This is a genomic window from Microcoleus sp. S36b_A4 (assembly GCF_036700645.1).
Lineage (GTDB): Bacteria > Cyanobacteriota > Cyanobacteriia > Cyanobacteriales > Microcoleaceae > Microcoleus.
On record NZ_JAUBPI010000009.1, the window covers coordinates 57,672 to 105,711 of the forward strand.

At 45.7% G+C, this 48,040-nt stretch carries 33 protein-coding genes, 1 tRNA gene and 1 pseudogene (1 of these 35 running past the window's edge); 20 read left to right on the top strand and 15 right to left on the bottom strand.

Annotated features, from left to right (window positions below; all coding sequences use genetic code 11):
- Positions 1 to 3,466, bottom strand: partial view of an AAA family ATPase gene (locus tag QUA03_RS04780; RefSeq protein ID WP_333210156.1) — the 5' portion only. Its footprint begins 1,874 nt before the window's first position; 3,466 of the gene's 5,340 nt are visible here — the first part of the coding sequence; its start codon is at positions 3,464 to 3,466; its stop codon lies off the left edge, out of view.
- Between the two features lie 446 nt (positions 3,467 to 3,912).
- Here QUA03_RS04780 and QUA03_RS04785 point away from each other — a divergent pair, with 446 nt between their 5' ends.
- On the top strand, positions 3,913 to 6,381 hold the full coding sequence (locus tag QUA03_RS04785) for an ATP-dependent Clp protease ATP-binding subunit (RefSeq protein ID WP_333210158.1): 2,469 nt from the start codon (positions 3,913 to 3,915) through the stop codon (positions 6,379 to 6,381).
- Positions 6,382 to 6,489: 108 nt separating this feature from the next.
- On the opposite strand, the gene QUA03_RS04790 is transcribed toward QUA03_RS04785, so the two are convergent.
- From QUA03_RS04790 to QUA03_RS04825, 8 genes are all read right to left on the bottom strand, one after another.
- Positions 6,490 to 10,542, bottom strand: coding sequence for a hypothetical protein (locus QUA03_RS04790; protein WP_333210160.1), 4,053 nt, complete (start codon positions 10,540 to 10,542; stop codon positions 6,490 to 6,492).
- Between the two features lie 359 nt (positions 10,543 to 10,901).
- Positions 10,902 to 11,441, bottom strand: a complete 540-nt coding sequence (locus QUA03_RS04795) for a redoxin domain-containing protein (protein WP_333210162.1) — start codon at positions 11,439 to 11,441, stop codon at positions 10,902 to 10,904.
- Between the two features lie 112 nt (positions 11,442 to 11,553).
- The gene (locus tag QUA03_RS04800; protein ID WP_015178160.1) at positions 11,554 to 12,153 is read right to left on the bottom strand and encodes a peroxiredoxin; all 600 of its coding nucleotides are present in this window, start codon (positions 12,151 to 12,153) and stop codon (positions 11,554 to 11,556) included.
- 126 nt (positions 12,154 to 12,279) lie between these two features.
- A tRNA-Met gene (locus tag QUA03_RS04805) sits at positions 12,280 to 12,352 on the bottom strand.
- A gap of 138 nt (positions 12,353 to 12,490) precedes the next feature.
- Positions 12,491 to 14,953, bottom strand: a complete 2,463-nt coding sequence (locus QUA03_RS04810) for a peptidoglycan DD-metalloendopeptidase family protein (protein WP_333210163.1) — start codon at positions 14,951 to 14,953, stop codon at positions 12,491 to 12,493.
- A 582-nt stretch (positions 14,954 to 15,535) separates the two neighbouring features.
- The gene (locus QUA03_RS04815; protein WP_333210165.1) at positions 15,536 to 15,997 is read right to left on the bottom strand and encodes a tRNA (cytidine(34)-2'-O)-methyltransferase; all 462 of its coding nucleotides are present in this window, start codon (positions 15,995 to 15,997) and stop codon (positions 15,536 to 15,538) included.
- A 372-nt stretch (positions 15,998 to 16,369) separates the two neighbouring features.
- Entirely contained in the window at positions 16,370 to 17,521 is a 1,152-nt protein-coding gene (gene gshA, locus QUA03_RS04820) for a glutamate--cysteine ligase (RefSeq protein WP_333210167.1), read from the bottom strand.
- Positions 17,522 to 17,530: 9 nt separating this feature from the next.
- A complete protein-coding gene (locus tag QUA03_RS04825; protein WP_333210169.1) occupies positions 17,531 to 17,812 on the bottom strand; it encodes a hypothetical protein in 282 nt (93 codons plus the stop codon).
- A 123-nt stretch (positions 17,813 to 17,935) separates the two neighbouring features.
- Here QUA03_RS04825 and QUA03_RS04830 point away from each other — a divergent pair, with 123 nt between their 5' ends.
- Positions 17,936 to 18,979: an AI-2E family transporter gene (locus tag QUA03_RS04830; RefSeq protein WP_333210171.1), complete on the top strand. Its 1,044-nt coding sequence runs from the start codon at positions 17,936 to 17,938 to the stop codon at positions 18,977 to 18,979.
- A 156-nt stretch (positions 18,980 to 19,135) separates the two neighbouring features.
- On the opposite strand, the gene QUA03_RS04835 is transcribed toward QUA03_RS04830, so the two are convergent.
- On the bottom strand, positions 19,136 to 19,951 hold the full coding sequence (locus QUA03_RS04835) for a cobyrinic acid a,c-diamide synthase (protein WP_333210173.1): 816 nt from the start codon (positions 19,949 to 19,951) through the stop codon (positions 19,136 to 19,138).
- A 324-nt stretch (positions 19,952 to 20,275) separates the two neighbouring features.
- Between QUA03_RS04835 and QUA03_RS04840 the strand changes: the two genes are divergently transcribed.
- From QUA03_RS04840 to QUA03_RS04855, 4 genes are all read left to right on the top strand, one after another.
- Entirely contained in the window at positions 20,276 to 20,518 is a 243-nt protein-coding gene (locus tag QUA03_RS04840) for a hypothetical protein (protein WP_333083077.1), read from the top strand.
- On the top strand, positions 20,485 to 20,583 hold the full coding sequence (locus QUA03_RS04845; protein WP_445304788.1) for a Mo-dependent nitrogenase C-terminal domain-containing protein: 99 nt from the start codon (positions 20,485 to 20,487) through the stop codon (positions 20,581 to 20,583). The genes QUA03_RS04840 and QUA03_RS04845 overlap by 34 nt, the downstream gene beginning before the upstream one ends.
- Positions 20,584 to 20,823: 240 nt before the next feature.
- A complete protein-coding gene (locus QUA03_RS04850; RefSeq protein ID WP_333210175.1) occupies positions 20,824 to 21,687 on the top strand; it encodes an Npun_R2479 family HD domain-containing metalloprotein in 864 nt (287 codons plus the stop codon).
- Between the two features lie 137 nt (positions 21,688 to 21,824).
- Complete coding sequence (locus tag QUA03_RS04855) at positions 21,825 to 22,199, top strand: PD-(D/E)XK nuclease family transposase (RefSeq protein ID WP_333210177.1); 375 nt, start codon at positions 21,825 to 21,827, stop codon at positions 22,197 to 22,199.
- On the opposite strand, the gene QUA03_RS04860 is transcribed toward QUA03_RS04855, so the two are convergent.
- Complete coding sequence (locus QUA03_RS04860) at positions 22,196 to 22,408, bottom strand: hypothetical protein (protein WP_333210179.1); 213 nt, start codon at positions 22,406 to 22,408, stop codon at positions 22,196 to 22,198. The two genes, QUA03_RS04855 and QUA03_RS04860, sit on opposite strands and share 4 nt — an antisense overlap.
- A gap of 197 nt (positions 22,409 to 22,605) precedes the next feature.
- On the opposite strand from QUA03_RS04860, the gene QUA03_RS04865 reads away from it, so the two are divergent.
- Positions 22,606 to 24,534: an alpha-amylase family glycosyl hydrolase gene (locus tag QUA03_RS04865; RefSeq protein WP_333210181.1), complete on the top strand. Its 1,929-nt coding sequence runs from the start codon at positions 22,606 to 22,608 to the stop codon at positions 24,532 to 24,534.
- Positions 24,535 to 24,915: 381 nt separating this feature from the next.
- Here the strand turns inward: QUA03_RS04865 and QUA03_RS04870 are convergent, their stop codons facing one another.
- On the bottom strand, positions 24,916 to 25,203 hold the full coding sequence (locus tag QUA03_RS04870; protein ID WP_333210183.1) for a glycosyltransferase: 288 nt from the start codon (positions 25,201 to 25,203) through the stop codon (positions 24,916 to 24,918).
- Positions 25,204 to 25,407: 204 nt separating this feature from the next.
- Between QUA03_RS04870 and QUA03_RS04875 the strand changes: the two genes are divergently transcribed.
- The 4 genes from QUA03_RS04875 (at position 25,408) to QUA03_RS04890 (ending at position 29,612) form a co-directional block, all read left to right on the top strand.
- Positions 25,408 to 26,268 carry an inositol monophosphatase family protein gene (locus tag QUA03_RS04875; protein ID WP_333210185.1) on the top strand — a complete coding sequence of 287 codons (861 nt, stop codon included), beginning with the start codon at positions 25,408 to 25,410 and terminating at the stop codon, positions 26,266 to 26,268.
- 160 nt (positions 26,269 to 26,428) lie between these two features.
- The gene (locus tag QUA03_RS04880; protein ID WP_333083071.1) at positions 26,429 to 27,109 is read left to right on the top strand and encodes a Crp/Fnr family transcriptional regulator; all 681 of its coding nucleotides are present in this window, start codon (positions 26,429 to 26,431) and stop codon (positions 27,107 to 27,109) included.
- On the top strand, positions 27,106 to 29,031 hold the full coding sequence (locus tag QUA03_RS04885; RefSeq protein ID WP_333210186.1) for a M61 family metallopeptidase: 1,926 nt from the start codon (positions 27,106 to 27,108) through the stop codon (positions 29,029 to 29,031). The genes QUA03_RS04880 and QUA03_RS04885 overlap by 4 nt, the downstream gene beginning before the upstream one ends.
- Positions 29,032 to 29,138: 107 nt before the next feature.
- Positions 29,139 to 29,612: a TerB family tellurite resistance protein gene (locus tag QUA03_RS04890; protein WP_333210201.1), complete on the top strand. Its 474-nt coding sequence runs from the start codon at positions 29,139 to 29,141 to the stop codon at positions 29,610 to 29,612.
- Between the two features lie 486 nt (positions 29,613 to 30,098).
- Here the strand turns inward: QUA03_RS04890 and QUA03_RS04895 are convergent, their stop codons facing one another.
- Both QUA03_RS04895 and QUA03_RS04900 read right to left on the bottom strand, forming a co-directional pair.
- On the bottom strand, positions 30,099 to 30,629 hold the full coding sequence (locus QUA03_RS04895) for a peptidoglycan-binding protein (protein WP_333210187.1): 531 nt from the start codon (positions 30,627 to 30,629) through the stop codon (positions 30,099 to 30,101).
- A 268-nt stretch (positions 30,630 to 30,897) separates the two neighbouring features.
- Positions 30,898 to 32,550, bottom strand: coding sequence for an NAD(P)H-hydrate dehydratase (locus QUA03_RS04900; protein ID WP_333210188.1), 1,653 nt, complete (start codon positions 32,548 to 32,550; stop codon positions 30,898 to 30,900).
- Between the two features lie 115 nt (positions 32,551 to 32,665).
- On the opposite strand from QUA03_RS04900, the gene mnmA reads away from it, so the two are divergent.
- The gene (gene mnmA, locus QUA03_RS04905; protein ID WP_333210190.1) at positions 32,666 to 33,757 is read left to right on the top strand and encodes a tRNA 2-thiouridine(34) synthase MnmA; all 1,092 of its coding nucleotides are present in this window, start codon (positions 32,666 to 32,668) and stop codon (positions 33,755 to 33,757) included.
- Positions 33,758 to 33,943: 186 nt separating this feature from the next.
- Here the strand turns inward: mnmA and QUA03_RS04910 are convergent, their stop codons facing one another.
- Positions 33,944 to 34,528: a hypothetical protein gene (locus QUA03_RS04910; RefSeq protein ID WP_333210191.1), complete on the bottom strand. Its 585-nt coding sequence runs from the start codon at positions 34,526 to 34,528 to the stop codon at positions 33,944 to 33,946.
- A 532-nt stretch (positions 34,529 to 35,060) separates the two neighbouring features.
- Here QUA03_RS04910 and QUA03_RS04915 point away from each other — a divergent pair.
- The 8 genes and pseudogenes from QUA03_RS04915 to QUA03_RS04950 all read left to right on the top strand — a co-directional run bounded on the left by QUA03_RS04915 (position 35,061) and on the right by QUA03_RS04950 (position 47,874).
- Entirely contained in the window at positions 35,061 to 37,034 is a 1,974-nt protein-coding gene (locus QUA03_RS04915; RefSeq protein ID WP_333210193.1) for a SpoIIE family protein phosphatase, read from the top strand.
- Between the two features lie 77 nt (positions 37,035 to 37,111).
- A complete protein-coding gene (locus tag QUA03_RS04920) occupies positions 37,112 to 37,690 on the top strand; it encodes a DUF6272 family protein (protein ID WP_333210195.1) in 579 nt (192 codons plus the stop codon).
- A 46-nt stretch (positions 37,691 to 37,736) separates the two neighbouring features.
- Positions 37,737 to 38,081 (top strand): slr1659 superfamily regulator, encoded by a 345-nt coding sequence (locus tag QUA03_RS04925; protein WP_333210203.1) that lies wholly within the window; start codon positions 37,737 to 37,739, stop codon positions 38,079 to 38,081.
- 70 nt (positions 38,082 to 38,151) lie between these two features.
- Positions 38,152 to 39,627 carry an adenylate/guanylate cyclase domain-containing protein gene (locus tag QUA03_RS04930; RefSeq protein ID WP_333210196.1) on the top strand — a complete coding sequence of 492 codons (1,476 nt, stop codon included), beginning with the start codon at positions 38,152 to 38,154 and terminating at the stop codon, positions 39,625 to 39,627.
- Positions 39,628 to 40,180: 553 nt separating this feature from the next.
- Positions 40,181 to 40,279, top strand: a pseudogene (locus tag QUA03_RS04935) (helix-turn-helix domain-containing protein); the annotation flags it as partial.
- A gap of 130 nt (positions 40,280 to 40,409) precedes the next feature.
- Entirely contained in the window at positions 40,410 to 45,242 is a 4,833-nt protein-coding gene (locus QUA03_RS04940; RefSeq protein ID WP_333210198.1) for a PAS domain S-box protein, read from the top strand.
- A 164-nt stretch (positions 45,243 to 45,406) separates the two neighbouring features.
- Entirely contained in the window at positions 45,407 to 47,056 is a 1,650-nt protein-coding gene (locus QUA03_RS04945) for an ABC transporter substrate-binding protein (RefSeq protein WP_333210205.1), read from the top strand.
- Positions 47,057 to 47,217: 161 nt separating this feature from the next.
- Positions 47,218 to 47,874, top strand: coding sequence for a pentapeptide repeat-containing protein (locus QUA03_RS04950; RefSeq protein ID WP_333210199.1), 657 nt, complete (start codon positions 47,218 to 47,220; stop codon positions 47,872 to 47,874).
- Positions 47,875 to 48,040: the final 166 nt, after the last annotated feature.

Sequence of the window (48,040 nt, forward strand, 5' to 3'; positions counted from 1 at the left end):
CCCCATCTGCGTATTCTGCCGCTAATTTACCGCTGGCCACAGCCGCAGCATAATCTTTAAGTAAATAAAGCAGCATCAATTTAGCAACATAAGCTGCAAACAGCGACATTCGATTATTTTCTTTCTGCCAACGGGACATCACAGCAGGTTCATCCAACCTGTCGCTAACTAATCGTACTTGCTCTGATGTTTTGCTTCTTAAGCTTGAAGCAGTTACTTGCCAAATTTGAGCATAACCCATGGCAAATTCGTGTTTATTTTTTTGCAAAAACTCCATACAAACGCTTTGTTTTTCTTCGACATATTCTAACTGTTCTCCCACTAACACTAAATTAGTAATATAGTGCATAAAATTATAAACCGCCCATTCTAAATCACCATTTTCTACACCAAACTTCATCCCTTCTAGAAATGAATTAAGTGTGTTTTTAGTAGACTCTTTCCAGATTCTTATATGAGCATTAAACATTACATAAACCTTAGCTTTCTGTTGGCTAGCATTAAATTGTTCTAGCAGCTTTAAAGCTATTAATCCAGCGTAGTAGCCAGCTTCGATGTCGCCTTCGATGCCGCACAGCATCATTCCATAAAGAGTATAGGGAAAACTAGCTAATGGTGAATGACCGCGATCAATACAAAGATTGACCATAGTCAAGACGAGGGAGGACACAATTTCAGGTTTGGCAATATAAGCAGGAGGATAGAGGGCTGTCAGGATTTCCATAGCTGCCAGTTGATAAGGATCTGTCATAACTGGCAGATTGGCTAATTCCTCAATTCGCGGCAATTTTGGCACGGCAATGGTCTGCTTATCTAAGAGGTTGACTCCCAGGATTTCCAGCACTTCTAGACCTGTTTCAACAGCTTTTAGCATCTGGCTTTGAGCCTGATAAAATAGGATCTTGAGCTGATACACTTTCACTCTGTCAAGCTGGTTTTTAGCCGATCGCAAAACCACTTCCGCCAAATTTTCTGCTTGAGCGAAGTTGGTGTTTAAATATTCCGCTTCCAGTGTCTCTACATACAACCGCAGCGTCATGCTATAGTTGCGATCCCAGCTATCAGGTGGTAATAAGGAAATTCCCACATTCAAATACTTAACAGCGGGTTCATAAGCATTAGCTGCTTTGGCCTTATGTCCAGCGATTAAATTTAATCCTGCTAACTCATCTTTTTCGGATTGCAGGCTGAGACAATCAATTCCTACATTCAACTGGTTGATAATATCAAAAATTTTCTCTTCTACTTGATCGGCGGGCGTATTTTTAAGTAGCAATTTACCTATCTTAAGATGAGTGGCTTTCTTTTCATAATCAGGAATCAGCGAATATGCAGCTTGCTGGACGCGATCGTGCAAAAATTTATAGCTGACTCGCGAAGAATCGAAAGTTAAATTAACTCCTGCTTCTCCATCTAAAAATAAAGGAATGAGGTAACTCTCATTCAATGGAAGTATTAACCCCGCTTGCAAAGCATCCCAGAGTTCAGTCGCAGTGACTGATGGAGATTTTGCGTTGACAGTAGAGAGAACATCTAGAGTGAAACTGTCCCCAACACAAGCCGCCAATTTCAAAATTTCTTGTGTAATCTCTGGCAGTTGTTGGATCCGACTGGCTACCAGTTCAACTACACTCTTATCTGTGATGCCAATAGCCTGAATCTCCTCAATGTTCCACTGCCACTCCCCTCTTCTTGCGGGAGACAGCAGCTTGGCAAAGTCAAATTTCAAAAGTTTTTCTTGATAAAGAGTGTTGAGTAATTGCGTCAAGAAAAAAGGATTCCCACCAGTCTTATTCCAAATTAGCTCCGCTAAAGGTTGAATTCTTTCTGAGTCATTCAATGTCTCAGAAATTAACTCAGTCACCTGGGGTAAAGAAAGATGTTCCAGCACTAAAGTGTTAAGAATAATCCCCGTTTCTTGAATGTACTCTACTGTCTGCATTAAAGGATGTGTAGAGCTAACTTCATGGTCTCGATAGGCTCCAATTAATAGTAAATATTTGCTATCGGGGTCAGTCGCCAGCAATTCCATTAATTTCAAGGTTGCTGAATCTGACCACTGCAAGTCATCGATAAATATGACTAAGGGATGCTCTTTTTGCGCGAATACGTGGATAAATTCTTTGAATAGTCTGTTAAAGCGGTTTTGTGCTTCTGTGGGGGCAAGTTCCGCAACGGCAGGCTGTTTGCCTATTACCAATTCTAGTTCGGGAATCACGTCAATAATTACTTGTCCGGCATCGCCTAGTGCGGCTAAAAGTTTATGTTGCCAATCTTGTAATTTTTTGTTATTTTCGGCAAGTAACTGCTGGATCAAAGATTGAAAAGCTTGAATTAAAGATGCGTAAGGTATATTCCGCTTGAATTGGTCAAATTTACCTGAAATAAAATAACCCCGCTGTCTGGTGATGGGTTTTTGAATTTCGCTAACTACGGCAGATTTGCCTATACCTGCATAACCCGACACTAGGATCAGTTCAATTTGGGAAGAGGAAGAAATTTCCTCGCAGGGATTTGCTACACGTTCAAATGCTGCCAATAGTTCGCTGACTTGTGCTTCCCGACCGTACAATTTTTGAGGAATCAACAACTGACTCAATATATCTAAGTTTCCGGGGGTAAAATCGACGATCTTGCCTGTAATTTCTAACTGATTTAAACAAATTTCTAAATCGGCTAATAATCCGCCTGCGCTTTGATATCTATCTTCGGCATTTTTTGCCATCAATTTCATCACGATTTGTGAAAGTGCTGGTGGAATGTCTGAATTAATTTGATGGGGTACAATTGCCTGAGATGCTATGTGACTGTAAACTATCTCTAACGGGTCGTTACTCATAAATGGTAATTGACCTGTCAGCATTTCATATAAGGTAATACCGAGAGAATAAAAGTCTGTGCGGTAGTCAAGAGTGCGGTTCATTCTCCCGGTTTGTTCGGGAGACATATAAGCAAAAGTACCGACGATCGAGTTAATATTATTAATTTGGGGAGTTTCTTTGGACAATCGTGAAGCAATCCCGAAATCTGTCAGTTTAATAATTCCTGTTTGGCTGTTGAGGATGATATTGCTAGGCTTAATATCTTTATGAATGATTTTTTGAAGATGCAGATATTCTAAGGTTTTTATGAGTTGAATACCAAACCTCAAACACGTGATAACTTCGAGCTTTTGTCTGGACATCAGGCGATCGAGAGATTCGCCATTAAAGTCTTCTAAAAGCAAGCCGAGACGGTTATCAAAGGTTTCTAGGCTAAGGACTTTAACTAGGCCCGGATGGTCTAAATGTTGGCGAATGCGATACTCGTGCTTGATCCTGGTAATTGCATCGAGGGTGGGATATTCAGCTTTGAGGATTTTGAGTACAGTTGTCTCCTGCTGGGTGGGGATTTTTCCTCGATAAATAATTGTTTCGATACCTTCGTGGAGAGTAGAGTGGATTTGGTATTGCGAGAGAAATTGCATGGAGTTCTGCTCAGAGTTGAAAATATATCTGATTCTAGTCCCTGTTCGCTGTTGACTGTTGGCTGTTGGCTGACGGAACGAGCATCCTCAACCGTCAAAAGTCTTGACATGGCAACTGTTATATGCTTAATTCAACTATGTACTTAGGCAAACAAAAATCAAGCTTTATTTACTCGGACAAGAATCTATTTATAGATAAAGTGATAGTATTCATGGAATCAAGCCATTTTGCTACTATTATTCTCAATTAATATCCGATCGACAGCGGACGGCAACCACACCCCTACTATTCGGCTCTCCCCACTGTCCCTACCCCTTTAGCAAGATACATTGTTAAAGAAGGAAATACACAAAAATTTACATCTATAATTTGTGTAGTGTTCCAAATCGCTCCTCACCAGCAGCGATACAGCCCTCGCCAAGACAGACAGTAGGATAGAAAAAATATGTTTGAACGCTTTACAGAACAAGCCATTAAAGCAATCATGCTAGCCCAAGAGGAAGCGCGACGCCTCGGTCACAATTTTGTAGGCACCGAGCAAATTCTTCTGGGACTCGTCGGCGAAGGCACTGGCATCGCTGCAAAAGTATTACTGGATATGGGCCTCAACTTGAAAGAGGCGCGCAATGAAATCGAAAATATCATCGGTAGAGGTTCTGGGTTCCTCCCGCCTGAAATTCCTTTTACGCCCCGCGTTAAGCGCATTTTTGAGACGGCGCTGAACGAAGCGCGGCAGTTAGGCCACAATTACATCGGCACCGAGCACATCCTGCTGGGGCTGATTCAGGACGATGAAGGGGTGGCGGCGAAGGTGCTGCAAAACTTGGGAATCGATCGCCAGAGAGTCCGCACGCAGGTAATTCGTGCCGTGGGAGAAGTCGCTGCAGTACCCGGAGGTAGGGGAGATAGCGGCGATCGCAAAACCCCGACTTTAGAAGAATTTGGCACAAACCTGACCAAGTTAGCCGCAGCCGGCAAACTCGATCCCGTGGTAGGCCGCGAAAATGAAATTGAGCGTGTAATCCAAGTGCTCGGCCGCCGCACGAAGAACAATCCAGTCTTAGTGGGCGAACCGGGAGTCGGCAAAACAGCCCTCGCCGAAGGCCTAGCCCAGCGGATTGTTAATAGAAACGTCCCGGAAATTTTAGAAGATAAACAAGTAATCAGCCTCGATATGGGTTCGCTGATTGCTGGTACAAAGTTCCGAGGCGAATTTGAGGAACGCCTGACGAAAATCATGGCAGAAATTCGTGCTGCCGGCAACATCATTCTGGTAATCGATGAAATTCACACCTTAGTCGGTGCAGGCGCAATTCAAGGCAGCATGGACGCCTCCAATATGCTCAAACCCGCCCTTGCTAGAGGCGAATTGCAGTGTGTCGGCGCCACTACCTTGGATGAATATCGCAAACACATCGAGCGCGACGCTGCCTTAGAACGCCGCTTCCAACCGATCAAAGTCGGTGAACCGAGTGTGGCTGAAACAATAGAAATATTGTACGGGTTGCGATCGGCTTACGAACAGCATCACAGACTGACAATTTCCGACGCAGCTTTAGAAGCAGCGGCCACACTGTCAGACCGGTACATTAACGATCGGTTTTTGCCAGACAAGGCGATCGACTTAATTGACGAAGCAGGTTCCCGCGTCCGTGTGATGAATTCACAAACCCCGCCCGAAGTTAAAGAGCTCAAAAAGCAACTGCCTGCAGTAACAAAAGAAAAAGATGCAGCAGTGCGCGAGCAAGACTTCGACAAAGCTGGAAAATTGCGCGATCGCGAATTAGAGATTGAAGCCGAAATCGCGGAAGCTACGATCAACAAAAGCCAACTCAAAACTTCTCCCATTGTCACCGAAGAAGACATCGCCCACATCGTGGCTAATTGGACGGGAGTACCAGTCAGCAAGCTGACAGAATCCGAATCGGAATTGCTGCTGCACATGGAAGATACTTTGCACCAGCGTTTGATCGGTCAAGAAGAAGCTGTCAGCGCAGTTTCTAGGGCTATCCGTCGCGCGCGGGTAGGCTTGAAAAATCCGAATCGCCCGATCGCCAGTTTCATCTTTTCCGGCCCCACAGGCGTCGGCAAAACCGAACTTACAAAAGCCCTGGCAACTTATTTCTTCGGTTCCGAAGAAGCCATGATTCGGTTAGATATGTCCGAATTTATGGAACGCCACACGGTTTCTAAACTCATCGGTTCGCCTCCGGGTTACGTTGGCTACGATGAAGGCGGTCAACTAACAGAAGCAGTCCGGCGTCGTCCTTACACAGTCATCTTGTTCGACGAAATCGAAAAAGCTCACCCGGATGTCTTCAACATGATGCTCCAAATCTTGGAAGACGGCCGCTTGACCGATGCCAAAGGTCGGACAGTAGACTTTAAGAATACACTGCTGATCATGACCTCCAACATTGGTTCGCGAGTGATTGAAAAAGGCGGCGGCGGTCTCGGTTTCGAGTTTGCTGAAAGTGCTGCAGACGGTCAGTACAACCGCGTTCGCAGCCTGGTAAACGAAGAACTGAAACAGTTTTTCCGTCCCGAATTTATCAACCGCTTGGATGAGATTATCGTCTTCCGCCAGTTGAACAGGGAAGAAGTCAAGCAGATTGCGGACATTATGTTGCAGCAAGTCTTCAGCCGCTTAACCGAACAGGGTATTACTTTGTCGGTGACAGACCGGTTCAAGGACTTGTTAGTTACAGAAGGCTACAATCCCAGCTACGGTGCTCGACCTTTGCGCCGCGCCATCATGCGGTTGTTGGAAGATGTACTGGCTGAGGAAATGCTGTCTGGGAAGCTGAAAGACGGCCAAAAGGCAATAGTTGATGTGGATGAAAACGGTCAGGTTAAGGTAGTGCCCGATGGTTCATCTGAGCCAAAATTGCCAGAGTTCGCATTAAGCCATTAATGCACTCTACCAACGGATAAATACTGTTGATTAAAAACCCGGTTTCTTTGAGAAACCGGGTTTTTAATTAAATAATACCCGTAAAAAAAATGCAACTTATCGACGAATCTAATCCCACGATTGTAATTGCACAACCCAATGCTGCACAAAAGCAGAAATGCGATCGCGCCGAGTTTCAAAAGTAGCAGCAATCCAGATAAACGCAATGCCAAAAGCTAAACCAATCGCCCATTTAATCAGCGGATAATCGAAAATCAGAACCACCAACTGATAAAAAACATTGATTAAAAAAATTCCCGTTCCCACAAACAAAAACGCCCGAACTCGCAGCGCCAAACCCGCTGCAATAGCCACCAAACTAAAAGCCCCCGCAACTAAACCGTGGCTTTGCTGATGAGTCAAAAGAGGCATCCCGCAAATCAGCGCAGTTGCGATTATTCGCAGAGTGTGGCGCAGCGGTTTTTCTGCTGGTAATTTGAGAGTGCGATCGAATTGAGTAATGTAAAGTAAAGAAAGTCCTAAAGGAGTAACATAAAACTCTGGCTGAGTCAATCCTATTTGCCAGAACCACCGCAGCATTATCCAGTCAATTATTGCCACACTCACATAGGTAAAACGGACTTCCTCCTTTTCCCAAGCCAGGAAAAAATACAAAGTAGCAGCTATCAGTAAGCTAATCGGATAAAACTTAGCCGGACTTTCTAAAATAGTAACTATTGGAATCAGCGAAGCAATTACCTGCCAAGGTTTTTTTGACCAACCCCAGTTGTCCCAAGGCAAAATGTAAATGAAATAAGCTAATAGAGAAGCGAGGGCAACTTTCCAAGGCCCCAGCGGCCCGGAAATATACTTAACTAAAGGCGTATTGATCCAATAAAGCCGGATGCCAAAGGCTTCTAGCCAGCCCAAGTAAATCCAAATTTCTCCCCATTGGCGATCGAGATTATTTCGCCCTTGCAAGAAAGCGTATTGAACTAATAAAGCACCAGTGACTAATCCTAAACTGAGGCCGGACTTAATATCATCGGCAGAAGCCCAAATCAGCAGCAAACTGCTCAAAACCCAGTGCAGGTGAGCAAATATTTTTAACTCTGCATTAGTTAAATGTAAATAATTGCTGAGCCAAGGAGATAAAATGCGATAGATATATGTTAATGTTGTGCCGAGAGTTGCCAGGACAATTAAGCCGTCGCCAAAAGCTCCTCCTGCTGCTTGAAAAAGTTGATATAGTAGCGATTCGTAAGCAGCAACGGAAACGCCAATTAATCCTAAATAAACCAAAGGTTTGAATTCTGGCTCCCGCCTACCAATGCCGATCGCAATTAAAGACGCACCCAACACAGTTAAACCAGTCCAATTTGCAAAAGTGTGCGATCGGAAAGTTAAACCCAATACGCCGTAAACCAAAGGTATAAAATGAATGCTAGGTAAAATTGTTGAATCGGGGTGTCGGCGCCGCCACCAATCCCCCAACAATTGCGTAAACAATCCGAGAGCAATATTAGCAACTGCCAGATTAATAGTATTTTGTTCTACCAAACTCAAACCCACTGCTGTCAACAACTCCAAACTCCAAGCCAAAGCATAAATTGCCAGAGGGGAAAGTTGGCGTAAACTTCGGAAAATAATCGCAGCCATTATCACCAAAATAGCAGCCAAAACTTCAGTAGAGGGCGGAAAACTAAAGCTACTGGCTGCGTAGAGTTCAAAGGAATAAAAAGTAATAGTTGTCAACAGTAAGCCTGCAAGTAAGATTGCCCACCCATCTAAAGCTCGATCGTAAATTTGAGCTAATTGAGAAGACTCAGGTAAACGGCTGGAAAAACGAACAATCATGCTGCGAAGTAACCACAGACACAAAAGAGCGATCGCCCCGGCAATTCCCCAATCCCAACCCGACACAAAACCTAATTGATCGATCGCCGCAGCTACGAAAGTCAAGCCAAATCCCACTCCAATTGCAGCCGCTGGTATCTCGACTAAATAGTAAGTATTGACGAACATTAATCCGGCGGCCAAACCCAAACCAATTAACCGATATCCCGGAAAAATAAAAATTAGAATTTGTGCAAATATTAGGGCGATCGTACTAAAGGTACTGGCAACTTTTTTGTGAGGAACCTCAGTATATTTAGCAACAGCAGTCAAAGCCAAAGGAGTCGCCAGCCAGAGCAACCTCCACTGAGGGCGATCAGTGGCAGTACCCGCAATTACATAATTTTGCAACAAGACAAAGCTAAATCCTGCTAATACTAAGCCCAGATACCAGGAACTTTGGAACCATGCAGGATGCCTGCGTAAAAAGGCAGAGTTTTCTTGGGAATTTGCCGCTTTCATCCAGACAAAAAATACCCATTCACTAGCCATAAACATCAATAATATTGCTGACCAAATATTTGGTGTCAGACTTGGGAAAAATAGGTCAATTGCCGAAGCGATCGCCCCTAAACCCATAATGTGAGTTATGGGAACCAAAATTTCCGGATTTCCCTGTTGTTCAGCCGCCGAAGCCTGCCTCGAAACTCGCCGGGAATTATTGGGAATTAAGTATTTCCAAGTGATCCAACCTAAAATTAAAGTAGAGACTAATAAATTGAGCGATCGCCAAAACGGATTGACAAAACTAATAACAGTTAAAACACTCCCCAAACCGAGAGCAACCTTTTCGCCAAAACTGGCAAGTTGAAACTTTCGCTTGCGGTAGAGCCACTCGGCCGCACTTACCATTAAAATTAAATAAGGCAACAGTAAAACACCCCAAAAAGCCCAAGGAGTTTCCTGAGAGTTTGTAAGCTGAGTTAAAAATGCCACAACTTGTGTCTTAATCCCTAAAGGAAGCACTCGCCAAAACAGCCAAATACTCTGAAGTCCCACCACTTCAAGCATTACCAAATCAAACTCTTGCCAAAACCGCACTAAACGGTTATAAAAAAACCAAACCGCCAATCCGCTAACTGCGATCGCCTGTAGCGGAATGTCCCGAAAACAAACCAGCCACCCCAAACCCAACAAACCCATTCCCGCTAATTGCCATTTAAAAAAGTTGCTGGAATTTGGCAGGTCGGATATATTGTTTTCAATAGTCCCAGATGGCCGGGGTTGCTGCCAATCTAGCCATGCTAAAAGCACGCCACAAATCGCCAAAGCTAAACCCATTTCAGCGATATTTATATCCTTGACAAATATCGCTCGACCCAGTAAAATTCCTAACGAATAAGCTACTAAAGCTGCTTTTTTGTAAGTCAGAAAATCTCGGCTCAAACTGAAAGCAGCGGGGAATGTTTCAGTATTTCCCCCACGTTGGATAGATTGCAATCGTTGTTGCTGAACTTGATAAACTGTAGTAGCAGCAGTCCCCACTGTACCCACATAAACCGCAGTAAGGGAAAAGCCTGCCAATGCCCAACCCCAATGCAAATAACTCAATCCCAAGTGATTTAGGGCGATCGATCGAGCGATGTTTGTTCCTGAACAGCTTTGATATTGATATTTGATAATCCGGGCAGTTATCCAAGTCAAAATAAGTGCCGCTGCGATTGCTACCGCCCAATCCCAAGGATACCGCCACAATCCAAAAGTATCCATCGCCCAAAAATTGATCGGCACTAGCAACAGCGTCACTTCTTGCAAAGTTTGAGCAGTCAAGTGCAAATTCTGCTGTCTGTTTGCCCAACTGCTAATCGCCCAAAAGGTTAAAGTATAAGCTAATAAAACTCCATATTGTCCGGCGGCAGGAAATCTTTCCCACTGACTGGCAGCTAAGACTCCAGAGGAGACAACTACCATGAACACTCCTAAAAACAACAGCCACACCACGCTAATTTCTGCCATTAGCGATTGCAAAATTTGAGCGATCAAATTAGGGGCTTGAGTAGTTTCTGTGGGTCTAGCAACGCTTTCTCGGCTGCTAGGTACTGCTTTTTGCGTTGATAAGGCAGGTACTTTTGGCTCGGCAATAGGATCTCGCGGGTTTTCTATTTCAGAAAAATCTACAGCGGGCTCTCTGATTGGGCAGACTAAATACTGTCGGCACAATTCCTCAACCTCAGCGGGCGAAAGTAAACCTAGCCGCAGCCACGCATCTAAACCTGTCAACAACTCAGGATGCGAGGCTAAGACGCTCAATTCAATTTTGCTCGATCGATCTTTGGGAGACGACATTGGCTTAAACTTGTACTAGCTACCTTCAAGCTATAGCCTAGATTAATGTCGAGCCAATATGGCAACATTCCGCCATCGAAATTGGCACAATAAGTATTTATTACTAAAGAGCTGTCGCAGCCAGTGTCAATCGATTTTAGATTTTAGATTTTAGATTTTAGATTGACTTGCGCGAGATAAAGGCGGGGGCTTGAGGATTTTAGATTTTAGATTTTGGATTGATTCCACGGATAAATCACGTGGCGGGTACCATCAAGAAATTCTTGGTCAACCGGTGAAAAAATCCCGCTGATGGGCCTAAACCAGCGTACATCAGCGGTGAAAAACTCCATCCAAATTAGGACACAGCAGCGGTTTTCTTACCGATCGACATATTTCAACAAAGTGTCCACACTAGCATTGTGGTCTATGAAAGAAAACAAATGTTTGAAGAGGAGTTTTCCATCTGCATCCAAAACAAACTGAGCAGGCAAAGGAGCACCTAAAGCCTGACCGACTTGATAAGCCCGAAAAACTTGACAGCCTGGATCAGAAAGCAGAGGCATTTTCAAGCCTAAATCTCTAACCACAATTTGGCTTTGGCGATCGTCGGTACTGGCAACCATCAATAATTCTATATTGCGATCGGCAAATTTTTCCCAGTTTTCATTCAAAGCTTTAATGTGAGGAAAACAGAAAGGGCAATATTGCTTTTCAGTAAAAATCCGCGTAAAAGCCAGAATTACCGGCTTATCGCCCCGATAATTCGACAGCCGCACCAATTTGCCATTATTAATATCCGGCAATTCAAAATCTGGCGTCCTCTGTCCCAGCTTCAGAACATTACTCGCCGGAACAGGCAATAAATTTTGGAAAAACCGCTCATTTAACAAGCCGCTAAAATTAGTAGAAGTCAGCATATTTCCTAATTTGGTAATTGCTAATTGCTAATTGGTAATTAAAAATCCGCTTAAATAAATGCCTCTGCGGGTACGGACACGGCAGCGCCGTGTCCCTACACATATAATCTGCTTAAACCGCAGCAAAGAATACCTTAGACTTGACAGGATCGGGAGTCATGGTCTTGTCACCGGGCTGCCAGCCGGCGGGACAAACTTCATCGGGGTGAGACTGGACGTGTTGGATAGCTTGCAGAGTTCGGAGAGTTTCGTCCACGTTGCGGCCGAAGGCAAGATTGTTGATAGTAGAGTGTTGGATGATGCCTTCTTTGTCGATGATGAACAGACCTCGAAGGGCAATACCTGCTTCTGGGTCGAGGACGTTGTAGGCCGAACTAATTGTTTTTTTGAGGTCAGCAACTAAGGGATAGTTGAGGTCGCCAACACCGCCAGATTTGCGGTCTGTTTGTATCCAAGCGAGGTGAGAGAATTCACTGTCAACGGATACGCCGAGGATTTCGGTATCGATTTTCTTGAAGTCCTCGAAGCGATCGCTAAATGCTGTAATCTCAGTCGGGCACACAAAGGTGAAGTCCAAGGGGTAGAAGAACAGGACTACATACTTTTTGCCTTTATAGTCGGACAGTTTAACTGTCTTGAATTCCTGATCCACTACGGCTGTTGCTGCGAAATCGGGTGCAGCTTGACCAACCCGGAGGCATTCACTGGTCATAGATTTTGTTTCCTTTTTTACGAACTGTTACAAATATATCATACTCATAACGACTACAAGTATCTTCTAGAGAAACCAAAAAAAAACGCTCTCAAATTTGAGAGCGCAATTTTTTGGATTAAATAATGGCTCAGGCGGGATTTGAACCTGCGACCTTGGGCTTATGAGTCCCCTGCGCTAACCACTGCGCCACTGAGCCAAATCTACTTCACGATTTACTATCGTAGCACGGTAGGGCTAGCTATGTTCTCTTTTCAAGCAACACAATTTCTAATGACTTCCAGTAAAAGTTATGAGTTTTGCTAATCATTCAAAACCCATAACTTCCGACCAGTAGTTACCGAGAAGCGCTGGAGGCATCGTCGGGCAGTAAAGCCATTGGGTTGATAGCACCCTGTCCGGCGGGATGAATTTCAAAGTGCAAGTGCGGCCCGGTACTGAAGCCAGTGCTGCCCATTTCTGAAATCTGTTCCCCTTGAGCGACTCTCTGACCCTTTTGCACCAAAATTCGGCTGTTGTGGGCATAGACAGTCTCAGTGCCGTCAGGATGGGTAATTTCCACCAGATACCCGTAGCCGCCGTCGTTCCACTGAGCATAGGTAACCACCCCGTCTGATGCTGCCACAATTGGCGTGCCGATCGGCCCTGCAATATCAATTCCTTTGTGCATCCGTCCCCAACGCCAGCCGTAGCCAGAAGTCAGAACGCCCTTAGACGGCCAAATAAACTGGTTAGCCGACTGTTGTTTGCCGTTAGGCAGATAAGTATCAGGGCTCGAAAGCGGAGGCAGTTCTGGAGAAACCATGCGTCCCAAAGACGGGTTGCTTAGGGGATCGTAACCGTCGGCTCCCAAAGGAGCAGTTGCTACCACAGGCCGCTGCCCAGCAGAGTTCGGCGTCAGGTTGATCGGTTGCAGTTCCGCTGCGCGAGCGGGGTCTAAACGCTCTTGCTGCTGCTTCTGAACCTGCTCAGACCAGGCTCTCGATGGCGGTCTGCTGATTTCATTTTGCACCGCCTCAGTATAGTCGGGGGTGTAAAGATAGGGATTGGCACTTGGCATATCCTCAGACGGGTTGACCGAGGACCCGTCATTTGGAGCCAAGGACACCGCATTGGCGCCGATCGAATTGCGCGAGGCACGATATTCCTCTCGCAGCCTGACAACTTCTGCCCTCAAGCGTTCGGAATAAGGGTTGAGAGCTTCTGCGGTAGGGAGAGGCTCCGATTTCGACTCTGGTACAGCACTAGTTGGCTCCGCATTTGAGCCCTGGGCGCTAGTATTTGCCACGAAGCTGATCGGCTGCGGGTATTCTCCCGTAGCGATGGCGGTAGCAGTTGCACTGGCTGGCGAGGGCAGGGCACTGGTGTCAACTGCACCTGTAAATGTTGGTTCGCCTTGAAGATCCAGCTTCCGTGGATCGCTAATGGTTTGGGAAACTTGAGTCAGCGGAATGCTGTTAATTTGAGGAACCATCGGCGCTGAAATATTGTTCAGACCTTCCAGGTTCTCCAGCGGAGAGACAACAGGCACTTTGGGCGCGGGTGCTGCAACGCCAGCACCGGCTATTTCCGAGGTAGACGAGCTGGGGTTCAAAGATGCGGGAACCGAACTCGCCGCCCAGACAGATGTAGAGTTGGAGGCAGAATAAGAGGCTGCCGCCTGCACCCCTGGATTTTTAAACCCAACTTGGGGAATTTTCAGCCGTTGATTGACATTCAGCAAGTTGGGGTTGCCGAGCTTGTTGACGGAGATCAGATCTGTGGGCGATACGCCGTGACCTTTGGCGATCGCATCTAGCGTATCTCCCGGACGCACGCTGTAGAGAACCTCAGCCGGCGCGGCGGTACTTCCCGCAGGGGGGACTAGCACAGTGGGTGTTGCCAAAGACTGTTCAATTGACTCTAATGCTTGATCGGGCGATGCTACTTGACCTCCCCCGGAATTGGGAATTACAGGTGTGGCATCGAGGTCAGGAATAGTGGTCCCAGTTGCATATCCGGGGGAGGTCAGCGTCGGTGCTGACTCCGGCAAAAATGCCGCAGGTGTAGATAAATTTGCTCCCCCCTCCGACCCGAACATAGTTCGACCCGATTCTGTGGTGCGGTTTTCCTGTTTTTTCAAACTGTCGATCGCCCCGTCTGCATTCGGGATCTCGATCGAACTTTGTTCCGGTACCGTCGTGACCAGCGGGGTCGCTGCGGTTGATGGCAGCGCTGTCATGGCTGCACTATCCAATGGCTCGGAGCCAGTCAGATTTAACTCTTGTTCGGGATTGACCGTCGCTGCGCGATCTAGCGAAGCCGATGTGCTATAGCCGGCGTTCTGTTGTGGTGTGGCTTCCGTCGCAGTCGGAATTCTGAGCTGTTGGCCAACTTGGAGTATGGTATCGGGTTGGATGTCGTTGGCAGTTGCTAGTGCCAACGGTTCAACTTCATAATCCCGAGAAAGCTCCCAAAGGCTTTGCCCCTCCTGCACCTTAACCGTCGCGGGTTCATAAGGTGATCCGGGCTGTTCGGCCCTGGAACCGTCAACTTGTGCCGACGTAGCGGGCCCGTTGGCCGATACTGGCTGTACTTCAGCGGTGGATTCTGATGTCGGTGCGAGTTCAGACGCGCGAGCGCTGTCTCCATTTCTCGGTAGCAGGATGCCAGAAGCACCTACCGATATTGCCAGCCCGATCGTGGCGAGAGAGCGAACTCTGCCTGTGCTGAGCGTTGTCTGTTTGGATGGTTCCGCAGAACCGTCTCTGTCGATTTCACTAGCCTGAACAGGCTTAATTTGGGGATATGTTCGTTTCAAAAAAACGACCTCCTACTGAGAAGCGCTAACTGTCCTTGGAAACACTCAAGGGGATCGCATGACGCTGAGTTTAAATCAACAAGCAAAAATATTCTGATTGTTGACAGCTATCATGCTTAGGCCAGATTACCTTGCTTTTTTAATTTAGACAAGCTCAAACCGTCAGAAATTTTAAAATTCTCGGTCAAACCTGCTGCAATTAACCCCACAAGCCTTACACCGTAATAGCTGGAACGAATACATAAAATCTTCGTTCCGGTAAGGCTCTGAACTCTCACCTATTATCAAACTTTAGGCTAATTTCCGGACAACCTACAACCGTATATTTACTAGATATAGTGTTCAGACCCAAGCTGGTACTCGCTCACGCCCTAAATCCCTAAAATCCTCTGTTTTTGTTGCTGAATCATCTTGGGAGTAATTTTGTGTTGCTGATAACAATCTGTTTTTGACTGAATAAAATATATTAATGTCGGCTATCTAGATTTTCACCCCTTTGATACAAATTTCTTATATTTAAATGCAGCTTTGCCAGCCTCCGGCAGCTATTAAATATCTATATATTTATGTGTTGATAATGATTTATCCCAGCTCCCCCAACTGTCGTTTAGCCTCAAATAAACCCACAGCCGCGCTGACGGAGAGGTTCAAACTCCTGACTCCAGGCTGGCTCATCGGAATAAAAACTGTGGCGTCGCAGGCATCCAAGACGAATTGGGGAATGCCTACAGTTTCCGAGCCAAACATTAGCCAGTCGCTGGGCTGAAATTGGAATTGCGCGTAATTGCATCGCCCGCCAGTGCTGAATCCGATCGCTCGTCCCCCGCGCTGGTCCCGATAGGCCCCAAAAGCCGCTAAGTCTTCGTGGCACTGGAGATTGACGTAGGGCCAGTAATCTAAGCCGGCCCGTTTCAGGTAGCGATCGCTAATTTCAAACCCCAGCGGGCCAACTAAATGCAGTTCCGTGCCTGTGGCAGCGCAAGTGCGGGCGATATTGCCAGTATTCGGGGGGATTTGCGGGTGAATCAAGACAAGTTGGGGCATGAAGCTAATTAAAAGCGAAAAATACAGCTCTTGGGAAATTTATAAAACTACCCACAGGTAGATATACCTTATAGCTTTTATTTATAACCTTTGTCGAACTCCATTGATTAAATATTCTGATTTGTTTTAAGGGTGGCGATCTGCAACTTTGGACAATCAAGCATCCAGGATATAAGCCCCCGGATTCATCCGTCCAGAAATAAAAAACCTGTATCCGATAAAGGAGTCCCCGAATTTATCCGTGGGGTCAATCTAAAATCTAAAATCTAAAATCTAAAATCGATTGACCGGGAGGTTCGGGCTATTTCTATTGGCTGAGTACGCATAGCCAGGGGGCTAGTGAAAGCCCCCGTTATAATAACGGCGAGTACTTCAGGCAACTAACTGGGCGCACAAGTTGTCTTCTAGCTCCCATTCTTGGTGAGCCATCCCCTGAATCCCTTGCAGAATAATACTGCGGGTGTCCGAACCGCCCTCGTGTAGCTTCAACCACTGCTGGGCCGTGTTGCCTTCCCGGAGAATCTTTTTGAGTGGCGAGAGAAAGCAACTAAAGCCGCGTTTTTTGGCTATAGGCCACACTTCGCGGTAAATTTCCTCAATCCAATCTCGTGCCAGAATAGTTCTGCCGTCTTGCCAGTGAGTAAGTTCGGCATCCAAACTTTGCCGGGATGCAGCAATTTCGTTGGCGTCTGTGAGGGCAACTAAGTCTTCGTTGCGGGTAGCCGCAGGCAAGGTGCTGAGTTCTAAGGGGTCTAAGCTGGGGTCTTCCATCATCTGCCAGATGCGAGCTTCTAGTAAGGCAGTAATGGCCAACAAAGCCAGAGGATTGACTTCGAGGTCGCAAATTCTCAGTTCGAGGCGATTGAGACAGTAAGGGCGACGATCGCCATTTGGTCGCACTGCAGACCACAAATGGCGGACGTTTTGCATAGTACCGAGTTCTAGCTGTTCTTCAGTCCACTGAATGTAATGCTTGTGACTTTCAAACAGGGGAACGATAGCGGGAGTTTTGGGAAACAAACCCCACCGAGTCGAATGATAGCCCGTCACTTCGCCGTCTAGGAAGGGGGAAGAGGCGCTCAAGGCAAGGTATAGCGGTGCTTCGACGCGGGCGAGGCGGATGGCGCGCATCAGCATTTCTGGTTGGGAGATGCCGATGTTGATGTGAATGCTGGCGGTGACGACTTTGGTGCCGTAGGTTTGCTCGATGTAGGTGTGGTAGGGGTTGTTGGGATCGGATCGGTAAAATCGATCGCTCCCCCCAAGAGACAAGGTACTTCCCGGCAGCAAGGTATAGTCGCCCAATTGTTTGAGGTACTCGCGCAGCCGGACTCGCGGCTTGACTAAGGCGCACAGCAGGCGATCGTAGCTGCATAGCGGGGCGGTCGTGTACTCCACATTGCGGCTATCAGGCTCCCGCACAAATCCCTCTAGATCGGCAACTATGCGATCGGATAGACCGACAACCTCACCTTCGGGAGTGCCGGTATACATTTCTACTTCAAAGCCTTTTGATAGCAGCACGTTTGTTCCTCAGCTAAGTTGAGTGCTAGTTTCTAGTATCCCAAAAATTGACCTGTTCATACTATCTTCCACGGGACAGAGTTGAAATTTTTCGCCACGGGCACTGAAACCGGATTTTTCGGCGCCGGCTAGTTTGAGCGTTTGTGTGTTAGTTGCGAGCCCGCCACGACAAATACTCCCCTCGCAAAGAGTTTCCGAGGCGGTTTTAGACTCAGAAAGGCTGTTTGTTCGATCGCGGGTGTGTTTCAGTGGGAATTCGTGACGATCGAACTTATGGTGAATAGAACCCACTCCTGCCTCAGTTCGTCATCTGCTTTCAGCCTTGAGGGGGATAGCCGCAGATATATCTTGGGTGCGATGCTAAAAGATCACTCTGCAATAGTTTTGAGCTATTATTAACCCCTAAAAATCCCTGTGAAAGAGCAAGAAAGAACCCCTCCCAATTTTTGGAATATGCTCAGCAATTTAGCCTTAGTCCGGTTTTTGCTTTTATTTGCTTCTGGTTGGGCTGGACTGCAACTTTTAGCTTACTTTGAAACTGCAGTCGCGGTTTTCACCATTGCTGCACTCGTGGCTTTTTTGCTCAACTATCCGGTGCGAACTCTCCAGAAATTTTTACCGCGAAGTTTAGCTGTCGCCTTCGTTGTCTTGCTCACCATTTTAGTTTTTGGCGGTCTCACCGTCACCGTAGGCGTCACTCTTTTATCTCAAGGGCAGCAATTAATTGACAGCATGACTGAATTTGTGAATGCTCTAGCGCCTCTGTCCGAGCGCATCGAAGCATTCCTGCAGGCGAGAAACCTGCAAGTTAACCTGCGAGTTATTGAGGAACAACTGCGAAATCAAGCTTTGGCTGGAGTTGTATCGAGTATTGCTTTTTTACAAGTATTTTTAACCAACTTATTGAATTTAATATTAATTATGGTAGTGGCTTCTTTCATGTTACTTGATGGAGAGAGGCTGTGGCTGTTAGTTCTCAAGTTTATACCTCGACACCTGCATAGGCGTTTAAGTGTAACAATAGAAAAAAACTTTTTAGGATTTTTTCAGGCACAAATCCTGTTAATGTTATTTTTGACAACAGCAAGTTTTTTGATTTTTCTGCTGTTAGATGTGAAATTTCCCTTAATTTTAGCCTTTATTATCGGATTGTTTGATTTAGTTCCAGGAATCGGAGCGACGCTGGGGATTAGCTTAGTTTGTTTTATTGTATTGTCTCAAAATGTATGGCTAGCTTTAAAAGTATTGGCAGCTTGCATTGTTTTGCAGCAAGTTCAAGACAACTTTATTCATCCGAGACTCATGCAAAATTCTCTTAACCTCAATCCGGTAGTGGTATTTTTTGCACTGTTAGTTGGGGCAAGATCAGCAGGACTTTTAGGTATATTTCTGGCGATTCCGCTAGCGGGAGTGATAGTTAGCTGGTTTGACATTGAAGAAATGCAAGCGGAAAGTTAATTGATACAGCCCTCCTATTTTATATAAAATCAGGCTGAAAAATTCAGTTTTCACTTGCCGACTAGAATTCCCATGCTTCAAAAACTCTCCTGGGCCCAAAGCGCAACTAAAAGTAAAGAGAAAAAAGCAACTTATGGTAAACCTTACTGGGTCAAGTTAATGAATAAATTGCAAGTCAGTAGGAAATCTTTCTTCTTCTGGTTCTGGATCATAAATGTAATCGCAGTCAAAACGCAGAGCTTGAGAGTGGCGACTGATAGAAAATCCGCAATTACTCACCATTTCTGTAGTAAAAGTTGCCATGACTAACTCAATTAGCCTTCTGTAGGAAATGTTAGGTAGTTGAACGTAATAGGTGCGCCTGGCAAAAAAGATTCTCTCATCTTTCGGGAGAATTATGCCATTAATTCTGTGTGCGTGTTGAATCGGCTTGATGTAGGTTTCAATAAACTGCGACTGATTTTTTTGCAGTCTCGCTAATCTTTCGTGTTGCAACCAGCTCATTTGAAACACAATTTTAATAAATTCAAAGCCCAAAATGTAGTTAAAAACATTATTACGTTCTTCTGTACTCAAGACGAAGCGGAGTGCTGATTCTAAATATTGGTCAGTTTCTCGGAGCGATTGTTGAGCTGAGTGGATATAAAATTGTTTGATGTAGCTTCTTAAATCTGATTCGTTTAATTGTTTTTTGACCCGAAATCTGATTAAATACTCTTTGACTCGGTGTAGAGTATCTACATCTTCAAACATTTTTGAGACTAAACCGTCGGCTGTATAATTATCTAAAAATTCTGCTTGCAAGTCGGGAGTAGATGCACACAATATGTAGCAGAGGGACAAGACATAGCGCCGTTGGTTCCAAGGCAAGCTTTGGGCCCATTCTTTAACTTCTACAGGGAGTTTTTGGAGCACGGTATCTGTGTGGGGGAGTTGAGCAAGGTCGGCATATTTATGTTTTTGTTTAATCATTGCCTGAAACCTTATATTAGTAAGTATACAGAGTCGTAGATCGCAGATGATGGGAGAGGGGAGCTGCGAGGGAGGGCTGCTAGTTATTCTGTCTTATTTTCTTGCCATCTATCTAAATATACATTCTGGAGGGAACATAAGCCGTGATCTGTCTCACACTTTAGCGAGTTTTAAATCACAAATGCTAGCTCTTTGCATCACTTTTTGCGACTATGAGTGTCACTCATAAAACTTATTCACGTCACCGGATCAACAGTGGGTTTCGTTGAGGATTAAGTCGGGTGATTCATAAGTTTTTGTTAGTAATGATTACTGAGATCAATCATGAACTTGACTACAAGTATTTTCCCGGAAAATCAGTGCCAAGACTTAACTTTTTGCGATCGCCTCGTGCAACAAGTGCGACAGTGGCTTGATAGCATTGCCGTGGGAGAGCCGCAAGTAACTCAGTGGTGTGCCAACTTATACCCGCACGGTGTCCTTTTGAGAGAGATATTCCGTTATAGGGACACCATATTTTCCACATACCGCCTATGTGCAAGCTTAATCCTGTGTATGAGGAATTAGTGCGGTTGCGTTTTCTATCGCCCTCGTTTTTTCCTAACCTATACGGGGAAGATGTAACGCCGTAGCTAATTGAGGGGTGTCATACCTCGATCGCCCAGTGATCTCAATTATTTATGGGGTCTGTCGCTTTGGTAGTTGCGAGAGCCATAACTTAAGCCATAATTGTTGATAATATCAATGGATGCCTGTCGATAGGAGTGGGTATTCATCGTGGCGCTTAAGCCAAAAATAACATCAAACTGTAGCAGCAAAAACAATAACTATAAAAATAATTTAATAATCTACATGGGCTCAGGGAAGTGAATATGTTTAACGCAACTGAACTGCTGATTAAGGCTTTTGTCAATCGCCTGATTGAAGGCTACCGCCACACTTATGGCGGGTTTAAATCTGACTATGGCGAAATTATTGCTTGGGTGGCGAGTATGGCTTTAGAAAATATTGCTAATAGCGATGCTCTTTACCATAATGTCGAACACACTATTTTAGTGACCTTGGTGGGACAAGCAATTCTGGGTGGTAAACACATCCGCGAAGGGGGTGTTTCCTGCGAAGATTGGCTGCACTTCCACATTGCTTTGCTATGTCACGATATCGGGTATGTTAAAGGTGTTTGCCGACAAGATAGAATAGATTTGGGACTGTATGCGACGGGAATAGGCGACCTGAAATTAACGCTGCCTCCGGGGACGACGGATGCTAGTTTGATGCTTTATCATGTCGATCGCGGAAAAATGTTTATTGACGAGCGTTTTGGCGGTCACAAACTGATTGATGCTGAGCTGGTTAAGCATAATATTGAGCTGACTCGTTTTCCAGTTCCTGCAAATGAAGATTATCAAGATACTGTAAATTATCCTGGTTTAGTTCGGGCTGCTGATTTAATTGGTCAGTTGAGTGATCCGCGATATTTGCAAAAGATTGCGGCGCTGTTTTACGAGTTTGAGGAAATTGGGCAAAATCGGGTTTTGGGCTATCAAAATCCGGGGGAGTTGCGGGATGGTTATCCCACGTTTTATTGGAATGTGGTTTATCGGTATGTGAAGGATGCGATCGGCTATTTGGAACTGACGCAGCAGGGGAAACAAGTTGTTGCTAATCTGAGCGCCAATGTTTTTCGGGTGGAGCATTCTCAGGTTCCAGAGTCTGCGGTGGCTGTAGTTAGCTAGGGTTGGGGTGGATGTAGCGCGATCGTTCTTTTCAACTGATTCGCGGTCAAGGTTACTTTAAGTTAAAACCTGTAATTGCTTTGACAATTACTGATTTTGAAATGTTTGATAATGACCAATAAGTAATCTCTAGTTTTGTGTTTAAGGAGCAAAAGCGTTTATTTGATTATGTCGAGCCAGAGATTGAACTAATATTTATCGCATTGCCAAAATTCAATAAACAATTGGATGAGTTAGAAACTTTGACTGACAAGTGGATTTATTTTATGAAAAATGCTCCCAGCTTGGAAATAGTGCCGTCAACAATGGAAACAGTATCGGAAATACAGCAAGCCTTTGCGATTGCTAATGAAACTAATTTGAATCCAGAGGAGTTGGCAGATTTAGAAGAACGCGAAATGTTTATTGTCGATCAGCAGGGTTGGGTGTCTTGCTCAGGGGAATTGAAAAACGAATTGCACAAGCCAGAGAACAAGGCATCGCAGAAGACAGAGAAGAAGGACTCGCGCTAGGAATGAGAGAAAAGGCTCTGGAAATTGCTAGGTAACTTCTCAATGTCCTTGACAATCAAACCATTAGTCAAACTACTGGTTTGAGCGTTGAAGATATCCAAAACTTGCGGGAGGAATGGAAGGAAGGGAAAAAGTACGATCGCACAAGTAGTGTACCTTTTCTCGTTACCAGGATCAGCCTGGTAGCGTAGGTTTTTGAGGCTTTGCATCTTGGATTGAGAATTACGCTAAATATTAACTCTCATCCACTTAATGCTCAAGGATGAGTCTGCCCTCCGTCTAAAGGAAGATTTCATTAAACCAGTAAATTCCGTATGATGCTGTAAAAGTCAGTCAGAGGGGAAAGCTATCTCCGACTCCAGTTCCGAATAACTGACCAATCTTACAATATAAAAAAATACATCTCATGACACCAGTCACTCCCAATCAAACTTCCTCTCAATACGAAGTTAGCGAATCAGAAGAAAAAATTGAGTCTCTGGTAGAAGAAGTTAAGCCAGAAAGCGAAATCGATTTAGAATTCCTCTACACCAGAGACATTGAATTCCGACAAGAAACAATTTATTTCATTGTAGTCGATCGCTTTTACGACGGCGACCCCGCAAATAACGAAGGCCCCAACCCAGAACTTTACGATCCAGAAGGGAAAGATTGGGGCAAATATTGGGGCGGCGACTTGCAGGGAGTTATCGACAAACTAGACTACTTAAAAGATATGGGAGTTACCGCAGTTTGGCTGACTCCACTGTTCGAGCAGGTTGAAGCATTATTTGTCGAACAAGCTGCAATTCACGGCTACTGGACTAAAGATTTCAAGCGACTAAATCCCCGCTTCATTGCCACAAGCGACAATCCTTCTATCAATCAAACACAAGAAACTAAAGATACCGTATTTGACAAATTAGTATACGAGTTGCACCAGCGAAACATGAAACTCGTGCTCGATATTGTCTGCAATCACAGCAACCCAGATTTTAGTGGTAAAAAAGGTGAACTCTATGACGACGGCGTAAAAATAGCTGACTTTAACGACGATGACGATGACTGGTATCACCACTATGGCGAAGTCACAAACTGGGAAGATGAATGGCAAGTTCAAAACTGCGAACTGTCTGGTTTAGCAACTTTCAATGAAAACAATATTGCCTACCGGAATTACATTAAATCAGCAATTAAACAATGGCTGGACAGAGGTGTTGATGCTTTGCGGGTTGATACAGTCAAGCATATGCCTATTTGGTTTTGGCAGGAATTTAATGCTGACATTTTAACACATAGACCTGATGTTTTCATTTTTGGCGAATGGATTTACAGCGACCCGAGAAACGATCGTTCTGTGGAATTTGCCAACGAGTCAGGGATGACTATTTTAGATTTTGGTCTGTGCGTGGCAATTCGAGAAGTATTGGGGAAGGGTGCGGGCGCGGGATTTAAGTTAGTCCAAGATGTCCTGAATTTGGATCACCGCTACTACGGGGCGACGGAGTTGATTACTTTTATTGACAACCACGATATGCCCAGGTTTCAGTCGTTGAATCCAGATCCAGAAATGCTGCATTTGGCGATATGTTTAATTATGACGACTCGCGGTATTCCCTGCATTTATTACGGCACTGAACAGTATCTGCACGATGATACAGATGGGGGAAATGACCCCTACAACCGCCCCATGATGGAAAAGTGGAATACTGATGCGCCGATTTACCGAGATGTGCGGTTGCTGTCTGGATTGCGGCGGCTGAATCCAGCTATTTCGATGGGGAGTCAGTGGCAAAAATATCTAACTCCTGATGTTTATTGTTACGTGCGCCGCTATCGCGATTCCGTGGTGTTTGTAGCGATGAATCGTGGCAGTTCTGTTACAACAATTGAAGAGGTTGATACTGAGCTGCCTGATGGAGAGCATACGGAGGTTTTATCGCGCCGCAAGTTTGAAGTTAAAGATGGGATGCTGTACAACCTTGAGTTGGGTTCGCAGGAAGTAATGATTTTTAGCCGCGTCGGCGAGCGAGTTAAGGCGAAAACTATTGTGCGGGCGCAGCTTAACAGCGTTAGAACTCAGCCTGGGGAAAGAATTGTGGTGATTGGAGATTGTCCTGAACTGGGGAATTGGGATATTAGTAAGGGTTTCCCGTTGGAGTATATCAATACTAATACTTGGTTCGGGGAAATTCCTTTTAATGAAAGTGCCGGGAAGTTAATTTCTTATAAGTATGCGCTGCTACGGGAAGGACTGTCGCCGCTGCGAGAAAATCTGGTTTGCCGCCGCTGGGTTTTAGTTTCGGAAGGGACTGTGAAATGGCGGGATAAGTGGGCGAGTGGACGGGAGTCTTAATAGTTTTGATTTCTCAGTTTTGAGTGAAACCGTTTTAGGCACAGACACCGGGTTTGATAAACGAAAGTAATTCCTTAAGGCTTTCGATTATCTTTTTAAAACCCGGTTTATTTAGTAGGTAAGTAACTGCTGTGAGATTTAATTAGGAACTGCAACTCATAATTTATTATTTTTTAAATATGATTTAGGTAATAAATAGTTGGGCTTTTTATCTATATCAGTAAGGTGTGCATTGTGCATCCTCCGGGCGTGATGTATGGTGCGCCTCGGCGCACCATACATTTTTATTAAAGCGATCGCAATTTCTCGACCAAAACATCGATATAAAGTTCGCTGCTATGCTGGTTCACAACCATTTCGTAGCCCCGCTGCACTTGAGATTCAGCTTCTTGAGGATTTTTTAGCAAATGGACGGACGATCGCCTCGCGCAAACCTGCTGCCTCTCCCACATCTACGACTTTGGCAATATGCGGGGCCGCTAAATAATCGACGATACCTTGAGTCCGAGTAATGACGACCGGCCGCTTGCAGGCCATGGCTTCCAGCAAAACCTGCACTCCAGCAGCATATTTATTGTCTACCAAACAAACTGCAATTACGTCTGCATCGCGGTAAAGCTGCACTAAATCCGGCCATTCGTAGAACTTGCGGGACATATTTTCTGGCATAGTATCGGGGAAAGCTTGCGATAAAGCCTTAGTATCTTTAGAAAAACCGCTAATTTTTACCGCAAACGGTGCTGATGTTTAGGAAACCGGGTTGATCGACACCCGCACGCAAATCCTGTACGAATCAAAAACAGTGACACAGGCCGATCGATTCCATCGATTCCAAGGACTTAAGCTTTTATGCTGAAGTTAGCTAAAAAATTTATGTTTAACCTCATGTATATTTCTCCAGAGCAAGACAAAAAAATTCGCTACACCCTGCGCGAGAGCGGTCAAGAAGCTTACAAGCTAGCAGCCGAACCTTTTGAAGTTTCAGAGAAAGGGCCCAACGACTACGTGACGAGTATCGATCAATACCTAGACCGACAACTATCGGCAGCATTTAGCGCTTTGTTTCCTGAAGACGGCTGGATCACCGAGGAAAACAGCTCCTCCAGAGCAGCTTACGGGGCTAATTACCAGCGCCTCTGGTGCATCGATCCCCTGGACGGGACAGAAGAATTTATTCGGGGAAAACTACACTACGCTTCGATGGTGGGGCTGCTGCTTGAGGACGAACCTGTGGCCGGCTGGCTCTACGCCCCGGCTTTTGACCAAATGTATTTTGGCGGCAAAGATTGGGGATTGTTCCAAACTGTGGGAACCCAAGCGCCGCAGCCGATCTCGCTATGCAAACCCCCGGCTCTGACAGCGGAAAATTGTAAAATTATTCTCGGAGACAAAGACCAGAAAAACTACGCCAGGGCGATCGCCCAAAGCATCCCCGGAGCAGAATTTTACTCGCTGGGCAGCTTTGGCTTAAAAGTGATGGAAGTTATCTTCGGTCGAGCTGGTTTGTATCTGTATCTCAATGGCAGAGTTAAAGTGTGGGATACCGTCGGCCCTCTGGCTTTAGCAAAAGCAGCCGGATTGGTTTGTTGCGACTTGCAAGGTCAACCGCTGAGGTGGACTAAAGATGCGATCGAGCCGGAGACTCTGGCCCACACCCAGTCAATCGCGATCGGCTGGCCGGAATACATAGAACCTCTGTTGGGCAAAGTTCAACAAGCAGTGGCAGGCTTGTAAACCCGTTTAAGATTAAAGAATCTACCAATTTTACGTGAACCGAGCCTCTGCACCCTTATCATCAATTAAAGGAGCAACGGATTGTTTGTGTTCCCAAACATCGATCGTTCCCTAGCTGTTGGGTGTCGCCTAATCATATTTCCCACCTCCGCGAGTTTGCATGAAGACAGAAGCTTTCAGTGAGCTATTCCCTCTATTTAAGGGTGCTAACCCAGAAACCTTGGGAGGGCTGCTATCAAATGCCGTCAAGCACGAGTATCCCCCGGGCCGAGCTGTGGTGATGGAGGATTCTTGGGGCAACGCGATTTACTTTGTCGTGTCCGGCTGGGTCAAAGTCCGGCGCCTTTCAGACGATCGAGCTGTATCAATGGCTATTTTAGGACGAGGTGCCTTCTTCGGCGAAATGGCCATTCTGGACGAATCTCCCCGATCGAATGACGTGCTTGCTCTATCGCCCGTGCGGCTGCTCAGCGTCACAGCTCAGCGATTTATCCAAACCCTGTTTAAAGATCCGCAATTGCACCACCGGATGCTGCAACTGATGGTACGGCGACTCCGCCAAACCAATCTCCGCTATCAACTCCGAAACCGCCAGCCAGCGGTTAAACTAGCAAATACTTTAGTCGAGCTGGCAGAAAACTACGGTCAGAAAACTGCTGAGGGCAAAGATATCTTCAATATTCCTTATGAAGACTTAGCTGATGTCACAGATATCACCCTAGATGAAACCAGCAAAATTATGGAAAAACTCGATAGTAAAGGTTGGATCAAAATCGATCCAGACCGCGAAACTATCCATTTGATCAACCTCAAGCACTTGATTAATTTGGCAAGTCAATGACTGATGTTACTTATGAGGATACCTCGTCCGCTGCCGGCCACCGTCAGGTGCAATTAACAGCACCGACAATTCAATATTCGGTGGCGATGCCCAATCCTGAATCCCATCTCTTTGAAGTAACTTTGCGCGTGCAAGGTTGGTCGGAGCCGGTTCTGGATTTAAAAATGCCTGTCTGGACTCCCGGTTCTTACTTGGTTCGAGAGTACGCCCGCCACCTGCAAGATTTTAGCTCCCAGGCGGGCGATTCCCTACCAAATAGCTACGCCGCGCGTGCTTTACCTTGGCGCAAGCTCAGTAAAAATCACTGGCAAATTGAGACAAATTTGGTGTCAGATGTCACGGTTTTCTACCGCATTTTTGCCAACGAACTGACAGTGCGAACCAATCATTTAGACTCGACTCACGGTTATTTCAATCCGGCGGCTTTGTGCTTTTTCTTGCCCGGTTTTGAGCGCAACTGCTACACGGTGAAGGTTGTGCCACCGCAGCCCCAATGGCGCACCGTTACTACTTTGCCACCTGTTTCTGGCCAAAATCTTACTTTCGCTGCTGTGGATTTTGACACTCTAGTAGACAGTCCTTTTGAGATTGGCTATCACGAAGTGTACGAGTTTGAAGTGATGGGAAAACCCCACCAGCTAGTTGTTTGGGGAAAAGGCAATTTAGAACCGGAACGGGCGATTCGAGACATCCAAAAAGTGATCGAAGTCGAGGCAAAAATGTTCGGCGGTTTACCTTACGAACGCTATGTGTTTTTCCTGCATTTGTCCAGTTCAGGTTTTGGCGGTTTGGAACACAAGGAGAGTTGCACTCTCAACTATCCGCGTTTCGGTTTTCGGGCTAAGGAAAAGTATGAACGCTTTATTCAGTTGGTGGCTCACGAGTTTTTTCACCTGTGGAATGTCAAGCGCATTCGACCGAAAGCTCTGGAAGTATTTGACTACGAAAAAGAGAATTATACTCCTTCTTTATGGTTCTCTGAAGGCACTACCAGTTATTACGATTTGGTGATTCCTTTTCGAGCGGGTCTCTACAGCATCAAAGGTTTTTTCCAAGGTATGGCTAAGGAAATTACTCGCTTGCAGACGACTCCGGGGCGGAACGTGCAGCCTCTGAGTGAGTCGAGCTGGGATGCTTGGATTAAACTTTATCGCCGGGATTCTAACAGCGACAATTCACAGATTTCCTATTATTTGAAAGGGGAAGTAGTTTCATTTTTGCTCGATTTGTTGATTCGAGCCAGACACGGCAATGAGCGATCTCTGGACGATGTGATGCGTTTAATGTGGCAGCAGTTTGGCAAGGCTAATTCGGCTGAAAATGGCGATTTTGACCTGAAGTCGGAAACAGACGGCAAGTCGGCGCATTTGACATCAAACGGAAAGTTAAATTCTGCTTCGCTGCCCGCAGAAATAGGCTTTACTCCCGAAGAGTTGCAAAGTGCGATCGAGTCCGTCGCCGGCATCGATTTGAGCGACTTTTTTGCGCGCTATATAGACGGCACAGAAGAGTTGCCTTACAACAAGTATCTGGAACCTTTCGGGCTGCAAATTTCGGTAGATGAAACTGACCGAAACCCTCGCATCGGTTGGACGTTGGGAACGGAAAACGGACGGGAAATGGTTAAATTTGTCGAAGTAGGATCTCCGGCACAATTGGCGGGAATTGACGCTGGGGACGAGTTGCTGGCGATCGAAGGTTTTCGGGTAAATTCAGAACAAGCAGGCGAGAGGCTTAAAGATTATCAGCCGGGGGACACAATAGAGGTGACAGTTTTTCACCAAGACGAACTGCGGACTCGTCGTGTGACTCTCGCGCCGCCCCTGCCTGGCCGTTACTCGATCGTGCCTGTGGACAAGCCCACTACTATTCAGAAACAAAACTTTACTGGATGGCTGGGAGTTCCTCTATCAAAATTGTGACATAAATGAAGGGGAACCGGAAAGAAAAAACTAGAAGGAATCAAGCTGAACTCCCAATTCCCAATTCCCAATTCCCAATTCCCAATTCCCAATTACCAATTTTGATTATGCAAACCCCACCTCCTCCATCAATTACGCCCCGCCAGATGAATCTGCTGAGAATTGTTGCTTCTATGGCATGGGCAGACGGCGAACTCGCTACCGAAGAAGTTAATTTAATGCTTGATCGCTTTTGTCGTTTGTTTGCCCCAGATACCGACGGACAACAAATGCAACAAGAACTGCGGGATTACATCATGCAAAATATTCCCCTTGATGAGTTGATCGGTCAACTAGAAACTCAAGATGAAAGGGAATTAGTCCTGCAACTCGGCTATGAAGTGATTTCTTCTAGTTCTCGCACTCCCGATGAACCAAAAATTAACGCTGAAGAAGCCGCAGCTTATCACAAATTAGTCACGTTGCTGAATCTTTCAGAGGATGTGGTCAAGCGTATTGAAGCTGAATCATCGGCTGCAGATACTTCAGAGGGAATTGTCGAGAAGATGGCTCACAAATTAGAAAAGTTCATCAAAGGCTAGTTAGTGACTTGCGCGCGCTTGGCTTAAAAACCCGGTTGATTCCTAGATTTCTCGTTACTCAACCTGGAATTTTTCGTAGAAACCGGGAATAAGCCTCCTATGCCTAAGTCTTTTTAGGTAAGTATCGCACTCATATTTTTATGAGTGAAACTATTTATAGCAAGTCTATTTGAGTCGTGAATGTAGAACCACCTGAAACACTTGTGATCATTGAATCGATTGTTTACAAATCAAATGGTTTTGCTATATAAATAAAGCTCAAGGGAAATAAACCGGCTTGTGAGTCCCAATTTCCTACGATATAGTAACAAAAAAACACGGGGAAGTTGAGCATATTTTTCATCGCCGGGAACGGTAACAGAATTTGCGATCGCCCTTCCCGCGCGCTGCCTTACCCTTAACGATAATTAGGGACTTAGGCAAAGCCTAAATCCCTAATTGAGCTACCGATTTTTTGTCATCACATAAAGTGAATCCAACCAGTCATTAGTGCGGTAACTTGCTGAGGGCGTGCCAAGTTCTGTAGCCGACAATACCATCTTGGGGTAAAGCCACGCTAATTTGCAATTGTCGCACTGCTACATCTGTCATCGGCCCGAATAATCCGTCAATGAAGCCGAAATAGTATCCATTGATTTTCAAGACATTCTGAACAATTTTAACAGCATTGCCAGAACTGCCCTTCATGAGGGTCGGCATATTCACAGGTGCACCAGAGTATAGTGCTTGCCAAGTCAGGGAACCGACAATCCCATCTTCAATTAAAAAGACGCGGTGTTGATAACCTTTGACGGCGTTTTGAACTTGGACGCCGAAAATACCGTCAATCGGCCCGAAATAATATGCCCAATGATATAGAAGCTGTTGTAATTCCTTGACAGCTTGACCTGTTGAACCCATTTGTAAAGTGGGTTTGTTTACTCCAGTGGTTTCAGCAAATGCCAGACTTGATTGAGCAGTAGTATCGGCGACAAGAGCCATAGTTTCATTGTTCAAGCTTCTTTCTTCGGTGTACATAACGTGGTTCCTCTCAACATTTAAGTTTTGGTTTTGATATTTCAGGTATAACTGGTGGGATTTGTGAATGCACAGTCACTTTTTGGAGTGTCACTCATGTGAGTGTCACTCGTTTGAGTTACCCGTGGGTAGGTCGTCAGGAATGCAAGTTGCAATATTTTTATGAGGACTTCTGTCGTCACTACAAACCAAGGGGTAAGGTGCACGGTGTACACCCTACCAAATACAAAGATGCGGGGTACGCACCCTACCCATTACTGTTGATTGTTTACTCCGCAAACTCTCGCAAAGCTGGAATTAAATACTGTGTCAAAGTAAAGGCATCTACTCCTAATTCCGTCCGTTCTTTGGCAGCCAGGATTCCGGCTTGAGCGTGCCACCAAGCTGCTGTTGCTGCAACTGATTGGGGGGGGGATTTGCGGGCGATCGCAGTTGCTAATAGTCCCCCTAACAAGCCTGTGAGAACGTCGCCACTGCCGCCTCTGGCGAGGGCTGGGGTGCTTTCGGGATTGAGGTAGGTGATGCTACGTGAAGCGTAGCTATCCGGTAGGGAATCGTCCTCATCCTTCCAACTTATGCAAACTCTCGCTCCCTTGAGCAATATCGTTGCGCCGCAAAGCTGAGCTGCTGCTTGAGTTGCAGCAATTCGATCATCGCCGCTTTCGTCGGCTAAGTCGGGAAATAAACGCTTGAATTCGCCAGGGTGAGGCGTGATAATTGTCAGTGCTGAACGTTCCGACAAAATCGGGACTGTGCCGAGTTGAGCGAGGATATTTAAACCGTCAGCATCTAAAACCAGAGGTCGATCGCTCTCCATTACAGATTCTACAGCGATTGCCGCTTCCAATGTCAGACCTGGCCCTGCAGCGATCGCATCATAAGTTCCCAAATCAATTGCTACTGGCAACTCGCTAATTGCACCGCTTTGGGTTTCGGGACATCCTATAACTAATGCCTCTGGCAACTGGCTGCTCAACATCGGTTTAATCGACTCAGGAACAGCAATTGACAGCATTCCGATGCCGCTTGCTCTTGCTCCTAATGCTGCCAAAATTGCGGCTCCGCTGTAGCGGCGGGAACCTGCAATAATTAGTAAGTGACCGTTGGTGTATTTGTGCGAAATTAGCGATCGGGGTAACGGCAAATGCTGAGTTGCCGAGGCTTGTGTAATGCGTTGTATCGCTGGCGTTTCACCCAATATTGCTGCAATATCTGCTGCGGAAATATCAAAATCAATTAATTCGGAACTCCCTATATATTCTAACGCTCTATCTTGCAGAAATGCCATTTTCCACAAACCCAAACATAATGTATGTTTTGCCCGGATTGCCGTCCCCAAAACTTCTCCGGTATCTGTATGAATTCCCGATGGAATGTCTATACTTAAAATGGGTATGTTTAAATTATTTATTTCGTCAATAGCTGCTGCGGTAGCGTTATTAATTTCTCGTTCTAATCCAAAGCCAAATAAACCATCTACGAGCAAAGTGCAGTTTTTTAGATTTTCAATTTTGTCAAGAAATGAAATATTTAAAGAACGGGCATAATCAGCGTGATTTTTTGTTAGTTCTTTTAGTTTAGAAAACGGGCAGTAAATAACTACTTGGAAACCTTGAAAATGCAATTCACGGGCCACAACCAAAGCATCGCCGCCGTTGTGTCCGGGCCCAACCAATACGCCGATAACTGGCAATTGAGAATTAACAAGATTTTTCCCTTCTTCCCTTTTTCTTCTATCCGTTAAATCCCGTACACTGCTAGTTGCCGAACTTCCTTCGACTTTCAAAAGCTCCTGAATGCGTAGGGCAATCAGTCCCGCGACTTTTTCCATTAAAGCTGCGACTGGCATTCCAGCAGCAAAGATTCTGGTTTCTATTTGCCGCATTTGGTCGGCGGTGACAACAAATTTTTGAATAGTCATATTAGTGCTAAAATTTCAGCTAACAGCAGCAGTGGCAAGTTGTAGTATACTTGTGGTATAATAAATTAGCTCGATCGAACTAACTCACAGTAAAATAGCAATTTCTCTCAGAATCATGAACAAGATTGTTGTAGGCCTCTCCGGCGGGGTCGATAGTTCCGCAGCAGCCGCAATTTTACACCATCAGGGATATGAAGTGGTGGGTTTAACGCTGTGGTTGATGAAGGGCAAAGGTCAGTGCTGCTCTGAGGGAATGGTCGATGCAGCTAAAATTTGCGAAGATTTGGGCGTTCCCCACCACATTGTTGACAGCCGCGATGTTTTTCAGGCAAGTATTGTCGATTATTTGGTGGAGGGTTACAGTGCAGGAGTTACACCTCTGCCTTGTTCGCAGTGCAATAAAACTGTGAAGTTCGGGCCAATGCTTAAGTTTGCTCGCGAAGAACTCGGAATTGAAAAAATCGCTACAGGCCACTACGCTCGGATTACTTACGATGCTGCTACAGGTCGCTATCAGTTGCTGCGGGCGATCGACCCTGCGAAAGATCAGTCTTATTTCTTGTACGATCTAACACAGGATTTGTTGGCGGGTACGGAATTTCCTTTGGGGGGAATTACCAAGACAGAAACTCGCAGAATTGCGGCGGAATTTGGCTTGACAACTGCTGATAAGCCGGAAAGTCAGGATTTGTGCTTGGTGGAAAGTAACGGTTCGATGCGGGCTTTTCTGGATAAGTACATTGCGCCGCAAAAGGGTGACATTGTGGACAAGTCAGGACGGGTACTCGGGCAGCATGACGGCGTGCATCACTACACAATCGGTCAGCGGAAGGGACTAGGGATTGCTGCACCGGAACCGCTATACGTGATTGAACTTGATGCTGCTGGCAATCGGGTAATTGTGGGCGATCGACAGTTGGCGGTAGAATCTGAATGTACAGTCCAGAAAGTGAATTGGGTTTCTGTGGCTGCACCGACGGCTCCGATTCGGGTTCAGGTACAGATTCGATATCGATCGCAACCCGTCCCGACTACAATTATTCCAGTGGAATCCTCTCAAGAAGAGGAAAAAGCTGGCGGTATAAGAGTTAAGTTGATTTTTGACGAACCGCAGTTGAGCATTACCCCCGGACAAGCGGCTGTTTGGTATGACGGCGATGTGCTGTTGGGCGGCGGCATCATAGAAAGAAACCAACTCCCAAATTGATATCAGGGGTAGACGTACCCACCTCACAAGAAACTTCCCGCAAGAAAATTCACTCTTATGGGAACAGGCATCCTGCCTATTCCCATAAGCCCACAAGAAACTTCCCACAAGAAAATTCACTCTTTGTGGAACAGGCATCTTGCCTGTTCCAAAAGGAAACTTATATTTCATTTCCCAGGGGTACATTTACTTAACTAACTTTTTTTCCAAACGCAAGATATTTCCCCTAGCATTAGTGCGGTAAACCCAAGTTTGCCTACCATCAGAAACCACAACCCGCCAACCTTCGACAATCATTTGACCGCAAATTTCATCCGCTTTCGAGAGTCCTAAACAAGTATTCGGCCAACTTTGTCCGCTTGATTCCGTTATTTTCAACTTGTCAGCAGCAATGCCAGTGGAGCCCGACAACTCTCGGCGAACTGCTTCTGCTACGGTTGCGGGCAATTGCTTCGGGGGATTTTTGCGCGTACCCTCGGCGAAATTCCCCGGTTCGGAAGTGAGTGTATTAAGTGCCAATACCGAATAGCTGATTGTTTGGGGCACCGCGGCTGAGGAAAATTGCTGCGCGGTTTGCTGCTGTTGCCTTTCCAACTGGGCAAGGGAATCTTTGAGGGCGCCCGCGTTAGCCGCAGCGGTGTGTCTTAGCGCCGGATACATTTCCCATACCAGAATTCCTGTCAGCACCAAAGCCAAGATTACAGGATTGGGCTGCTTTTGGTCTCGGTGTTTATTTTTTTGAAGTTTATTTTTGGAGATTCTTTTCATCATACGCCCTCTGCCTCACTTTACACAATGCGCGATCGCTCCTGAACACTCAACTGCAGATACTTATTTAGACACTATTGCTGGTGCTATTGGTTCCTTTGTGCAGAACCCACTTGACTGCTGGTGCGTGCGGCGCAAGTATTTTCTACTCGCCGCCTGCAGTTGTGTTTCAGGAAACTTGCACTACCCAGTTATTACTTAATTTTTACTTTTTGTCTCAGGGTATTAAGAAAAATTTATGCTTAAGTAAATATTCTTAAAAGCCTCTAATCCTGCCCCCAACTCTCAGTACAAATTACTATTCTGCGTTCCAAAACTGCTAAACGTGTTTTAGACTGTGGGAGGCGAGCTGAGCCAAGGATATCACAGGGATGCCGCAAAATTTGCTGCAACAGGACGAAAATGCATTAGAAATTAAATCAGCTATCGCTGATTAATTGTATTAGCAGTGTGGTTTTCTAGAGCAATCGTCCCCGAAAATACTTTAGTAGCAAACGCTACTTTTTTTGTACAATATTTTTGAAATCTCTCGATTATGAACAGAAAATCCCTGGGAATCCATTTAATGAATCGGCTGAGTTATCCTAAAAAATTTCTCCTGATCGGTTTTCTATTTGCAATACCCTTAACCTTGGTCATGTACCTGCTGATTTCCGAAATTAACAGCAGGGTTGATTTTTCTCAAAAAGAAATCTACGGTAATCAATACCTGCGCCCGCTACGCCAGTTGAGGGAATACATACCGAAACTTCAACTGTTAAATTATCAGAGCTTAAATCCTAATTTAAGTAATTCAGAATGCAGAAACTATTTAGAAGCCAAGATAGACAAGAACTTTCAAGCCCTAGCAAATACAGATAGCCAGCTTGGAAACATATTAATGTCCCGTGATAAATTTAATAATATTTATCAAGATTGGCAAAATTTAAAACTTCGTCGCAGCCAGTGGAGTTTAGAAACTTACGATTTGGTATATCAACGCTTAGCTGCAGAGATTAATAGACTGAGCGCTCACGTCGGCAATACTTCTAATCTAATTTTAGACCCCGATCTAGATACCTATTATTTGATGGATGCTACTTTGCTGAAAATTCCAGAAATCCAAAAAATCTTGTCAGAGATTAGGCTTATTTCTCACAAAAACAGCTTGAGTTCCGATGCCACACCTGAAGAAAGAGCAAAACTAATTACTTGGGCAGGCAAACTGAGAGAAATCAATCAGGATTTAGCCATCAATATGGAGGTAGGATTTAGTAATAATCCTCACGGGAATCTGCGACAGAAATTAAGCGACGATTTGACCAAATTTAACTCCGTAGTAGAGCAGCTAACTGTGAAAATAGATAAACTGATTTATCCCACAGCCTTAGTGGAATATTATGCCTATCTCGATGGGAGCGATCTAGTTCTGAATTCGAGTTTTGAACTGTGGGACAAAACTCTCAATGAATTAAACTTTCTTCTGCAAAAACGCATTGATAGTTTTGTTGCCAAAAAACGCATAATTTCTATTCTTGTGTTAATAACCTTAGCCCTAGTTACTTATTTATTTGTAAGTTTTTACAGAAGCGTTATGCAAACTGTATTTGTCCTTGACGAAGCTGCAAAAAAGATGGCAAGCGGCAATCTAGACCACAAAATTATTTTGGATAACAGAGATGAACTGGGGCAAGTTGTGGGTGCGTTTAACAAGATTGCCGATGCCTTAGTTGGTGCAAATCAAGAAATTACTATTCTCAACGATCGCCTAAAAGCTGAAAATATGCGAATGAGCGCTGAACTAGATGTTACTCGCAAGATTCAGCAGATGCTGCTGCCAAAAGACTTAGAACTCAATGAAGTTGTGGGGTTAGATATTGCGGGATTTATGGAAGCTGCTGAGGAAGTAGGGGGCGACTATTACGACGTACTCCAACACAAAGGTAGAGTGAAAATTGGCATTGGGGATGTGACGGGACACGGATTGGAGAGCGGCGTTTTAATGATTATGGTTCAAACGGCAGTGCGAACTTTGCTCGCATACAATGAACCAGACCCAGTAAGATTTCTAAGTGCTATTAACAGTGTAATTTACGATAATGTGCAGCGCATGAAATCCGATAAAAATGCCACCCTTGCTTTGCTAGACTATGAGGAGGGGATGCTGAAGTTGAGTGGCCAGCATGAAGAAATGATTGTTGTGCGGTGTAACGGTTCTGTCGAGCGGTTTGATACAATCGATTTGGGTTTCCCGATCGGGCTGGATGTAGATATTGATGAATTTGTTGCTGAGAAAATTGTGCATTTGCGTTCAGGAGATGTGGTTGTACTATACACGGACGGGATTACGGAAGCTAAAAATATGGATAAAGTGCTTTATGGTTTAAAGAGGTTAATTGAGGTAGTAGAGATTAATTGGCAGCGTTCGGCTGCCGAAATCAGGCACGCTGTAATTAAGGACGTGCGATCGCACATCGGCGAACAAAAAGTTTTTGACGACATCACATTGCTGGTACTCAAACAAAAATAACTACTTGCATATCCCTCCTAAAGTTTAAAATATATTCAGTGATCCCCGTCATTTCAAACTTTAGCTCTTACAGCGATATGACTCAGATTTTCGGCGATTTCATCGAGCAGCCCGCTAGCCAAGAATACTTAATAATGGGATTTTCTCCCAGTTCGGTTCCTCTCAAGCAGCGGTGGCGAAACAACGGTTTGTCGGCGGATTTTCTGGCTGACTACCTGACGACTTTTTTTCCGGGCAACCAAGATGAACCCTCGACAATAGAAAGACAAGCTGAAATAAAAAGCGCTGTTAGCTACATTGCCAACGAGTTATTGGAAAATGCCATGAAGTTTAATGATGAAACCTCGGAGTACCCGATCGCTATTAAACTGCAATTAGAGAGCGACGGAGTGATTTTCTCAGTTGCTAACAGCATCTCTCCCCAAGCGGTGGACAAGTTTCAGGCTTATATTCACCAGTTGCTGACCTCCGAGCCAAGCGAACTTTACATTCAGCGGTTAGAAAAAAATGCTGCTGACGACAACTGTACCAATTCTGGATTGGGTTTGTTGACCATGCTCACCGATTATACCGCCAAACTTGGCTGGAAATTCCAGACCGTGCACAAAGACCCGGAAGTAATTGCGGTGACAACTATGGTGCAATTAACAGTATAAGCAACGCTAGCGATCGATAATATCGAAGGAACTTTTTTTTGTGGCTATGGAAATTTATACAGAAGATTACCAGATCTGTTACGATCCAGCAACGGCAACCGTGAGTTTTATTGGCTCTCTAAGGCTAAGCGGGCCTGCTGAGTACGCGCCGATAGCGCAGTTGCTGACTCAGGTTGCCGACGTGGAACCGACAAAAATTATCCTGAATTTGGAGCAGTTAGAATTTTTGAACAGTTCGGGCATCAATATGCTATCGAAGTTTATTATCCATGTACGCAAAACAGCCAAGGTGCAAATGGCGGTACAAGGCTCTCAAAGCATAGGTTGGCACGGTAAATCTTTGAGAAATTTCCAGCGCCTGATGCCTGGTTTACAGTTGGAATTTCTCTAGAAATACGATTACTTTTAGGGTGCGAGATGTTGAGCAATTTTTTGTTAGTCAAGGCGCAAATTCTCGAGTTATGCTGGAAGAACAACCATCTAGAGAACAGCTACTTTTAGAGATAGAAAGATTGCGCCAGCAAGTGGAAGACTTGAAGGAGGAAAAAGCGGATCTGGAAATCTTGCTGGAAACTACTGCTCAACATTCCGATACAGTTGAAACAGAGTTGCGATCTCGCGCATTCGAGGCGGTGCGCGAAGGCGAAATCAAGCTGGCTCAATTTCTCGAAGCGATTCCCATAGGTGTGCTCGTGCTGGATTCTCAAGGCAAACCTTACTACGTAAATCACGCCGGAGAGCAGTTACTCGGTCAAGGAGTTTTGCCATTGAATTCTGTTGAGGATTTGTCCGAAACTTATCAAATTTATATTGCGGGAACTGAGACTATTTACCCTTTCGAGAATTTGCCGATCGTCCGAGCTTTGAGGGGCGAAAACGCGACGGCGGAAAATCTGGAAATTCATCAACCCCACAAGAAAATTCCCCTTGAGATTTGGGGAACGCCAATTTTTGACGAGGGTGGCAAAGTTGCTTTTGCGATCGCAGTTTTTCAAGATGTCACGGAACGCAAAGAAGCTGAAGCGGATCGCCATTTATTTATTAAGAAACTATTTGATCTTAATCAAAACTTGGAAAAATCCCTGGATGCCGAATCAGACTTAACTGATGCCTATGGGCGATTTGTGCCTCACCAATTTCTAAATCTGTTGGGATATGAAAGTATTATAGATGTCAATTTAGGCGACCAAGTGCAGCAGGAAATGTCGGTGCTTTTTTCGGATATTCGCGATTTCACGACGCTTTCAGAAACTATGAATCCCCAAGAAAATTTTAATTTTATCAATGCTTACCTTTCGCGGATGGAGCCTGCGATTACTAGCAATAACGGGTTTATTGACAAATACATCGGCGATGCAATTATGGCTTTGTTTAGTGACTTTGCAGATGATGCAGTGAAAGCGGGTATTGCAATGCTAAATATCCTGAAAAATTATAACGAATACCGTCAAGGCGTCGGCTACATCCCGATTCAAATTGGAATTGGCATTAATTCGGGTTCTTTGATGCTGGGGACAGTCGGGGGTACAAGCCGAATGGACAGCACTGTGATTAGCGATGCTGTTAATTTAGCATCTCGCATTGAAGGATTGACCAAAGATTACGGCGTACCTCTGTTAATTTCTCAGCAGACTTTGGAACGGTTGCGAAATCCCACCGATTATGCTATTAGAATTGTGGATAAAGTACAGGTAAAAGGAAAATCTCAATATGTGGTAGTTTATGAGGTATTTGATGCAGATCCGCCGGAAAGTTTGTCGGCAAAGCTAGCAAATTTGTCTGTGTATAATGAAGCTATGTTACTGTGCGATCGCAAGGACTTCCGAGAAGCGGGAAAATTATTTGAAGAGTGTTTGCGAACAAATCCAAGCGATCATGTAGCTCGCATTTACCTGAAACGCTGTCGGGATTGGCGATCGCTCCTCAAAGGAATTTAAAGCAAGCTAGTCTATTTTAGATTTAAGGAATGAGAATTAAATAACTTACAATGCGTGATGGTTCTTGTGGGATGGGCGTCCCGCCCGTCCAGAAAGGGCGGGCTAAGAGTGCCCATCCCCTACTCCCCACTTTCAAGAGTGTAAATTATTTAATTCGCGATCCTAAGATTGACCAGGAATTTCAAAGGTGGTACCCGCCACGTGATTTATCCGTGGAATCAATCCAAAATCGAAAATCGAAAATCCTCAAGCCCCCGCATTTATCCGTGGGGTCGCCTCTAAAATCTAAAATCTAAAATCTAAAATCGATTGACTTCATATAGCAATCCTCGCATCACTTGTGAATTTCTTACTTTCTCCCTGCAGGTTCGGGGAGAGTTGGGGTGGGTGAAAAATTTACGACTCCTGTAAAGATTGATATATATCTTGAGAGTGATGACTGACCTCTGGAATCTGTCAAAGGTGTAAAATATAAACAGCTTTATAGCTGTTACTTCTGAGGCTTCTCAAAATAGAACGGCTGAGGGCGGAACAGCCAGCGATCAGTAATTTGGTGCGAGAACGGCGGCCAGCGCTGAACCTGTCTCAGAAAAAGTTGGCGGATGAATTAGGGATGACCTTTTCCACGATTCATCGTTGGAAAAAGGGACACGCTACGACTTCTCGCTTGCCACTCAAGCAAATTTACATATTGCTGGATGAGTTAGGTGATTCGCTAGATGCAACGGCGAATGCAGTAAGGCACAGCGAGCAAGATATCTTTCGGATAAGGAGTAAAAAGGGTGAGTGTAGAGGGAATCAACAGCATTTTCAGAGATATTCGACTACTTCCCTATGGTGTGGCCACCCTCTCCGTGGCTCTGGCACTGGCGCTAACCCGATCGCTTTTACCGTGGATCTACCCAACCACGACACCCCTGTTTTTCATCGCGGTGATGGTGAGTTCCTGGTATGGCAGTTTTGGGCCTGGGTTGCTGGCAACAATTTTATCCACGCTGGCAATTAACTATTTTTTTATTGAGCCGTTCTATTCCTTACAGATAGTTAATGTAGAGACAATTCTTCGGATTGGTATGTTTTTGCTCGCTGCAGGATTGAGCGCTTCACTCAATCAATCGTGGCGCACTGCTATAAAAAACGCGAAAGCAGCCCTGCAAAATTTACAGCAGGCAATGGAAGTAGAACAACAGGTGCGCGGCGAAGCAGCACAAGCTGCGGCGACTGAGGCAAAAGAACAACTAGAAACGGTACTTTCTACCATCAACGATGGGTTTTACATCCTCGATCGCGATTGGCGCTACACCTATGCCAACGATCGCTACTGTGAAATGGTTGGAATGCCGCAGTCAGCGATTTTGGGTCAGAACGTTTGGGAGTTATTTCCGGCAGCCGTTGACACCGATGCTTATGTGCAGTTTCATCGGGCAATGCGCGAACAAACGCCACTCCAGTTTGATTATCTGTACTCACCTTGGAAAGGTTGGCATGACCATCGCATTTACCCTTCGCCCCGGGGACTGACGGTTTTGCTTGCTGACATTACCGATCGCAAACAGGCAGAACTCCTCCTAATCGAGCAGACACGACTGCTGGAGTCGATCGCCTTCGGGCAGCCACTAGACGACTGTCTGGCAGCCGTGTGTGACTCAGTATCCAGGCTGAATCCGGGTACCCGCGCGGGCTTCCTGCTAGCGGATGCTCAGCGGCTGACGTTTAAGAGATCAATTACTCCAGACTTTCCAGCGTCTTTTGGTGAAGGACTCCAAGATGCTCCGATTAACGATTTGTGCATTGGAACCTGTGGCGAAGCAGTGTATAGCGGTCAGCCCGTGACCTGCGCCGACATTGCCAACGACGATCGCTGGTCGCAAGCATGGCGAAATTTATGCGTGGCTCATGGCATTCTAGCCTGCCATTCTCAGCCCGTGTTCAGGCACGACAATCTACCTATGGGGTCGCTGATGCTGTGCTTTAGCGAGGCGCGGATGCCGACTGATTGGGAACATAAACTCGCGGAGTTCGGCACCCAAGTTGCCAGCATCGTCTTTGAGCGCGATCGATCATTCCAGGCGTTGCGTGAGAGCGAAGAACAACTCCGATTGGCTTCCGAAGGCGGCAATTTGGGTTTGTGGTATTGGGATATGGAAACAGACACGCTGAGTTTGACGGACATAGCCAAAGCGATGTTTGGTTTACCCGTCAATACAGCAATGTCGATACAGGTGTTTTTAGAAGCCGTGCATCAGGACGATCGCCCATTCGTTCACACCGTGATCACTGAGCTAAAAGCGAATCAACCGCATACTGAAATTGAGTATCGGACGCTGTGGGCAGATGGCACCGTTCGTTGGATTTTGGCAAAGGGCGATTGCGCCTACAACGCTGATGGCGTCAGAATTTCGATGCGCGGCGTATTAATCGACATCAGCGATCGTAAACAAGCCGAAGAAGCGTTGCGTCAAAGCGAAGAGCAGAGTCGCAACATTCTAGAGAGTATTGATGATGGATTCTTTTCCCTTGATGAGAATTGGCGTTTCACTTACGTGAATCGGTCAGCGGAAATTCTGCTAGACCGCGCTCCGGGCGCTCTGATTGGGAAGAATTTTTGGGAAGAATTCCCAGGACTCAATGGCAGCGAGTTTGAGCGGGTTCATCGGCGCGTGGCAAACGAGCGCGTGGCTTTTTCAGTCACGGCTTTTTATCCCGATCACGATCGGTGGTATGACGTTCGCACCTACCCTGCCGCGAACGGGATTACCATTTATTTCCGAAATGTCACCGATCGCAAACAGGCCGAGGAGGTATTGCAACAACGAGAAGCAGAACTTCGTTTAGTCACCAATGCAGTGCCTGCCTTGATTTCCTTTGTAGACTCAGACCAGCGCTATCGCTTCAACAATCGAGCATATGAAGAATGGTTTGGACATCCGGCAGCGGAAATCTATGGCAAGCACCTCCAAGAGGTTTTAGGCGAAACTGGCTATGAAGGGATTCGTCCTTATGTTGAGCAAGTCTTGGCAGGACAGGAAGTGACCTTTGAAAGCCAAATTCCCTACAAAGATGGTGGAACCCGTTATATCAATGCGACCTATGTTCCCCGCTTCAATAGCCAGGGAAAAGTTGAAGGGTTTGTAGCACTGGTCAACGATATCACCGATCGCAAACAAGCCGAAGCCACACTACGGGAGAGTGAGGCAAGGTTCCGGCTGATGGCAGATGCCGCCCCTGTGCTGATTTGGATGTCGGGCATCGATAAACTCTGTTATTACTTCAACCTCCCGTGGCTCAACTTTACCGGACGGACGATCGAGCAAGAAAGGGGCAATGGTTGGGCACAAGGAGTCCACCCCGACGACCTCGATCGGTGTTTAGACACGTATGTGACTGCCTTTGATGCCCGTCAACCGTTCAAGATGGACTATCGCTTGAAACGCTGTGATGGCATATACCGTTGGGTTATGGATGAAGCTGTTCCTCGCTACGGATTGGACGGTGAGTTCTTGGGCTACATCGGCTCCTGTGTTGATATTGAAGACCACAAACAAGCTGAGGAAGACCTACGCGAGAGTGAATCCCGCCTCCGTCTGATCTTTGAAAGCGCCAAAGATTATGCCATCTTCACCATCGACCTTAACGGCATCATTGCCAGTTGGAACTCAGGGGCACAACGGCTGTTGGGCTATACCGAGACAGAAGCAATTGGTTGCCCGATGCGGATGATCTTCACACCCGAAGATAACGAACAAGGACAAGCCGAGTACGAGAGGCAAACGGCTCTAGTACAAGGACGGGCCGAAGACGAACGCTGGCACGTCCGCAAAGATGGGAGTCGCTTTTGGGCCAGTGGATTGATGATGCCTCTGCTTAATGAAGCGGATTGTCTGCAGGGATTTGTCAAAATCATGCAGGACAAAACCGCACAACGGCAAGCAAGTGAGCGACTGCAATTGCTGTATGAAACTACCCGCGATCTCATGAAGACAGAACAGCCTCTGGCTTTGATGGACACGCTATTCCGCAAACTTGCAGTGCAACTCGATCTGCACTCTTACTACAACTTTATGGTGGAAGAAAAAGACAACCGCCGGATGTTGCATTTGAGAAACTATGAGGGCATCTCTGAAGAAAGGGCGCAGGCGATCGCATGGATCGATTTAGGGGAATATCTCTGTGGACTGGTTGCCCAAACGCAGCAGCAACTTGTCTTGAATCAAGCCGAACTCTCTACTCATCCGAATGCTAAAGCCGTCTCTGAACTGGGCATGACGGCTTACGTGGGTCAACCGTTAATTGCTCAAGGGCGGTTATTAGGGACGCTCTCATTTGCCAGTTTGACTCGGACGCACTTCACGCCTGCTGAAATCGAGCTGCTGGGCTCTATCTGTGACCAAATCGCGATCGCCCTGGAACGGGCAAACCTGAACGATTCACTGCAGCAGCAAGCGGAACAGCTAAAACAGGCAAATCGGATCAAGGATGAGTTTTTAGCGGTTCTATCCCATGAATTGCGATCGCCCCTCAATCCGATCCTGGGGTGGACAAAGCTGCTGCAAACTGGCAAGCTGGATGCGGCCAAAACTGCACAGGCGTTAGCCACAATCGAACGCAATGCCAAGCTGCAAACTGAATTGATTGAAGATTTGCTTGATGTCTCGAAAATTCTCCAAGGCAAGCTCAGTCTTAATATTCGTCCAGTCGATTTAGCTTTAACTGTGGAATCGGCGATCGAAACTGTCAATTTGGCTGCTGTTGCCAAATCCATTGATATTCGGACTGTGTTAGATCTTCAGATCGGACAAATTTTGGGGGATTCGGGCCGTTTGCAGCAGATTGTCTGGAATCTTGTTTCCAATGCGGTCAAATTTACTTCAGCCGGGGGGCGTGTTGAGGTGAATTTGACTCGTGTTGGCAATCAGGCTCAAATTACGGTGGCGGATACAGGGATTGGCATCGCACGGGAGTTTTTACCCTACGTGTTTGACTACTTCCGGCAAAAAGATGGCGCCACAACTCGCAAGTTTGGTGGCTTGGGGTTGGGGCTGGCGATCGTGCGGCATCTAGTGGAACTGCACGGCGGCACCGTTGGGGCAGAGAGTCTGGGTGAAGGGTTAGGAGCTACCTTTACCGTAAGACTGCCCATATCACCGAAGGTAAGACAAGAAAACTCTCTTGCAAGACTTTCGGAACGATCGACTGCGGATGAACCGTTATCCGGGATGCGGATACTTGTGGTAGATGATGAGCCGGATATGCGAGAGTTGATTTCTTTTTTGCTAGAAGATGCAGGTGCAGAGGTAGTGACTGTTGCTGTTCCTCAAGAAGCCGTCACAGCGTTGACTAATTTCCAGCCAGATGTCCTGTTGAGCGACATTGGAATGCCGGGGATGGATGGCTATATGCTGTTGCGGCAAGTGCGAGCCCTGCCGCCAGAACGGGGTGGGCAGATTCCCGCGATCGCCCTGACTGCCTATGCGGGTGAGTTTAATCAACAGCAAGCTTTGCAAGCTGGATTTCACCGACATCTGGCAAAGCCGATCGAACCGGATAAATTAATTAAGACGATCGCCGCACTTCTTAGCCAGAACACTCATGACCCAGCAAGCGATAAAGATTGATCCGAAGGATATCAAACCGATCAAACATCACTAAGCTTTTAACTTGCTCTGGTTAGGCAGCGATATTTGTATTACAGGAGAATCTATCAATAAATCCGGTTTCTAGTTTAAAAGCGCGTAAGTCCTGATAATATAATCAATAATTTGGAGTGTCAAAAAAAACGATGGGAATTAACAAGCACCAGCCTAGAATACATATAAAACCTTCAGTGATTAAAGCGATAGCTCTGTTCTTTCTGTGCTGCTTGTTAACTGCAAGTTGTGGACAGGGATCACGCCGATCGGTGACTGCGAGTGGCGAAAATGCTAATAACCGCGTTACTATTGGCACAACCTTGAAATTGCGGACGATCGATCCTGCGGACGGTTACGAAACCTTATCAGGACAATTGCTGCGAAATTTGGGCGACACTCTCTACACCTACGAGTCTGGAACTACAAAGTTAATCCCGCATTTAGCGACAGCAATGCCAAAAGTTAGCCAAGACGGATTGACATATACAATCCCCTTGCGTCAAGGAGTTATTTTTCACGACGACACACCGTTTAACGCCGCTGCAATGGAATTTTCCTTGCAGCGGTTTATCAAAAATGGTGGCAGTCCGGCTATGTTGTTGAGCGATGCAGTAGAATCGGTAAAAGCCACGGGCGAATACGAATTAACTTTTCAACTCAAAAAGCCTTTTTCTGCTTTTCCTTCCCTGTTGACATTTTCCGGTATGTGTGCTGTTTCTCCGAAAGCATACGAGATTGGACAGGGTAAATTTAAACCCGATACGTTTGTGGGAACTGGACGTTACAAGCTGGCCAAGTACGGCAGCGATTCTCTCAAGTTTGACGTGTTTGAAAAGTATTGGGGGGAAAAGCCGGTTAATCAAGGAATTGACATTTTGCTGCTTTCTAGTTCGTCAAATTTGTTCAATACTTTTCAGACTGGTGCCGTTGATGTGGCTTATTTGTCTCTGGATGCAGACCAAGTTCAAAGCTTGGACGAGGGAGCAAAAAAAGGGAAATGGCAGGAAATCGCGGGGGAAAGCAGTACGGTTAATTACATAACGCTGAATACCAAGTCTAAACCGCTGGACAAGTTAGAAGTCAGACAGGCTATCGCAGCAGTGATGGATCGCCCGGTGATTAACGAGCGCGTACTGCGGGGACAAGCACAACCGCTTTACAGTCTGATTCCCACAAACTTTGACGTTCAAAAACCAGTTTTTAAAGAACTTTACGGTGATGCCAACACGACAAAGGCTAAGGAACTTTTAACGAAAGCGGGATACTCTGCCACCAATCCTTTCGTTCTGCCAATTTGGTATGCTTCGGCTTCTACAAAACGAGCTTTAGTGGTGAGCATGATGGAGGCGCAAGCTAAACTCAAAATGGACGGGATAATGAAGGTAGAAATTAACAGCGTGGAATCTCCGACTTTGTTTCAAAACATAGAGAAGGGAATTTATCCTGCGGTTTTAGTGGATTGGTCCGCCGACTTTTTTGACGCTGACAATTACATCCACCCGTTTTTAGATTGTGCGACAGGTTCCGAGGCGGGGGGCTGCTCCAAGGGTCAAAGTCAAAGTCAGGGTTCGTTTTATTATAGCGATCGGGTAAATCAACTGATCGACAAGGAGCGCAAAGAAACAAACCCTGAAACCCGCAAAGCCCTATTTGGCGAAATTCAAGACATACTGGGTCAAGATGTACCTTTCATCCCTCTTTGGCAAGATAAGGACTATACTTTTGCTCAGAACAGCATTACCGGCGTCCGTCTCGAACCGACGCAATCTTTTCCTTTTTGGTTCCTGAAAAAGCAATAATTCTTTACAAGAATTTCGAGGAGTTGAAACGTCAATAATTATTGCATAGTTTGTGCACAATAGGGTGATGATTGTCACAGTTTATCAAAGAGACTGATCACCCTAACCTCTTTAATGATGTGGGATATTATTAAAAGAGAGATATTGCTGAGGGTGAGTATATGAAACTGAGAATTTTAACAACAGGGCTGCTAATTGTGATGGGTTGTGCATCGGGAGTAAAGGCCGAAAACGTATCACAAGTCAAACAATTATTAGAAACTAAAAAATGTAGCCAATGTGACTTGACAGGAGCGCAGCTTGCTGGTATTGATCTGAGCGGGGCAGATTTGAGCGGTGCGAATCTCAGAGGTGCAAATTTGAATGGTGCAAATTTGGACGAAGCCAAACTGAACGAAGCAAATCTAAAACAAGCTAAATTGCAAGGTGCGAGTTTAATTGGGGCTAAAATGCACGGGGCTAATTTGGAGGGTGCTGATTTGACTCGCGCTAATCTGAGTCTGGCGGGTTTAGTGATTGCCACTTTGAAAAATACCAACCTCACCAGCGCTAATTTAATCGGCGCTAATTTAGAAAGCGCCAATTTGGCGGGTGCAAACCTGAAAAATGCTCGCCAGTCTGTAGCGAATTTAGCTAATGTCAGCCTCAGAGGTGGCAGTTTGGCTGGAATAGACGTACAGGGAGTCAACTTGCGAGATGCAAATTTGACCAATGCAAATTTGAACGGTGCAAATTTGAACGGTTCGGACTTGACAGGTGCTAATTTAAAGAATGCCAATATGGCAAATGTAGATTTGAAAAACGCTTCTTTGCCGTAGGACGATCGCCAATTGCTATATCAAATTCTGGTGCTTAACAAAGTTAATATAATAATGTAGGGGCTATTCTGAAAGAGACTGTTGGCGAATTAAAAAAGGGTGAAACCAAACATCCCATAATCATGGAAAAAAAACTACAATGAGGCAGAGGGAAAAAGAGCCGAAA

Coding starts and splice junctions, on each gene's coding strand:
- QUA03_RS04785 (WP_333210158.1), top strand. CDS start 3,913: ATGTTTGAACGCTTTACAGAACAAGCCATTAAAGCAATCATGCTAGCC.
- QUA03_RS04790 (WP_333210160.1), bottom strand. CDS start 10,542: ATGTCGTCTCCCAAAGATCGATCGAGCAAAATTGAATTGAGCGTCTTA.
- QUA03_RS04795 (WP_333210162.1), bottom strand. CDS start 11,441: ATGCTGACTTCTACTAATTTTAGCGGCTTGTTAAATGAGCGGTTTTTC.
- QUA03_RS04800 (WP_015178160.1), bottom strand. CDS start 12,153: ATGACCAGTGAATGCCTCCGGGTTGGTCAAGCTGCACCCGATTTCGCA.
- QUA03_RS04815 (WP_333210165.1), bottom strand. CDS start 15,997: ATGCCCCAACTTGTCTTGATTCACCCGCAAATCCCCCCGAATACTGGC.
- QUA03_RS04835 (WP_333210173.1), bottom strand. CDS start 19,951: ATGATTAAACAAAAACATAAATATGCCGACCTTGCTCAACTCCCCCAC.
- QUA03_RS04840 (WP_333083077.1), top strand. CDS start 20,276: ATGAACTTGACTACAAGTATTTTCCCGGAAAATCAGTGCCAAGACTTA.
- QUA03_RS04845 (WP_445304788.1), top strand. CDS start 20,485: ATGTGCAAGCTTAATCCTGTGTATGAGGAATTAGTGCGGTTGCGTTTT.
- QUA03_RS04850 (WP_333210175.1), top strand. CDS start 20,824: ATGTTTAACGCAACTGAACTGCTGATTAAGGCTTTTGTCAATCGCCTG.
- QUA03_RS04860 (WP_333210179.1), bottom strand. CDS start 22,408: ATGCAAAGCCTCAAAAACCTACGCTACCAGGCTGATCCTGGTAACGAG.
- QUA03_RS04865 (WP_333210181.1), top strand. CDS start 22,606: ATGACACCAGTCACTCCCAATCAAACTTCCTCTCAATACGAAGTTAGC.
- QUA03_RS04870 (WP_333210183.1), bottom strand. CDS start 25,203: ATGCCAGAAAATATGTCCCGCAAGTTCTACGAATGGCCGGATTTAGTG.
- QUA03_RS04875 (WP_333210185.1), top strand. CDS start 25,408: ATGTTTAACCTCATGTATATTTCTCCAGAGCAAGACAAAAAAATTCGC.
- QUA03_RS04880 (WP_333083071.1), top strand. CDS start 26,429: ATGAAGACAGAAGCTTTCAGTGAGCTATTCCCTCTATTTAAGGGTGCT.
- QUA03_RS04885 (WP_333210186.1), top strand. CDS start 27,106: ATGACTGATGTTACTTATGAGGATACCTCGTCCGCTGCCGGCCACCGT.
- QUA03_RS04890 (WP_333210201.1), top strand. CDS start 29,139: ATGCAAACCCCACCTCCTCCATCAATTACGCCCCGCCAGATGAATCTG.
- QUA03_RS04895 (WP_333210187.1), bottom strand. CDS start 30,629: ATGTACACCGAAGAAAGAAGCTTGAACAATGAAACTATGGCTCTTGTC.
- QUA03_RS04900 (WP_333210188.1), bottom strand. CDS start 32,550: ATGACTATTCAAAAATTTGTTGTCACCGCCGACCAAATGCGGCAAATA.
- mnmA (WP_333210190.1), top strand. CDS start 32,666: ATGAACAAGATTGTTGTAGGCCTCTCCGGCGGGGTCGATAGTTCCGCA.
- QUA03_RS04910 (WP_333210191.1), bottom strand. CDS start 34,528: ATGATGAAAAGAATCTCCAAAAATAAACTTCAAAAAAATAAACACCGA.
- QUA03_RS04915 (WP_333210193.1), top strand. CDS start 35,061: ATGAACAGAAAATCCCTGGGAATCCATTTAATGAATCGGCTGAGTTAT.
- QUA03_RS04920 (WP_333210195.1), top strand. CDS start 37,112: ATGACTCAGATTTTCGGCGATTTCATCGAGCAGCCCGCTAGCCAAGAA.
- QUA03_RS04925 (WP_333210203.1), top strand. CDS start 37,737: ATGGAAATTTATACAGAAGATTACCAGATCTGTTACGATCCAGCAACG.
- QUA03_RS04930 (WP_333210196.1), top strand. CDS start 38,152: ATGCTGGAAGAACAACCATCTAGAGAACAGCTACTTTTAGAGATAGAA.
- QUA03_RS04945 (WP_333210205.1), top strand. CDS start 45,407: ATGGGAATTAACAAGCACCAGCCTAGAATACATATAAAACCTTCAGTG.
- QUA03_RS04950 (WP_333210199.1), top strand. CDS start 47,218: ATGAAACTGAGAATTTTAACAACAGGGCTGCTAATTGTGATGGGTTGT.